Source organism: Streptomyces sp. NPDC059256 (assembly GCF_042753785.1).
Taxonomy (GTDB): Bacteria; Actinomycetota; Actinomycetes; order Streptomycetales; family Streptomycetaceae; genus Streptomyces.
In genome coordinates this window covers 1-57,671 of sequence record NZ_JBHYZO010000027.1, presented here as the reverse complement: position 1 = coordinate 57,671, position 57,671 = coordinate 1, and the positions used below count along the sequence as shown (strand labels likewise).

Here is a 57,671-nt window from a genome sequence, read left to right as displayed (position 1 = left end):
CGACGCCGCCTCCTTCGACGCCGGCTTCTTCGGCATCTCCCCGCGCGAAGCGTTGGCGATGGACCCGCAGCAGCGGCTGCTGCTGGAGACAACGTGGGAGGCGTTCGAACACGCCGGAATCGACCCCACATCCCTACGCGGCAGCGACACCGGCGTCTATATCGGCGCCACCGCTGAGGAGTACGGGCCCCGCCGCCACCAAGCTCCCGAGCACCTGAGCGGCTTCCTCCTCACCGGAAGCTCGCCCAGTGTCATGTCCGGCCGTATCGCTTACACCTTCGGTTTCGCAGGACCTGCGTTGACGGTGGACACCGCGTGCTCGTCGTCACTGGTGGCGCTGCACGTGGCGGCGGGTGCCGTGCGTGCAGGGGAGTGCGGGTTGAGTGTGGTCGGTGGAGTGACGGTGATGTCCTCGCCAGGGATGTTCGTCGAGTTCTCGCGTCAGCGGGGGCTCGCTGCGGACGGGCGGTGAAAGGCGTTCGCCGAGGCGGCGGACGGTACGGGGTGGTCGGAAGGAGTGGGCGTCCTGCTGGTGGAACGGTTGTCGCAAGCGCGGCGACTCGGCCATCGGGTGTGGGGAGTGCTGCGTGGTTCGGCGGTGAATCAGGATGGTGCTTCCAATGGGTTGACGGCGCCGAGTGGGCTTGCTCAGGAGCGGGTGATTGGGCGGGCGTTGGCGGGTGCGGGTCTGTCCGTGGTGGATGTGGATGTGGTGGAGGCGCACGGTACGGGGACTCGGTTGGGGGATCCGATCGAGGCTGGGGCGCTGTTGGCGACGTATGGCCAGGGCCGGGATCCTGACCGTCCGTTGTGGATCGGCTCGGTGAAGTCCAATATCGGCCACACTCAGCATGCGGCGGGTATGGCCGGTGTGATCAAGATGGTGATGGCGATGCGGCACGGACTGCTGCCGAAGACGTTGCACCTTGACGCACCCACTCCACATGTCGACTGGGAATCCGGTGCGGTCCGCCTCCTCACCGAGGCCCGGGAGTGGGCACCGGGCGACCGGTCCCGGCGTGCGGCGGTCTCTTCCTTTGGGATCAGCGGAACCAACGCCCATGTCATCGTGGAGGAGGCACCCAGGCCCGGCGACCTCTCAATGCCGCCGGATCAAGCCGAGGCGTCGCCTGGGCCGACGAGCGCTGCGGGCCCCACCCGCCCGCCCGCCCCCGTCGTACCGTGGGTCCTCTCCGCGCGCAGCGCCGCCGCCCTGCGCGAGCAGGCGAAGCGACTCGCCGCCTGGCCGGCCCAGGACATCACCGACACCGCCTGGTCACTGCTGACAACCCGCGCCGACTTCGACCACCGGGCTGTGGTGGTAGGGGCCAGCCACCCCGAACTCGTCGCGGGCCTCACCCACCTGGCTGAAGGCTCAGCCCAGGCCATCGCCGACACCGCGACCGCCCGGCCCGGCAAGCCCGTGTTCGTCTTCCCGGGCCAAGGTTCGCAGTGGATCGGCATGGGCAGCGAACTCCTACTGGATTCGGCGGCCTTCGCCACGTCGATGACCGAATGCGACCGGCTCCTGCGCGAACTGACCGGTTGGTCGGTGCTCGACGTGATGACCCTTGCCCCGGGCGCACCGCCGCTGGAACGGGTCGACGTTGTCCAGCCCACACTGTTCGCGATCATGGTGTCCCTCACGGCTGCCTGGCGTGCCATGGGAGTGACACCTGCCGCGGTGATCGGCCACTCCCAGGGCGAGATCGCCGCCGCCTGCGTGGCGGGCGCCCTGTCCCTGCCGGACGCGGCACGGGTGGTCGTCCTGCGCAGCCGCGCACTGACCGAACTGGCCGGAATCGGCGGCATGATGTCCGTGGCACTGTCCCGAGCCGGCGTCGAGCCATGGCTTGCCCGGTACGGCAACGCCCTCTCCGTCGCAGCGGTCAACAGCCCGCGGTCCGTCGTGGTCTCCGGTACCGCCACCGCACTGGACGACCTGCACACTGTGCTGAGCGGCGAGGGCGTACGCATGCACCGTATCCCCGTTGACTACGCCTCACACTCCGCCCACGTCACTCCGATCCGCCGGCGTCTGTTGGCCGAACTGTCCGACATCTCCCCCCGGCCCGCCACCACACCCCTGTGGTCGACGGTAACCGGGGAGTGGCTGGACACCAGTCGGATGGACGCCGCCTACTGGTACGAGAATCTGCGCCGCACCGTGCGCTTTGCCGAGGGCACCGCCGCCCTCTTCTCCGCCGGGCACCGCGCCTTCGTAGAAGTGAGCCCGCACCCCGTACTGAACACCAGCATCACCGAGACCGTCGAGGACCACGACACCGGCCACACCGTTGTCGTCGGATCACTCCAGCGCGACCGCGGCGGCCTGCGCCAACTGCTCACCCAGGCAGCCATCCTGTACGTGCACGGCCTCCCCATCGACTGGACCTCCTTGTTCGAACACCCCCGCCCGGTGGCACCCCTGCCGACCTACGCCTTCCAGCGCTCCCGCTACTGGCTCCCCGCCCGCGACCCCACGGGCGACATCACCTCGGCCGGACTCGGGCCGGCCGGCCACCAACTGCTCGGCGCCACTGTGGACCTGCCGAACGGCAGCCTGGTCCTCACCGGTCGACTCACCCTGGGCCACAACGCCTGGCTCGCCGACCACGTCGTGCTGGACACCCTGCTCCTCCCGGGCACCGGACTGGTGGAACTGGTCACCGCCGCGGGCGACCGGGTGGGCTGCAACCACATCGAGGACCTCACCCTGACCGCACCGCTGATCCTGTCGCCCAGCAGTGCCGTACAGATCCAGGTCGCCGTCGGCCCTGCCGACGAGCACGGCCGGCGGGAGGTGACCGTCCACGCACGGCCCGAAACGCGCGACGAAACGGAACGCGAGTGGACCCATCACGCGACCGGCGTGATCACCGCCGCCACCACCAAACCCGCCCCGCTCGGACCCTGGCCACCCGAGAACGCCACCGAAGTGGAACTCGAAGGAGCCTACGCCCGCCTCGCGGACCTCGGACACACCTACGGACCACACTTCCAGTGCCTGCGCAAAGTGTGGCGGCACGGAAACGAACTCTTCGCCGAGGTCGCCCTCAACAAGGAACAAGCCGTGGAGGCAGCCCGCTTCGTCCTGCACCCGGCACTCTTCGACGCAGCCCTGCAACCCTTGCTGCACAGCGTCACCGAGGACGCAAGACCCGGCATGATGCCGTTCGCCTGGAGCGGCATCGAAATCCACGCCGCCGGTGCCACCCGCCTCCGGGTCCGTATCACCCGCAGCGGCCCGGACTCCGCCACCCTCGCACTCGCCGACGCGGACGGCAACCCCGTCGCCACAGTAAGCACCCTGTCCTGGCGCGAGACCAGCCCACAAACACTGCACCGCACACCACGCCAATCCGGCACCCTGTTCACTCTCGACTGGTGCGAAATCTCCGCCACAACACCCACGGCCATCGCCCCAACCCTGCTCGCCGCGCACGAGTTGACCACCGCCTTCCCGGACAGCACCGCCCACCCCGACCTGCAAGCGCTGATCCGATCCCTGGACGAAGGAGCCCCCGCACCCGGCCTTGCCCTCACCCACCTGCCACACGGCGACGGAGACCCCCTGACCTCGGTACACAACGCGGTGGTCGGCACGGCCGCACTGCTCACCGCCTGGCTCGCCGACGAACGGCTGGCCGACAGCCCACTCGTCGTCGTGACCAACGGCGCTGTCGACGGCACGAGCCTCGCCGCGGCCAGCGCCTCGGGCGTCGTACGTGCGGCCATCGCCGAACACCCCGAACGCTTCCGGCTTATCGACACGGACAGCGCCGAAGGGGTACGGGCCGCGCAGACCCGGGTGACACAGGGCACCGTCCGTGTACCCCGGCTCGTCCGCCGACCTGCGACCACCGCCCGACGTACCCCCTTCGACACCAACGGCATGGTCCTACTCACCGGTGCCACCGGAACCCTCGGCGCCCTCCTCGCCCGGCACCTAGTGCGTCACCACGGTGTACGACACCTCCTGCTGGCTAGCAGGTCCGGCCCCGCCGCACCCGGTGCCGACCACTTGAGGGACGACTTGACCGCTCTCGGCGCCGAAGTCGCCCTCGTGGCCTGCAACGTCGGAGACCGCCAAGCGCTGGCCGCACTTCTGGCCGGGGTACCCGCCTCACGTCCGCTGCGCGCCGTCGTGCACACTGCGGGCATCCTCGACGACAGCGTCCTCACCGAGCTGACACCGGACCGATTCTCCGCCGTCCTGCGTCCCAAAGCCGACGCCGCCTGGCACCTGCACGAACTCACCCATGATCTCGACCTCACCGCGTTCGTCCTCTACTCCTCGGCGGCCGCGACCCTCGGCGGAGCCGGTCAGGCGAACTACGCAGCCGCCAACGCCTTCATCGACGCCCTCGCAGTACACCGGGCCCGACTCGGTCTGCCCGTCACCGCCCTCGCCTGGGGGCTCTGGGCAGCGGGCAGCACCATGACGGAAGGGCTCACCGACAACGATCGGGAGCGCCTGGCCAGGACGGGTATGCGCTCCCTCAGTGACGCCGAAGGACTCGCCCTCTTCGACACCGCCGTAAGCGAGGGCCATACATGGGCCCTGGCCACCCGGCTCGCTCCACCCACATCGTCCGGCCCCGGCGCCGAACCACCGTCACCCTTGCGTGCCCTGGTCCACCCCCGCGTGCACCGGAGTACCGCCGGAACGAAACCCGGCGCCACACTGGGCAGACAGCTCGCCGCGCTCGCTCCCGCTGACCGGACCCGCGCGCTGTTCGACCTGGTGCGCTCTCAAGTCGCCGAAGTACTGGGACACCACGGCACCTCGGCCATCGAACCCGACCGGCCATTCACCGAACTCGGCTTCGACTCCCTGACCGCCGTCGAACTGCGGACCGCATCAGAAGCACGACCGGCCTGCGCCCCTCGGCCACACTCGCCTTCGACCACCCCACCGTGGCCGCACTAGCCGCCCACCTCGCCGATGAACTCAGCAGCCTCATCCCGGAGGCCCGCCCCCCTACCCCGTCAGCGGTGTCTGATGGCCATTCCCTTGCGAACGACACCGACGGCCTCTCCCGCGTCGTGCACACTGAACACCTACCCCATGCCGGCGCGGAGGGTACTGCCGTGCCTGGCCCCGACACGGACCACGCCGACACCGCCCCAGTGCCCACGCCCCGACCCTCGGCCTCCCGCGACGACGAAGTGCCGCGGACACGAACCGATCGCCCGATCACCCATCTCACCGCGCATACCGCCGAGCAGCCCAGCCCTTACGACCTCCCGCACGGACCGCTGGTGACGCTCTTTCGGGAGGCCGGAACGACCGGCAAGGTGAACGAGGTACTACGGCTGCTCGCCGCTGCCGCCGATCTGCGCGACCCACCTGCCGGGGCGTCACCCACGCCCCGCCGGACCTTCTTCGCTGACGGACCCGTGGGTCCCGCGCTGGTGTGCTTCCCCTCGCTCATTGCTCCCGCACACGCCTACCAGTACGCCCGCTTCGCCACCGCCTTCCGAGAGCGGCGAGGGCTGTTAGTCCTGGCCCCGTCCGGCTACACCTGCGGCGAGCCGCTCCCCGCCACCCTGCGGGAGTTCATCGACTGCCAGGTAACCGCACTTCGCGACAGCTACCTCGGCGACCGGCCACCCGTCTTGGTCGGCCATTCCTCGGGCGGGTGGGTTGCCCATGCCATCGCCGAGGCCCTGGCACAGCAGGGAACCCCGCCCACCGGGGTGGTGCTGCTCGACACCTTTCTTCCGGACAGCCCGGAACTCAGTGCTCTCCAGACAGGGCTGTTCGCGACCCTGGCCGAAACAGCCGGGATCGCCGAACTGACCACCGAGAGCGCCCTGTCCGCCATGGGACGCCACCACACCCTGTTCCGCAACTGGCGCCCCGGTGCAACGGTTGGCCCCACCTTGCTGGTCAGAGCAACAGACGCGCTGAACACGATCACACCGAACGCGGCCGTTCCCGAACTATCTTGGCCCACTCGCCACGAAGCGATCAACGTCCCGGGTAATCACCTGACCATGATGAGCACGTTCGGCCCCACGACAGGACGTTCCGTGGAGTCCTGGCTCTCCGGCCAAGGGCCGGAACAACAGTCCTGATCGCTGATCCCCCCACCGGAACTCGCCGAGGTCAGCAGCTTGCCCGCTCACATTCCGATCGGGTCACGGCCCCGGCAGTGCCTCACGTACGGTACGCACCTCCGTGTTGTGACGCGGCAGTGCGTACCGACCCGTGCAGACGCTCGGCCCCCGTTGTGATCCCCCGCCCCCTGGGATGCACCGTCGGTTGCCGAGCGCGTCCACAGGCGAAGTCCAGGGTCTGTTCGTCCCACATCTGGACGAGGCCCCAGCAGACTGCCGCAAAACTGGACGGTCGGCGCCTTCTCTCCCATCGGCCGGCGAGAAGCCGTCCGGTGCGGTGATGAACGGGCCCGTGCGGGTTCTGGGCCGGCCGTCCCCGCTGAGAAGTCGGAGCAGCCCGCGAGTGCACTGCTCCGACTCCGGGCGCTCCTCATCCCACAGGAGGTCTCACCGAGATGTCACACGGATCCCGGATCTCCCAGGGGCCCTACAAATCGAGCGTCACCGCGTACGTGGAAAGCCACGAGTTGAGGTTGAGTGCCAATTCCAGCCCGGTGCGGCGCTGCTGGGAACTGATATAGCCCACATCGGAGGCGAGTAGTCGCAGCGCCGCCGGCCGGTCGATCAGCGGTAGGACCGGCGAGTCCTTGTCTGCCAATACCTCACCCAGAGCCGCACGGAGCCTCCGCTCGTACACGGGATCCTGGGTAGTGGGGTAGGGGCTCTTGACCCGGCGAACTACGGACTCGGGTAGATGATCGGCGGTGGCCGCCCGCAGCAGGCTCTTCTCCTGACCATCGAAAGCCTTCATCTCCCAAGGGACGTTAAAGAGGTAGTCAACAAGCCGGTGGTCGCAGAACGGCACCCGCACTTCCAAACCCACCGCCATGCTCATGCGATCCTTTCGGTCCAGCAGGGTCTGGACGAAGCGGGTGAGATGGACGTGACTGACCCGCCGCATCTGCCGATCCACAACACTCTCACCCGGCAGTACAGGCACTTCGCGCATGGCCTGGGAGAAGCTATCGCGCAGAAAATCGTCCAAGCCGAGCCTCTGGATCAGCCCCGGGGCAAGCAGGGACCTGCCGTCAAAGAACGCGCGGCTGGCTGAGGCCAGCCACGGGAAGCCCTCACCCCGAACCGCCTCCGAGTCGAAGAACCAGCGGTACCCGCCGAAAATCTCGTCCGCCGCCTCCCCGGACAGAGCGACCGTGGACTGATGTCGAACCGACTGGAACAGCCGGTAGAGAGAGGGCCACATATCCCCCCAGTAGGTGGGCGGCAGATCCACCGCGCGCAAGACCTTCGCCCGCAGCTCAGGATCGGCCATCTCCGCACTGTCCAACAGGATCTCCTGATGGTTCGCGCCCACATGCTGCACCATGTCGCGGACGAAGGGCGCGTCCGCGGTGCCCCGCAGATAGTCGGCCACATGCTCACGGCCGTGGGTGTCGAAGTCCACGGAGAACGACCGAACAGGCTCGTCGCCCCGCGCAGCTAGACCCTTGGCGGCGAGTGCGGTGATCACGGATGAGTCCAGTCCGCCCGAGAGCAGGGTGCACAGAGGCACATCGGATACCAATTGCCGCTCGACGATGTCCTGCAACAACTCCCGCACCGTGCCAATGGTGGTGGGCAGGTCGTCGATGTGCTCCCGGGCCTCCAGGGACCAGTATCGGCGCTTGGTCAAACCTCGCCGGGTGACCCGGACCACCTGGCCAGGCCGTACCTCGTACATACCTGCGAAGACCCCCTGTTCGGGGGTTTTGACCAACTCCAGGATCTCCCTCAGCCCGTCGGCCGTGACCCGACGTGGCACGTCGGGGTGGGCCAGGATCGCCTTGGGCTCCGACCCGAAGAGGACCCCCGACGCGGTGGGAAAGTAGTACAGCGGCTTGACGCCCATTCGATCACGAACGAGGAGCAGTTCTTCATCGCGGGAGTCCCAGACGGCGAAGGCGAACATGCCGTTGAGACGTTCGGCTACGCCCTCGCCCCACTCCAACCAGCCGTGCAGCACGACTTCGGTGTCGCTACGGGTCCTGAAGGCATGGCCGCGGCTCTCCAACTCGACCCGTAGCTCACGGAAGTTGTACACCTCGCCGCTGTAGGTGAGGCAGGCGATCTCCCGCCCGTCCGCCGCCCTGGCGGTCATTGGTTGCCTGCCGCCCTTGAGGTCGATGACGGATAGCCTACGATGCCCCAGGGATGCGTGCCGGCCCGTCCAGATACCTTCCGCGTCCGGTCCACGGCACGCCATGGTGCCGGTCATGACGGCTGTGATCCGCCGCTCGTGCCACAGATCCCGCTCGAAATCCACCCATCCGGTGATGCCGCACATAGCTGACTCCCTGAGTCGTGTCGGTGTGAGACCTTCGCGAAACTGTCGCGCTGAGCGTGGCGCTACCGCCCCATCGGGCCTGGCTGTGATGTGAAGAACCGTCGAGCGATGGGCCAAAATGCCGACCTGATGTCGCAGGCCGCATCGCGAACCCCCTCGATCACCCGGCCAGAGAACCCCTCAGAACCACGATCGGTCTGCGTACTCGATGGGCGCCGACTTCTACTGCAACAACGTAGCGTCGTCGCGCGTTCGCCATAAGGGTCGGATGGCATCAAAGGGTTGCTATGTGTGACATGCCATGAGTTCCTCTGCGCCCCGCTGAGTCCTCGCCCCGTGGCCAGGGCCTGCTGTCTCCTTGGGGTGTTTTTCGAGCCGCTGACGCAACTTCAGGATTCTCGAAGCGTTCTCACTCCGTTCGATCGAACTGTGATCGGGCTGAAGGCGACGAGGCTCGGGTTGACGCTGGCAGCCGTACGCGATCCGCGCGAGTTCCGCGATCCGGTCTCGGTGGAGGAACTGGAGCTGTTCTAGTCCAACGTGAACTCGTAGGGCACCTTCCGACTCGACATGGACAAGCGCCTCGACCTAGGGCTCGCAGTGCCCCGCCCTCGCACCCCGGCAGACGCCGCCGACCGATCGAACACGCAGACACGATGGAGGGGCCGCCGCCCTCAACGATCCCCGGATGAACAAGGCCGCCTGGCGGGCGCACGCCCTGCTGCGGGCCAGGCGGCCTCTTGGTGGTGGTGCCCCCTTGCCATGTTCCTACCGGGTGGCACCTGTACTCATGCGCCAGTGAGCTCTCGCGAAACGGCCATAAGCCGCTGTATCTCGGGCGATTCCACTTCGATACGAGTCTGCCCCTCGAAGGCGCCGGGCTTTCCCCAGTACAGGGCGCCGACCCAGTCATCGCGCAAGGCGGCCTCGATGACGTTGTGAGCCGACTTCTCCACGCTGCCGGAGAACAGTGCGGCGACAACCGTTCCTGTCGCCCGCATCAGGCGTGACTGCATACGCAGCAGGTCGGTCTTCACCACACCCGCATTGATCACGCCCGCTCTGATTGTCGGCTCGGTGCTGGTGAGGTGTGCGGCGTAATAGTGATTGGCCAGCTGGATCGGTTTCCTCGCCTTGAGGAAGTCGTAGGGTCGGAAGTCGGGGAAGTTCTCGAAGCTTGTCTTGGTCGTAGGCGGAATGTGGGCCGTCATCATCAAGACCCTGCCGTTTTCGCCGCGTCGGAGCGCGGGCATCAGAAGCTGAGTGAGGTGGTAGCGGCTCAGATAGTTCACCGCGAAGACCTGGTGCAGGCCGTCTGCGGTTCGCAGGTCCTCGGACGTCATCACGCCAGTCGTGTGTACCAGGGCATCGAAGTGATCACACTCCTGCAAGACGCGCTGCGCGGCGTTGCGAACTCCGGCGTGGGTGGAAAGATCCACCGCGTGGAAGGAAGCGTGGCCGGCGGCGTCTTTGAAGGAGGCCAGGGCCTCGTTGCCTTTGCGCTGGTCACGCCCCAGGATGACAACGCGGTGGCCCTGCCGGGCGAGTTCGGCGGCGACGTGTCGGCCGATGCCGCTGTTACCCCCGGCGACCAGGATGGACTTCATGAGCGGGAACCTCCTCGTGTAGCTGCCTTCGATACGGCTGGCAGCAGGACAAAGCCGCGGAACGGGACGGCGGGCTCGCAGACACGGACCGCCGCCCGACGGACACGGACTCCCGTCCGGCGCCGGTTACGATTTGTTCGTATGCCCATGATTAGTCACCGGGCGGGGTCACACAAAAGGCACATCCGTGTGCCTACGGCACACAGGAGGAACGATGGCCGGACAGGAGGATGCCGCAGCGGAATCCGTGGCACGGACGGACTATGCGGAGATGTGCCTACAGACGGAAGACGGCCGCGCGGTCCGCGACCTTCTGGACCTTGTCGGCGACAAGTGGTCGCTGCTGATCATCGGCACGCTCAGCTCAGGACGACTGCGCTTCAGCGAATTGCTGCGAGGTATCCCCGGTGTGTCCCAGCGGATGCTCACCTTGAAGCTCCGCAGCCTCGAACGCGATGGACTGGTCTCTCGTACCGTGCATGCCGAGGTGCCCCCGCGTGTGGAGTACGACCTCACCGCCATGGGGCGCACACTGATCGAGCCCGCCGTCGCCTTGGCGACGTGGGCGATGAACCACCAACCTGAGACCGCCGCGGCCCGCCAAGCTTTTGACCAGCAGTAGATGTGACCGGGCACTCAGACGCCCCGTCCACTGCCGACCCTGAAGCATGGGATGCCACGCTCCCGGAGGTCGGGGTGTTGACATGGACCCGCACCGCCCGACCGTTTCCTAGGCGGTCGCTCATGAAACACCCGCCCGCTCGGCAGTCCACCTGCGGCGATCAAGTTTCATGAGTTGTCGCAGACGACGAAACAGTCAGCGCTGGTGGGAGACGACTTCAAGTGCGTGGAATCGCATGACTGCCCGATGTTCATCTGCGCCGCCCCCGCAGGCTCCCACAGGGGCAAGCTCAGAGCTCAGGCTTGTTCCCGGGGTTCCGGCCGCGTGGGGCTGCTGTCGAATTGTCGTTTCGTTGGTTGTCGGCATCCCAGCTGACCAGGAGGCGGAGGGCGTCGGCTTCGGGGGTGCCGGGCCGGGGGGTGTAGACGCTGATGATCTGGTTGGAGGCGGCGTCGATGCGGAGCGTCTCGTAGGGCAGTGTGATCTCGCCGATGAGCGGGTGCCGGAAGGTCTTGCTGCCAGCCCGCGCGGCTCGCACGTCGTTGGTCGCCCAGCGCTTCCGGAACTCCGCGCTAAGGGTGGCGAGTTGCCCGATCAGCTCGGCCAGGTCGGGGTCGTCGGGGTGGAGACCCGCCTCGATGCGCAGCGTCGCCACGGTGTCGGCGGTGATCCGATCCCACGCGGGGAACAGTTCCCGGGCCCTGGACTCGTTGAGAAACAGGAAGCGGGCGCTGTTTGGCCGTCCGGGAAGGTCGAACACCGGTGCGAGGAGCGTGCGTCCGAGTGTGTTGGCCGCGAGAATGTCCAACCGGCCGTTGAAGACCACCGCGGGTAGGTGGTCCATGGAGTCCAGGAGCACCCGGATTCCGGGATTGACGGAGTCTTTCAGTGCACTGCGGCGCCGCTTGCGGGACGCGGGCGTCAGCGCGGCAAGTAACCGGTCCAGGTGGGCGCGTTCGTCGTCGTCCAGACGCAGGACGTCGGCGACAGCGTCGACGACTTGTGCGGAGGGCCCGGTCGCCTGGCCGCGTTCGAGGCGGACGTAGTACTCGGGGCTGACGCCGGCGAGCAGCGCGACCTCTTCCCTGCGCAGGCCTTTGACCCGGCGGCGGGTGCTCTGAGTGGGAAGGCCCGCGTCGGTGGGAGCGATCCGGGCGCGCCGGGTGGTGAGGAAGTCGCGAACCGCTGCCCGCGCGGACTCTTTCTCGTCCATGGCATCGAGGATAGACCCGGCCCACTTGCCGTAGGGGGTCCCTGTGAGTACCCCCCTTTCGTAGTGCCTGTCGAGGGTGTGGTGGACCGGTGTTGTCTGGGTGTCGACGAGATCGGGAGCACCGCCGGTTGCCGCGGACGCGGGATGGCTGCCTCTTTCCGATGCTCGTTCCTTCGACACTCTCGACGAGAAATGAGTTCTGCGATGCAGCACGCCATGTTGGGGACCCGGCAGGTTTCCCGGATCGGTCTGGGCACCATGTCGATGGCCGGCACCCTCCTGATCGGCGGTGGCTTGGACGATGCCGAGTCTGTCCGTGCGATCCACCGTGCGCTCGACCTCGGAGTCACCCACATCGACACCGCGGAGAGCTACGGCCCATTCCATAGCGAGGAGATCGTCGGGCAGGCGCTGGAAGGCCGGCGCGACCGGGCCGTCATCGCCACGAAGTTCGGCATCCTGTCCCACGGCAGGGACGTCCTGTTCGACAGCAGCCCGGCCAACATCCGCACCGCAGTCGAGGGTTCCCTCAAGCGCTTGCGTACCGACCGGATCGACCTCTACTACCAGCACCGGGTCGATCAGAGCACCCCCATTGAGGACACCATCGGCACCGTGGCCGAACTGATTGCCGAAGGCAAGGTCCTGCACATCGGCCTGTCCGAGGCCTCGCCGGACACGATCCGCCGCGCACACGCCGTACACCCGATCGCCGCACTGCAGACCGAGTACTCGCTGTGGACGCGTGACGTCGAGACCGAGCTGCTGCCTCTACTGCGCGAGCTGGGTATCGGCCTGGTCCCCTACGCGCCGCTCGGGCACGGGTTCCTGACCGGCCAGATCCACACGCCGGAGGAGATCCCCGAGGGGGACTGGCGAAAAACCAATCCGCGGTTCATCGGCGAGGCCTTCCAGCAGAACCTGCGGCTCGTGGAGGAGGTAGGTGCCATTGCGGGCGAGGCCGGTGCGACCCCGGCCCAGATCGCGCTGGCCTGGCTAGTGGCCCAGGGCGCGGACATCGCCGCGATCCCCGGCAGCCGGCGCGTCGCTCGCATCGAGGAGAACACCGCAGCCGACGGCCTCGTTCTGACCGCCTGCCAGTTGCAGCGGCTTGACAGCCTCACTCCGGCCACAGGCGCCCGGCACGACGACTTCAACGAGTCCACGATCGACCGCTGAACCCGTCACCCGTGTGGGTCCCGCAATCCGAACACCCAACCAGCCGAGGTTCTCGACGCCCGAGAGCCTTCGCCCCAGGAGAACACCATGTCTGCAGCCACGTCACCAATCGAGCGGAACCGCGCGGTCGTCGAAGCCATGTTCGCTGCGGCGAACAAGGGCGACATTGAGGGAGTCCTCTCCCACCTGTCCGACGACATCGCGGTCATCGAACCGCTGTTCCTGCCCTTCGGGAAGGCATACCACGGCAAGGACGAATTCCTCTCCCTCGCCCAGGTCTTGCGGCAATACCTCGACATCTCCTCGATCACGGTGCACTACACCGTCGCTGACGGCGACCGCGTCGCCGCCTGCGTCGGCATCACGGACCTCGCGACCGGAGAACCGACCCGGTTCATCGAGCAATTCACCGTCAAGAACGGCAAGATCGTCGAGAACCGGCTCTTCTACCACGACGCCGGCACCCTGGTCGACAAGCCCAAGGTCGTCTAGCGCACATGAACTCTCCGGTCGTCTCCCTCCGATGCTCCTAACCCCGCCCGGGGCCCTCGGACCGGCGCTCCCTTCCTCGGCTGTGAGACAGCGATGGCCCCGCCCACCTCCGGTAACGGCCCCTCGCTGCCCACGCGCGCTCCTCAGCCCGGCGGCACCTTACGCCGAAGTAGGCGAGCGGCAGCGGACTTGGGTGCGTAGACCAAAGGGAGACCGGCCCGGTCCATGGAGCCGGGCCGGTCGGGTGCGCGGTGGTCAGTCGGCGGCAACCGTCGGGTGGAGGTAGAAGGTTTCGTTGGAGATCGGTACGGGACCGATCTGGTCGGGCCATTGGACGACCCAGGCGCCGTCGCCGGTCTCGCCCCCGTTGATGTTGGCGAACAGGCCGGTGGAGTTGTTGCGCAGCATGGTCAGGTTCGGCCGGGTGGGGACGGGGTGCTCCAGGGTCCAGTTCTGGGTGTCGCGCTGGGGGCCGCCAGGGCCGGGCTGGCCCTCCCTGCCGTGGCACGTCCAGATGTTGAGCCAGTCGCCCCGGGTGGAGGCCTGCCCCCGGTTGACGTCGAGGCACTTGCCGCTGTCGGAACTGACGATGCGGTAGAGGGGGTCGCCGTCCGCTGCGGTGTAGCCGTTGGGCACCAGGCGCCACCTCTGGTTCACGGCGCCGTTGTCGTGGTACTGGACGACGTGCGTGCCGTCGCTGTCGCTGCCGTTGAAGACGTCGAGGTTGCGGCGGCTATTCTGCGCGTGCACGGTCAGCTCGCGCGGCTCGGCCTGGGCCCGCATCGAGCCGAAGTGAACCGGCCAGTGGTCGCTGCCCCGGTTGATGCCGCGGGTGGCCTGCCAGTTGTCCGTGCGCACGTTGGAGACCATGTAGTCAAGCTCGCTGCCCCCTTGGTGGGTGGCGAGCCCGGAGTTGTACACGTAACTGCCGACCGGCAGGCGGAACGGGGGCAGTGTGGAGGGGTCCCGGTTGTAGTCGCCCAGCACGGCCCAGTTCCTGACGCCGTAGTACGCGGCTTCGCGCTCGGCATTGGTGAGCAGTTGTGGGACATCGAAGCCGCTGCCCGATGCGGCGTGCAGGGAGGCAAAGAGCACGTCGTCCGTCTGCCTTACCACGCCGAGCGCGTTGCGGTACTGGCCGCGGATCTGGAAGACGCGTTCCGGCCGGAAGCTGGTGACGATGCCGACGTTGCGCGAATCCATGCCGAGGACGTATAGATAACGCCAGTCTCCACGGCCGACGTCCCACCGGTACTCGTCGATGCCATTGATCCGCCCCATGTATATGGACCCGGCGGGCTGCGTGTTGGGCACCTCCTGGAGTGCGACCACGCTGTTGTCCCGTGCCAGGACACGCACGCCTTGCCACCGGTCGCTGCCGACCTGCATGTTCCACGTGGCGACTCGGTGCGTGTCCGGATTCGCCGCGTGCGCCGTGCCGCCGCCTGCCACCAGGAAGGTGCTGAACATCAGCGCGGTCGCCAGTACGGCGCCCAAGCGGCGCAGGACCCTGCGGCGGCCCGCACGTTCCCTTGCCGCGCCGGGTAACACCCGTTCCCGCTTGGGACGTCTGGATCTCATCAGTTCTCCCGGAAGGGCTCGACGTGATGGATGCCCGGACTCGGACTACCCCTTCTCAGCGTACGGCGGCCTGCCGGATCTGGGCAGCGACCTCGGCGGGCCGCGAGACGCAGACGGAGTGGCTGGCGGGGCACCCGACAGGGCGTCAATGCACGGGCAGCTCTCTGGCCATGCAGAGGTACTCACCCCACCCCCGGGGTCGACGAAATCGACGCGTCCGGACGAGGTGGGGACTGTGGCGACCTGGCCTCATGCTGCGGTCTCGTCGGGCCCCGCCTGGCCATTTTCCGAGGAGAGCGGCCGTGATGATGATGCGAAGGGCATGACATGGGTGGTCCAGGTCTGGAATCGTCGCAGCCCCATGCGGTCGTAGAAGCCTCCGGCCGCCATGGGGTTCATCGAGTCGACGTCCGCAATGGCCCGCCGGTAGCCCTGCGCTTTTGCCTGGGTGAGGGTGTGGGTGAAGACAGCGCGGTACAGACCCTTGCCCTGCAGCGCCGGCTGTGTACCGGCATTGGCGAGGTAGAGCTCGCGCTCGGTGGCCCTGTCCTCCAGCTCGGTGCACAGCAGATAGCAGAGAATCTCCTGACGGCACTCCGAGAGGAGGAGGAATGAGGACTCGGGCCTGAAGTAGGGGCTCGCGGTGATGGTGTGGCGCCACGTCCGCGCCGTCATCGGGACGCTGCCCCAGTGATCGGCGAAGATCGTGTTGCGGGCTGCCAGCAGCTTCGCGTCGAAGGCGGCGTCGTACGGAACGATTGTGGTGCCATCCTGCATCACCGGTGCGCCGATGGGCCGGTGGTCGTCCAGATCCAACGCTAAGCCCCAGTGACTGCGCTCGCGCCGGTACCCCGAGGTGTCCAATGCCTCGGCGAGCCAGGCCTGGCCGTGGTGGGTACGCACGTGAAGCTCCAACGGGGCATCGCCGTACAGTTCGCGGTGGCGTCGGGCACCGGTGCCCCGGCACCAGTCGAGGAGTTGGCGGATCACCGGCGCAGTACGGTGCGCGGGGTGCATCGCGATGTCGAGGACCAACTGGTGCGTCGGAGCGACGTGTTCCTGGACGTGCGCGGTCGCGCAGGCCACCAGCTCGCCGCCTGACCACACGGATGTGGTGCCTCCGTTCAGGTCGACGCCTGGGGCACGCAGGTCCTCGCGGATGCCTTCCGCGCCACGGAGAGTTGCTCCGATCCCGTCGGCCGCTTCGCAAACGGCGAGCAGCGCCGCCACCTGGGGTGCGTCGGCAAGGGTGAGCGGGCGCCACCGTGCTTCAGCCACGGTTGCGGGCCGCCATTCCGCGGTCGCCGGGTACGACGACCTGCCCGTCGGTGACGAGCATGAACCGCTCCAGTCCCGGCACGAGCACGTTGACGACGGCGAGGTCCGCGGTGACGTAGTGGTCACGTTGGTAGACGGACAGACCATGGCTCCGCAGGACGGCCAGGAGTCGGTCGAGGTGCCCCTGGGGCGTGTCCGGAGGCATTGTGTCCTCGTACGCCCTGAGCCGGGCCGACGGCAGAGCGGATGTGAAGTCCGACAGATAGCAGGCGTGCAGCGTCGGATACGGACCGGTGTCGTCTCGCTGCTCGGGCAACAGATGCGCGTACTGGTCACGCAGGCCGATCGTGCTGTGGAGCTGGACGAGTTCAGTGACAGCGCGAGAAATGGCGTACCGGCGCGACAGCGAGGCTCCCCACCCGCAGATCCGGGCCGGCTGCCCCTGCGGTGCGGGCAGGTAGGCCGAGTACGCCGGGACGCCGAGGTCGGTGGTCATGTCGATCAGGTGGACCTGACGGCCCGTGTGCGCCGTGGCGAAGGCGAGGAGCGCGGCCACGTCATCCGGCAGTGTCGCCGGGTCCACGACGGTGAGGCGTTCGGGCCGCTCGCGGAGAAACTGGCCGATCAGCAGCAGGGAGAGCGCGTCCCGCTCGATCAGCTCGTTGATCGCGTGTACGGCGGCCTCCACCGGGTCGGCGCCGGCGGCCCAGCCGTTGTTGACCGAGTAGCGGCCGATCCCGCGGTAGTCGTAGGTGTCACCGGCGTCCCGGCGAGCCCGCGTTCCCGCCGCCCCCAGGTATTCGGGCATGGACAGGAAAAGGGGGATGTACGTGTCCGGTTCGCCGACGAGCGACCGGTACGGCAGGCAGCCAAGCGGCTGGTCCGGGGCCCGTCCCAGGAGCTGGACGGCGATGTCGCGGGCCAGTGGGCCCTCGGCGAGGGCATGCCCGCGTACCAGCAAGATCTCTGCCGGGTCCAGCCCTTCCACGCCGCAGAGGTAGTGTTCCAGCGCCTCGAACAGAGCGCCTGTCCGGGCTTCGTCCCGACTGCCTTTGCCCAAGCCGAGCCCGGTACGGAGGTCCTCGCCGCCGCGGCGCAGGATGCAGCGCCAGGTGCCTGGGCTGCCGTCGAGAATAGGCTCCAAGTCTGCCTCCACCAACAGGTCGGTAGCAGCGGACTGCGCGCGGTCGAAGGCATCGGACAGCGAAAGGCTGCGCTCTCCCGACTGAGGGGCTGCGGTGTACGCGGAGGTGGTCACGGCCGGTCCCGTCTGCTGGGCGGCTACGGGCCGTAGCGGACCGACTCCCGCCACGGCCCGCGGACCGCGAATCAACTGGCTGCGGACCGCGTCAGTTTTCGTCGCCCGACTCGGCTACATTGCTCTGGCCCTTGTCAGCGAGTTCGGCGAGGGTTTGCTCCTCAGCCGGCGACAGCACTACCTCGTCCGGATGGAATTTGACGCGATCCTGGAATCCGCCCATGAGTACAACCTCCTGAGACTGAGGAACCGGCCGCATGGCCAGCGGCCGCGATCCGGGACACGGGCCCCGATCGGGTCGGCGCCCAGTCACTCAGCATGGTGGGCAACCGTCATGGTGTGAATATGGCACCTTTGTGCGGCCGACCGGCCCGTGTCGGTGAGGCATGCAGGGCTGGAGGTGGTTGACCACCACGCCGGCCTTGTGCGGGGCTGCTCGACCTTCTCGGTGGATGCGTCCGTCCCTCGACAGCATCCGGATGACGTCCTAGGCGCGGACGGCCCTGGTGTGGATGGAGCCGACGATCCGCAGGATGTCGCGTCCAGGGATCGGGCGCGGCAGCAGTCAGGCGTGCTTGGCCCAGACTGCTTGTCGCATCTGTTCGTCGGTCATTGCCTCGGTCCGCTCCACCGGGTCACCTTCGAGCCCGAAGCCGGTGAGCAGTACCTCCGCGTAACGGCGCCAGTTGCCGGGGGAGAATTTCTCGGTTCGGTCGGCGACGGTCCCGAGCATGTAGAGGACGTTGTACGCATCGGAGCTGGTGAAGTCCGTTCGTACGGCCCCGGCTGCCACCGCCCGTTCTACAAGCCCGTCCACATGGCGGCCGAGTTCGTCCCGCATTTCTGCGATCTCGTGCTGATCGAGGCTTGCGTGCTCGATGATCACTTCGAGGGCGGGGTCTTCGGCCCGACGCGTGGCCGCTGTCAGCAGGTAGTGCCGCAGCGCGGGGCCCGCGCCAGGCTGTTGTTCCGCGTCCATCGCCAGTCGCAGGAAGGCGGTGAACCGCTCGGTGTACAGAGCGTCGATCAACGCTTGCAGGTCCGGGAACCGACGGTAGACGGTGCCGACGCCCAGCCCCGCTTCCCGCGCGATCTCGTTGAGGGTCACGGTGGTGCCCCGCTCAGCCAGCATGCGGCCGGCGGTCGCGAGGATCAGCTGACGGTTACGTTCCGCGTCCGCGCGCAGCGGGCGGTGGGTCTCCGAGGTCATGCCGGGACATTTTCCAGCATCGAGGGCTGCCGGACACGGCGGGCGAGCAGGAGCACACCGGTGACGGTGCCCCACAGCAGCCACGAGTAGACGCTGTCCCGTTCGAAGATCCCCGCAGTGCTCTCGGACACCCCGACAAGGGCGATACTGGCGATGCCGAGCACACCGACCGCTACGCTGAAAACGCGGTAGCCGGTGGGCAGTTGCAGACTCTTGAGCGCACCGGCCAGGATCGCTACGGTGTTGGCGCAGAGAATGCCTACGCCCGCGCCTCCGATGTGCAGGACAAGTCCGAGGCTCGGGCCGTCAGGGGAACCGTGGAACAGGCTGACTGCGGCCATCCCGACGCCGTGCGCGACGGCGAGCGACATCACCACGCGGCGGGCATGTCCGCTGAGTAACCGGGCGAGCAGCACCACGCCGATCGCGAACAGCACACCCTCCACCATGAACGAGGTGTTCATCAGGGTATGCCTCGGCGAACACAGCTCACGCCCCTGGAATTGAGTGCCGCAGTCGGGTACGCCCAGGTCGCTGATGTAGTTCGTCGCATAGTTGTACAGCGGGCTCCTCCAGGCGCTGGCGGTGATGGCCTCAGCGATCACCCACTGCGCGGTGTTGACGATCAGCACGACCGCGGCCACGGAGGGCCAAGTCCTGCGTGGCATGGGAACTCCCGTTTGCAGGGGTCGAGTTAGGTCTCCAGTCAAGCACAACTGGATAGATCTATCCAGTTGTGGGTGGCTGTTCGCTTGTCGCACAGGGGTCGCCCCTGGTAGGGCGGACCAATGGCGAGGGGCGCCTTCGACCCCCGAACCATTCTGAGTCTCTCGCCACGCTGGGTCTGGCTTGGTGTAGGGAGCCTGCTGCGATGCGGTCTGCCTTCTGGTGCTGATCAGCGCGCAGTCCCTGGAGCGGAGCGGCCTCCTGGTCCCGGGCGTGATCACCGGCCCTCCCGGCGTGGCGTCCTGGTTCACGAGGGCTCTTGTGCGGGGGAGCCGCTGGATACTGTGGCGCCGGGCATCGTGGCGTCCGATGAAGTCCCGTCAGATACGCCTCGCAGGCTCATGTGGTCCTGACCGCGTTCCACGGGACGATGGCCGCCACGACGCGCGCCGGCCTCTACTCGATGCGGGCGCTGACGCCCGACACGCCGGTACGCAGCTTGGTCAGCTCCGTCTCGTCCGCCAGCGAGGTGTAGTAGCGCAACAGGCCCGGCATGGTTAGGGCCCCGCCGCGGCTCTGCCCGACCGTCAGGCCAGTCTCGGCGATCAGTACCTCGGTGACCGGATCGGTGGCTATCTCCAGCTCCCGGGCGAATCTCGTCAGAATCTCGGCCCGCTCCAGGAGGGGCAGCCGAGGCCAGGGGCCCGAGCCGAACGCGGTACGGGCCCCCGAGCCTGGGGGGGGTACAGACATCATGCCGGGGACGGGGCGAAGGATACGACCCGATGAGTCACGCGGACCTGTCGGCCTGCTCCCGCACTCCGCCCCCGCCGCCGACCAGGGACCCTGCGCACTGCGCGCCGCGTTGCAGTGGCAGCCGAACCGTGAACACCGTCTCGCCGGGGACGCTCGTCAGTTCGATGGTGCCGCCGTGGGCACGGATCAGGGAGTCCGCGACCGACAGGCCCAGGCCGCTGCCACCGCGATCGCGAGTGCGGGCTTTGTCCACACGGTAGAAGCGGTCGAAGACGCGTGCGCGGTCGGTGGGCGGGATGCCCGGGCCGGTGTCGGCCACCGTCATCAGGGCCTCGGCGCCTGTCATCGCGACGGAGATCGACACCTCGGTGCCCGGTGGGGTGTGCACGGCCGCGTTGGCCAGCAGGTTGTCCAGTACTTGGCGCAGGCGTTGCGTGTCTACCGCCGAACACACTGCGGCCGGTCCGGTCATCATCCGCAGTGGATGCCCGGGGTGGCTCGCCCGGAATGCGTCCGCAGCCTGTTGGACCAGCTCCATCAGGTTCGTCTCCACCAGCCGCAGCGGGATCTCCGCCTCGGACGCGTCCAGTCGGGCGAGGAGCAGCAGATCGTCCAGGAGGAAGCCCATCCGGGCCGCCTCTGCACGTAGCCGGGACAGATGATTGTCGCGTTCTTCCGGTGCGTTCGCCGCCGCGTACTGGAACAGGTCCGCATAGCCGCGTACCGACATCAGCGGGGTGCGTAGTTCGTGCGAGGCGTCCGCGACGAACCGGCGCAGCCGCTGCTCGGCCTCCGCGCGCACCGCCAGCGAGTCGTCGATGTGCTCCAGCATGGTGTTGAACGCCGTGCGCAGTTCCTCCATCTCCGGCCCCCCGCCCCGAGGGTCGGCGCGCAGGGGCAGCCGGGCCGCCGACTCGGTCAGATCGTGCGAGGTGATGCTGTGCGCGGTGCGCGCCATGTCGCTCAGCGGCTTCAGACCGCGCCGCAGCGTTCGCCGACCGAACACCACGAGAGCCAGCAGTGCCAGTGCGAAAGCGATCACCTGGACCGTGATCAGCTGGGTGACGGTGTTCTCGATGTCGGTTGTCGGTGCTGCCGTCACCAGTACCACCCCGGGCTTCACCTCGCAGGCCCGCAGCCGATAGGTGCCCTCCTGGCCGAGAGGCCGGGTGTCGAAGATGTCGTTGGCCCGGGAGTGGGCCAGCCGCTCGGCGAGCGAGGCGAACGCCGTGCTCTCCTTGGGCAGCGCGGCCGGCTGCCGCAGCCGCGGCTCAGCCTCGGAGACGTCGTACACCGCCTGGTACCAGCCCATGTACGTCTCCCGCTGAACCGCGCCGTGCTCGATGGCGTCCTTCGCCTGGACCACCTGAGCCGACCTCATCCGATCGCTGAGCTGCCGCTCCAGATAGTCGTGCATATACGTGGTCAGCACGGTGCCGACCACCGCGAACACCGTCAGCGACAGCACTCCGAGGCCGAGCGCCAGCCGGGTGCCCAGACGCAGCCTGCCGTAGGTGTGCCGCAGCCCGCTCAGCACCCGTTTCACTCGGCGGCCTGTCTGATGACGTACCCGAAGCCGCGGACCGTGCGAATCAGCGGCACACCGGTCTCGTCCAGCTTGCGACGGAGTCTGCTCACCACCAGTTCCACGACGTTCGACCGCCCTCCGAAGCCGTACTCCCACACATGGTCCAGGATCTGAGCTTTGGTGAGCACGGTCGGGGAGCGCCCCATCAGATAACGCAGCACCTCGTACTCGGTGGGGGTGAGGGTGAGGAGCTTGTCCGCTCGGCGCACTTCACGGGTGTCCTCGTCCATGGAGAGGTCGCCCACCCGGAGCACCGAGCGCTGGAAACCGGGTCCCGCGCTGCGCCGCAACACCGTCCGCAGCCGGGCCATCAACTCCTCCACCGCGAACGGTTTGACCAGATAGTCGTCCCCACCCCGGGTCAGTCCCGCCACCCGATCCGCGACGCCGTCCCGGGCGGTAAGGAAGACCACCGGCACCATCGTTCCGAAACGCCGCAGCCGGTCCAGTACCCCGAAGCCATCCATATCCGGCAGCATTACGTCCAACACCACGATGTCCGGGTGGAATTCAGCCGCGAGCCGCAGCGCGTCATCGCCGCTGTTCGCCGTCATCGCGTCCCAGCCCTCGTAGCGGGCGACGGTCGCGACGAGGTCGGCAATGGGTGGGTCGTCGTCCACGACCAGCACTCGAACTCTGTCCACCCGTCCATACTGCGGCACGGCACCGCTCGCGCCAGACCCCGTCGAAGATCCGGCGCCGATCGACAGGCACTTGGAAGCCGGATGACAGGGGTTCGACAGCTTCCGCCCGCCAAGCTCAGGTGCACCGATTCCCGACCAAGGAGCTGCCGTCCGTGACGACTGTCGAAACACGTCCCAGCCCCACCCGGGGCATACGGCCGAAAGCGGCGGCCCGCACCGGTCTTTACGCCGGTTTCGTCGTCAACGCGGCCATCGTCGCGTACTTCTTCGTTCAGGCAGGATTCGCCTCGAACGCTCTGATCGTGCTGGGCCGGGTGACTGGCCTCTACGCCGCGCTGCTGATGGCCTTCCAACTGTTTCTGGTGGCCCGGCTGCCTTGGCTCGACCGCCGGATCGGCATGGACCGGCTCACCAACTGGCACCGCTGGACCGGCTTCATCTTGCTGTGGCTGCTGCTCGGCCACGTCGTCTTCATCGGGTACGGATACGCCCAGCCCACGGGCATGGACCCGGTCAATCAGATAGTCGATCTCGCCAGGACCGTCGAGGGTGTTCTACGGGCCGTCATCGCGCTGCTGCTGATCCTCGTGGTCGGCACGGTCTCCGCCCGCTTCGCCCGGCGCCGACTGGCGTACGAGACCTGGCACTTCATCCACCTCTACACCTACCTCGCCGTGGTGCTGGCCTTCACCCACCAGGTCGCGGCCGGTACCTCCTTGGCCTCCTCCGACCTCGCCACGGCCTACTGGTACGCGCTGTGGGGCAGCGCGCTCGGCGCGGTGGTCGTCGGCCGCATGATGTTGCCGCTGTGGCGCAACTGGCGGCACAAACTGGTGGTCACCGCGGTCGTGCCCGAGTCGGACAACGTCGTCTCCATCTATCTCACCGGCCGTGACCTGGACCGGCTACCGGCCCGCGCAGGGCAGTTCTTCCTGTGGCGGTTCCTCACCCGCGATCGCTGGTGGCAGGCGAATCCGTTCTCCCTTTCGGCCGCGCCCGACGGCCATACGCTCCGGCTGACCGCCAAAGCCGTCGGCGCAGGCAGTGCCGCCCTGCGCCATGTCACGCCAGGCACCCGGGTCTTCGCCGAGGGCCCCTACGGCGCCTTCACCACCCTGCACCGCGCCCGCCCGGACGCCGTGCTGATCGCAGGCGGTCTCGGAGTCACCCCGATCCGCGCGCTGTTGGAAGAACTGCACGGCCACGCGGTCGTCCTCTACCGCGTCGGCAGCGACAAGGACGCCGTCCTCCACCAGGAGATGCGCGAACTGGCCCTCGCCCGCGGCGCCGAGCTGCATCTGGTCACCGGCCCGATCACGCCGGACCCACTCGCCCCGCGTGCGTTGGCCGGGTTGGTGCCGGACATCGCAGACCGGGACGTGTACGTGTGCGGCCCGCCCGGCATGACCACCGCGGTCCTCCGCAGCCTGCGTGAGCTCGGCGTGCCCAAGCCGCAGATCCATTTCGAGCGGTTCAGCCTGGCTGGCTGACGCGGAGATGGACCGGCCTAGGCAGACACCCGTGACCGGTACGGAAGCGGCCAACGAAGCGACAAGGAAGTGATTGTGAAGCGAGTACTGCCCGTCCTTGCCCTGACCGTGATCGGTGTGATCCCGGTGTGGCGCTACGCGCCCTCCCACGGCAACGGCTCCACCGTCGTGGTGGCCCCGCAGCCCGCGCTCTCCCCGACCGCTGCGGCCTCCGGCGGCGGTGTCGTCCTCACCGGGCCCACGATTGACACGGAGAAGGGTCCCGTGCAGGTCGAAGTCACCTTCGAGGGCGACACGATCAGTGCGGTACGGATGCTCCAGCAGCCTGACCATCCGCAGACCCACGCCGCGGTGCCGTCGCTCATCGAGGACACCCTGCGGGTGCAGGGGGCCGATGTCGACACGGTGTCCGGGGCGACCATCACCAGCGACGCCTACGAGGAGTCACTCCAAGCCGCGATCGACGCGAAAGGCAACTGACATGCACTGGGTCGAGCATGTGATGGGATTCCCTGTCTCGCTGCGGATCGACGACGAGGACGTGCCCGAAGGGCTCACGGACGCGGTGTTCGAGTGGCTGCGGGAGGCGGACGCGCGGTTCAGCCCGTTCAAACCGGGCAGCGAGGTGTGCCGACTTGACCGGGGGGAGATCGGGCTGGACGACATCAGCGCGGATCTGCTGGAGGTGCTGGCCTTGTCGGAGCGGTACCGGGCTGATACGGGCGGCGCCTTCGACGTACGGCAGCCGGGGCGAGGGTTCGATCCCTGCGCGGTGGTGAAGGGGTGGTCCGTGCAGCGGGCGGCACGGCTTCTGAGGGAGGCCGGGGTACGGAGATTCTGTCTGAACGCCGGTGGTGATGTGGTCGTCGGGGGAGGGCCCTGGCGAGTGGGGGTGCGGCATCCCGAGATCGCGGATCAGGTGTGTGTGGTCCTAGAGCTCAGCGACGCGGCCGTTGCCACCTCAGCACGGTATGAGCGGGGGGACCACATCATCGACGGGCGTACGGGCTTGCCCGCGACGGGGTTGCTGAGCATGACGGTTGTCGCCCGTACGTTGACCGAGGCGGACGTGACGGCGACCGCGGCTTTCGCACTCGGCGCGGAGGGCATCGCCTGGGCCGCAGGGCGGTACGGGTGCGAAGTGTTCGCCATCGACGCGGAGCGACGGGTTCGAAGGAGCCGCGGGTTGCCCGTCGTCGTCCGGGACGGAGGGTCCGGGGGAGCCTTGCGGACCGAATCGGCAGCCGGCCTCGTCGTCCCGACGAGCCCCGCCCCCAGTCCGAAACCCTCCCTACCGCCCGCACCTCCCCGCGTCCTCCCAGGAACGGACACTGGCTTGCGGGCCACGACAGACCACAAGCCTCCTATGAGCCGTCGTTCCCTCCTCGCCGCGGGTGGCGCGGGCGTCACCGTCATCGGGCTGAGCGGTATCCACCTCGCCAGTACCGACTCGGAGGCGGCGGCCACCGTGCCCTCCTCCGCCCCCGGCTCCCCTTCCGCGCCGGACCACCTGTCCCTGGTCAAGGAGACCACCGAGGGCCCGTACTACCTCGACTACGACAAACACCGCATCGACATCACCGAGGGCAGGCCCGGCACACCGCTGGAGTTGCGCATCCAGGTGCTGAACGCGAAGAACGGCAAGCCGGTGTCCGAGGCAGCAGTCGACATCTGGCAGTGCGACGCACTCGGCATCTACTCCGGGTACGAGGAGACCTCGGAGGCCATGAACGAGGGCGAGTTGGTGTTCGATGGCCCGATCCCGAAGCTGCCGCCGGACAGCAAGACCACCTACCTGCGCGGTTTCCAGATGACCGGCCGCGACGGCTGGGTACGCTTCCGTACCGTCTTCCCCGGCTGGTACACCGGGCGGACCGTGCACATCCACGCCAAGGTGCACACCAGGGGCGTCCTACTGGACCGGGCGTACGCCCAAGGCGTCACCGTGCACACCGGACAGGTCTTCTTCCCCGAGGACCTCACCGCGGCGGTCAGCGGGGTACGGCCGTACACACGGAACGACCTGCCCCGCACCACCAACAGCACGGACCCCTTCTACTCCGGTGACACGGCCGCCGACGGGCTACTCACGGTGGAGTGGGACCGCACCGACGCGACCAAGCCGATCCGGGCATCCATCAAGACCGCCGTCGACGTGGACGCGGTCAACCCGGGGCGGAGGGGCAACCCACCACCCGGCCCGATCCGGCCGGGCCAGTGACGACCGGTCCCTCCTCCGCCTCCCTGCCCTACCGACTGCTGGTCGTCGAGGACGACGACAGCATCCGCACCCTGCTGGAGTCGGTGCTCAGCCTCACCGGTCCTCTGCCCGCTCCTACATCGAACTCCTGGACCGCTGGGAACAATGGGAGGACGAACGGTCGACCGGGCCCGGCTCTGCGCGTCGCGCGGCGCTAAGGGCCCGAACTGCAACAGTCGGCGAACATTGACGACCAAGGGCTTTAGTCACCAAGTCCCCGTCGTGCTCCGGGGCGGGCTTCCGGCCCTACCCCGGCCACCTGCGCGCCTTCCAGTACGAGTCGCCGCGGCACACGCTTCGACGACTACTGCCCTCCGTGCCAGAACGCCAGGGCGTCAGCTGCCTGGAAGACCACACCACCCGCATCGGTGCCGACAACTCATCAGCGACACCTCGCCGGCCCCGCCCTCCTGCTCTCCAGACCCACCGCACCCTGCTGGCCGACATGACCACCATCTTGACCACCACCTACCGCATGGGCCTCTACCGTGACGACTGGGGCACCCTTTCGGCCGATGCCAAAACCCACACGGTGACACCGACGGCCCCTGTACTGATCCCCACGGTCGTCACCTAGTCGGCCTGACCAGCGCAAACACTGGAGAGTGCTATCGGACGACCGTGATGTCCGGAAGAGGCTGCTGCCATTGGCCCACTTCCTCAACGAGAACCCGGCGGGCCAACTGCCGCGTCAGAGCCCATCCCTCATCGGTGGACAACGCATCCCTCGTCCATCGATCACCGTTCTCCCCGCCGCTCATCTCGCTGAGAATCGCATTGATCTCCCGCAGGGCCGGCATGACTCCGCAGGACGCCGCGGACAGATGCTCGTTGCTCAGGACAAGGAGCGTGAGACGGCCTGGCGCGAGCTGGCCCTGAACGCCGAGGACGCCCTCAAGGCGGCCCACGCAGAGATCCACGCCCAGCGCACCCGCATCGGTGAACTCCTCGGCCAGATACGCGACGTGGAAGCAGAATGGACCCAGGAGGCCATTCACCGGATCACCACCGAGAACACCACACTCAAGCAACGCATCCGGCAACTCGCAACCGACAACCGCACCCTCGACGAGCAGCTGAAGGCCGCCCGTTCGAACCTGCGCTTCCAAGACCGGCGAGTCGCCGACCTCGAAGCCCGCCTCACCGAACCGGGACCACCGTCCTGATCCTGTCCGGCCGAAGCCCGCGGATGTCAGTGCTGCGGGCCATACTCGTGCCGCGGCGCCACCCGGGCACCGCAGCACGAGGGGAGCGACATGGCTGAGGTGCTGGTCTTCCACCATGGACACGGGTTGACCGCCGGCGTCCGCGAGTTCGCCGAGCAGCTGCGACGGGCCGGACACACCGTCCACGCTCCAGACCTATACGAGGGGCAGGTGTTCGACAGCCTTGAGGAGGGCGCCGGCTACGCCGAGGACGCCGGGTTCGACACGATCATCGCGCGCGGAACCGCCGCCGCCGAGGGGCTGCCTGCGGAGCTCGTCTACGTTGGGTTCTCGCTCGGCGTCCTGCCGGCGCAGAAGCTGGCCCAGACCCGCCCCGGCGCACAGGGCGCACTGCTGCTTGAGGCATGCATCCCCATCTCGGAGTTCGGCGGCGCCTGGCCGAAGGACGTCCCGGTTCAGATCCACGGCATGGACGCAGATCCGTTCTTCGCAGGGGAGGGCGACGTGGACGCCGCCCGTGCGCTCGTCGAGACGGCGACGGACGCCGATCTGTTCCTCTACCCCGGCGACAGGCACCTGTTTACCGACAGCAGCCTCCCGTTCTACGACGAACAGGTCACAAAGCAGGTCAACCATCGGGTGCTCGGCTTCCTCGACCGCATCACGTAGGGGATCAACAACCTGATCCTTTCCGGCTGACGACCTCGCGGCGAAACCCACAAGTCGGAGGGCGAGTTGCTTCCGCGTGTCAGCGCGTGGGCGGGGGTGAGAGCTGGGGCGAGGATTGATCAGGAATCGAGAAGCACGCCGTCCGATGGCCGAGTTAGGGTCATGGGCACGCACTGATCGCGACCGGATCGGTGATGACGTCCGGGAGGTATGTGCTCGCGTCGCGGCGTGCCGTGATTGCGTCTCGGTGCCCTACCGCCAGTGTGTCCCGATGCCGGGGGAGTGGAATCGCCGGCGCGTGTTGGTAGACGTCGTCGCAGCGGATCGGTGGAGCCTGTCCACGTGCCAACCAGCTAGCGCGGGTTTTCCCCTGCGCAGCAACCTCACCCTTGGAGGAACGCATGCACTCCATTCACAAGGTAGGCACCAAGAGCCTTGTCACGGTACTGGCCGCGGTATCCACGGTGTTCCTGCTTCCCACTGCCGCGGCGCAGGCGGCCGGAACCACGACCGTCGTCTACACAACCGAGGGCGGCAGTACCTACGCCGGCAAGGCGATCTTCAGGGGCGGCGCCAACCCGGAGCTCTTCCGGGTCTGCGACACCGAGTCGGACGGGATGCGCGTCTGGGCACGCTGGACCTGGAATGGCGGCTCGATCACGCTGGTGGACGCTGACGGCACATCTTCCTTCTGCGACACCGATCCGGCCCACGTGGGATCGAAGCAGGTACCGGAAGGAGCCAGGGTGGAGATAACGGTGTGCCGCCGCGACGGCGCCAACGGCCCCAAGAGGAACTGCGGTTACAACATCGGATACGCATGACCTGAACAGCCCGGTAGCGACCGCATACCGATGCGCCCCTGCTCGGACAGCTTCATATCGTGGGCAGCAGCCTGTCGGCACCCTCCCCGGCCGGGTGTCGGCCCCAGGGGACGATACGGCGCTGGGCCTCCCATGGCTAGACCCACTCAACGCCGACGGCACCCTGCCAACCAGCGCTCCGCTGGTGAACAGCACCTTCGTCGTACAGGACGGCCAGCAGATGACAACTTTGCGCGGTGGCCCCCGGACCAGACCCGAAGGACTGATGAAGCCCGCAGCCGCCAACCACTGGTACTGGCTTGGCGACGGCGTGATCCGCACCGAAGGCGGCGTCCCCTAGCCCAGGAGGCTGAGACTTCCGGCACAAGGCCAACTTCGTCGCCACCTTCTCCCTGGCCGATCTCACCACCACCTACAACCCCTAGCCTCTCTACATCGACGCCCTACACTCCACCCCCGGCGTGGGATGGGACCGGCGATCCTGCCCGCCAGCCTCTCCGGCGACGGCTACATCTACGGCGTAGACGACGCCCCCATCAACAAGCAGATGCGCGTCGCCCGCGTCAGGGGAACCCACCGCAACTACCCCTTGGGAGTACCTCAACCCCAGCCGCGGCTGGACGCTCGACGAAAAACAAGCCGCGAACGTCTTCAACGGCATCGCGAACGAATACAGCGTCACTCCCTGGAGCAACGGATTCATGGCCGTGAGCCAACCAGCAAGGAGGCCCTCAGCACCCGCATCACCGCGTCTGTTTCCTGCTCACCCCCCACGGCCCCTGGCTGTTCGAGACCGACGTCTACCGCATGCCCTAAACGGCACCTTGGGGCAGCTACGGGGACTCCGACATCTTCCCCTGCAACGCCCACGTTCCGTGCGACCCTGACAACGCGAGCGGGATGTGCCTGGCCTCGGCCCTTTAGCTTTGCTCAGGGAGCTGACGGCTGTGCGTTGGGGTGGGGCCATCGTACTGACGCACGGCACGGGAGTGCGTCACCCGCTCGGCCCTCCTCCCGAACGTCTCCAGTCGGCCCGACCCCGGGACGCGCAGACGCCGAGCACGAGGCAGAGCGCCGCCGCTCCCCAGTAGATGCCCTGGTAGCGGCCCGCCCCGGCGAGTTCGCCGACCGACACCGTACCCACCGCGCTGCCGAGGAAGAGAGCGCCCGCGAACAGTGACACCACCAGGGAACGGGCCTCCGGCAACACCTCGGTGGCCCACGTCTGCAATGACGAGTGCATCGCCGCCCATCCGACTCCGAGCAGTGCGGCACCGACGACGGCCACCGCGGGGGTACGGGAAACAGCGACCAGCACGCAGGCCAGGGTCGCCGCGACGGCACCGAGCACGATGAGGTGCGAGGTGGGGGTGCGGCGGGACATTCGACCCACCAGCGGAGCCGCCAGAAGCACGGCGACGCCGTAGGCCGCCGTCACCGCGCCGGCCACGGTGGTGCTCGCTCCGGCCGCCTCGACCGCCGGCGGAATCAAGGTGAAGGCGCCGAGCAGGGCTGCTCCCTCGACGAACACGAGGAGCAGGACGAGACGGGCCGGCCTCGACCGCCACACCCTGCCCCACGAAGCGCTCACGGGCTGCCCGGCCCGTGAGCGGGGTGGTTCGGGCAACCGACGGAGGGCGATGACAAGGAGCACGGTCACGGCGCCCGTCACCAGGAACGGGACTTTCCACGAGGTGTACTGCGCCAAGACCCCTGCGGATGCCGAGGCGAGCGCGGTGCCCACGGCGACGCCCGTCATCAGCCCGGCGATCTCCCGTTGGCGCAGCGGGGCCGGCACAGTGTCACCGAGGTAGATCAGTGCTGCGGGAATGGCCGCGCTGAAGCAGGCACCCGTCAGTCCGCGGGCCACGCCCCACGACCACGGGGACGTTGCGAACGTCCCCGCGACCGTGGCGACCGCGGCCAGCAGGAGCGTCAACCGCATCGTCCGCACCAACCCGATGCGATCGGACGCCAGCCCCCACACCGGTTGCATCAGACCGTAGGCCAGGAAGTAGACGCCCGCGGCGTTGACCACGGACACCAACGAGGCGTCGAACTCGACGGCGACGGCGACCAGCATCGGTAGCATCGCGAACCGGTCGAAGGTGCTGACGAAGGCGGCGCTCCGCAACAACGACCGCGCTCGGGCCGAGCGCGGCACCCGGCCGGTCACCTGGGAACCGCAGTGCCGACGGGCGCGCCCGTGGTCATCGACGCGGACCGGACGTCGAAGCCCCCGACGGCGGGCGGGTGATGCACCCGAGGACCTGGCACGCTCTTGGGGGAACGGCTCTTCATCAGGGGTGTTCCGCAGCCGGGCTCCCGGGCCCCTGAGCGCCGGTGGTCGCCGTCGTGGTGCCGGTGCCTCCGAAGTACATCCGTGCGAGGTCGGCGTCGGCGAGCAGTTCCCGGGTGGGGCGTTGGGCGACGACACGGCCGCTCTCCATGACGATGCCGTCGGTGGCCATCCGCATCCCGAAGCGGACGTTCTGTTCGACGATCAGGATCGTCTTGCCGCTGTCCCGTAGCAGGGTCACGGAGTCGTGGATGATTTGCAGCGCCTTGGGGTCGAGCCCGACGGACGGTTCGTCGAGCAGCAGGAGCACCGGATCGAGCATCAGGGACCGTGCGAACTCCACCAGTCGGCGTTGGCCGCCGGAGAGGTTGCCTGCCTTGTCCCCCGCCCGATCGGCGACGATCGGAAAGAGCTCGGCCACCTGCTGGTAGCGCTTGCGGACCAGTGTGCGGTCCCGGCGGATGATGTATCCGCCGAGGAGGACGTTCTCCCGTACGGTCAGGTTGGGGAAGAGCGCATTGGCCTGCGGGACCTGGGAGACCCCGCAGCGCAGGATCTCTCCGGGGGCCGACTGGTCGATGCGTTTGTCCTGGAGGGTGACCTCGCCGAGCCGTGGGGTGAGCAGTCCGCTGACCGTTCGCAACACGGTCGACTTGCCCGCCCCGTTGGGTCCGACGATGCAGGCCACGGCTCCCTTCTCGACGACGATGTCCACACCTTGCAACACATCGCCCCCGCCGTACCCGGCCACCACGCCGCGCAATCGCAACATCACCGCACTCCTTCGGGTTCGGGCTGGTAGTCGTCGCCGAGGTACGCCTCAAGGACGGCCGGGTCGCGTTGGATCTCGTCGGGCGTCCCGGTCGCCATCGTGGCACCGCGCGCCAGGACGTGGACGGGGTCGCACAGGCCCATAATGAAGGGCATGTTGTGTTCGACGATGAGGAAGGTCTTCCCGTAGGAGTTGAGTTCGCGGATCATCTCCCCGATGCGCTCGATGAGTACGGGGTTGATGCCGCCCGCCGGTTCGTCGAGCAGGATCAGCTTCGGGTCGAGCATCAGGATCTGCGCGAGTTCGACGAGCTTCTGCTGGCCGTACGAAAGGGCTGCGGCCGGTTGGTCCTTGAAGGCGCGCATGCCGACGAACTCCAGGAGCTCTTCCGCGGCCTTGGCCTCGGGGCCACTGACCGCGATGCGACCGAGACCTCTGAGCGAGTGCGACCGCTGGGGGGCGACCACGTTCTCCAACACGGTCATGGCGGGGAAGAGCCGGGTGATCTGGAAGGTGCGTCCCAGGCCGCGGTGGGCCCGCTCCCAGGAGGGGAGCCCCTCGATGGGTGCGCCGTCGAAGAGGATCTGTCCGGCGTCGGGCGGGATGGTGTTGTCGATGAGGTTGAAGACCGTGGTCTTGCCCGAGCCATTGGGGCCGATGAGTGCGGTGATCGAGCCCTCCGGGACGGAGAACGAGCATCCGTCCACGGCCTTGACGCCGCCGAAGTGTTTGACGAGTCCGCGCACCTCCAGCAGGGGCCGGGGGGTCTGTGCTCGGACGGTGGGCGTCCGGCTCACGGTCAGGGAGGCCGGCAGGGTGCCGCCGGCGGCGATGCGCGCTCCGACCAGTCCCGCCGTGCCAGCCTTGCGTCGCTTGTCCAGCAGCGACTTGAGGGAGGGGAGGATGCCCTGGGGCAGGAACATGACGACGAGCACCAGTAGCCCTCCGAAGAGCAGGAGTCGACTGTTGCCCCCGCCGAAGTCGTTGTTGGCCATCTCGTTGAGGGGTTCGACGATGAAGGCGCCGAGCACCGGTCCCCACAGGGTCGCCTTGCCGCCGATCAGGAGCGAGAGGACGATCTGGACGCTGATGAGGATGTTGAACATGCCGAGGGGGTCGATGAAGGTCAGGTAGTAGCCGTACACGGCCCCGGCCATGCCGACGAGCACGCTGCTGGCGGCGAACGCCAGGACCTTCTGCACCGGCAGGTTGATCCCAATGGTGGCGGCCCTGGTCTCGTCCTCCCGGATGGCGATGAGTCCCATGCCGAGTTTGGTGCGCCTGATCCACCAGGTCATCAGCAGTTGTAGGGCGAGGATCGCCAGGAGGGCGTAGTAGAAGGGCCAGTTGATCAGGTCGGGGTCCCAGTCGGGCAGGGGCAGGGTGAGTCCGGCTGTGCTGTTGGTGAGGCTGCCCCAGTTGATCGCGACCACTTGGACGAGCGAGAGGAACGCAACGGTGATGATCACGAACGACGGCCCGCGGGAGCGGAGGGACACCAGCCCGAGGAGTACGGCGACGACCGCGGCGACCAGACCGGCGACGGGCACCCAGACCCAGGGCGTCACCGAGTCGACCCTGGTCGCCAACACACCGATCGTGTATCCGCCGAGCCCGATGAACGCGCCCTGGCCGAGGGACACGTAGCCGGCGAATCCGGTGATGAGGTTGAGCCCGCTCGCACCGACGGCGAAGACCAGCGACAAGATGATCATGTTCTGGTAGTAGGCGTCGTTGGACAGGACGGGGAACAGCAGCAGTGCCAGACCCGCGATCGCGGGCAGCAGCCGCGCGATCCACACGGTGTACGCAGGCGGGGAAGTCGGCGTGGTCATGCGGTGCTCACATCCTGACGGAGGCGGGAACCCAGAAGGCCCTGGGGCCTGACGAGCAAGATGGCGAAGACGACGGCGTAGGGCACGGCGGTGGCCCAGGAGGTGGAGACGTAGGACGCGGTGAAGGTTTCCGCGAGCCCGAAGAGCACCGCACCGATCATGGCTCCGTTGAGGCTGCCCATCCCGCCCAGTACCACGATGGCCAGGAGCCGGGCGATCCACGCGTAGTGGGAGCCGGCAACGAAGGGGTACAGCACTCCGGTGATCGCACCACCGGCGCCCGCGGCAGAGATGCCCAACGCGAAGACGAGTGCGGCGACCGAGGCCACCTTGATCCCCACCAGCTCCGCGCCCGATGGGTTGACCGCGGCTGCGCGGATCGCACGGCCGAGCCAGGTCTTGGTGAGGATCAGTCCGAGTGCGGTGAGGACACCGACCGCGACCAGCCCCCCGTACAGCAGGGTCTTGGGCAGGAAGACGGAGCCGATGGTGAAGGACTCATCGGCGTAGCCGGGCCTGATCGCCATCGAGTTGTTGCCCCACACCATGCCCATGACGGCTTCGATGACAAGGGCGAGGCCGAAGGTCAGCAGTACGGTGGACGCCATGGGGGCGGTGCGGATCGGCCGGACGGTGACGGTGTAGGTGACCCAGCCGATCGCGAAGATCACCGGGGTGGTGATCAGGATGCCCAGCAGCGGATCGATGCCCAGTTCCGACCAGAGGGTGTAGGTCAGGAAGCCCGCGAGCACCAAAAACGCGCCGTGGGCGATGTTGATGACCCGCATGACCCCGAAGATGAGCGTGAGACCACTGGCGGTGAGGGCGTAGACACCGCCGAGGAGGGTGCCGAGGGCCAGGTTCTGGAGGAGTTCCGTCATCGTCCTGCACCTCCCGGGCGCCAGCCTTCGACGATGCGGGTGCTGGTGGCGACTTCCTTGGGCAGCACGACTTCGGTCTTGCCGTTCTGCCACTGCCCCACCAGGAACTCGCCCTTGGGGCTGCCGTCGGCGTTCCAGGAGAGCTCGCCCAGGATCGTCTCAACGGTGTTCTTGCGCAGCCAGTTGGCCAGTGCCAGTTGGTCCTCCATGCTGCCCACGCCTTGGGCGGCGGCTTCGAGGACCTGGCCTGCGGCGAAGGCGTCCGCGGCGTCTTCGGTCGGCTCCTGGCCGAACATGTCCTGGTACTCGGCGACGAACTCCTCGTTGCCCGGGGTCTTCGCCGTGGGGACGTGGCTGATCGCGTAGAGGATGCCTTCGGTGTTCTCGGCGCCGATGCCCTCGGCGTACTGGTGGCCCATCGAGGGGGCGGTGGTCTGGTAGAACCAGGGCGTGGTGACGTTCGCCTTGCGCATCGAGCGCACCAGTCCGACACCGTCCTCGAAGACGGCCCCCTGCACCACGAGATCGGGTTCTGCGGCCTTGATCCGGGTGACGATCGTGTCGAAGTTCTTGGTGTCGGGCGCATAGGTGGTCGAGTACACGGTTTCGATGCCCGCCTTCTCCAGGATCTTCCGGATGCCCTGGACATTGGGTTTGGCGAAGGGGTCGTCCAACACCGGGTAGGCCGCCGTCTCGGGGCGCCTGCCCTCGGGAAGACCGGCGATCCACTCCGCGAATGCGACGCCCTGCCGGTCGGCGGTTCCCTGCTGGCTGTAGATCAGGTACTTGAATCCCCGGTCGAACATCTCGGGCGACCCACCGGCCGGCTCGACGAAGAGCATCTTGTTCCGTTCGGCCACCGCCGACGCGGGCAGGTTCAACAGCGAGGAGAAGCTGCCCAGCAGGAGATCGACCTTGTCCCGGCTGATGAGGGCGTTGTAGTCGGCGACCACGGTGTTCTGGTTGGAGGAGTCGTCCTTGACGACGAGCTTCACCTGGCGCCCCAAGAGGCCGCCCCGTTCGTTCACGGTTGCCTGCCAGACCTCGTACCCGCGCTTGGCTTCGGTACCGGGCTGGGAGAACTGGCCGGTCAGCGGCAGGGAGGTGCCCACCAGGAGCGGCGAGTCACCGTCCTGTGCGGAGGGGCCACCACCGCAAGCGCTGGCGACCAGTGTGACGGCGGCGGCGAGCGCGACCGTGGTCCATCGGATTCTTCGTGGGTTCCGCCTCATGGGGCCTCCCGGATCACCATGGTGTGCATCGGTGCGGTATGTCCTGTCACGGCGGTGGGAGGGGGAAGGAGCGGCTCAATGCCCCACCACCGGTGGGTTTCGCTGGGTATCTGCGGCTGGAACAGCGAAGGGGGATGCGGGGCTGGCAGGGCTCTGGCCGTATCGCCGGACTACGGACGGGCCGGGGCCTGCGAGCGCCTCCGCGCTGCGGGGCGGGACGTTCTGGCGCTTGGCTGCGGCAATGGCAGTCGGCGGCGTGCGCCGGCTCACTGGCCTCGGGCGATGAGGCCGGTGGCATGGCCGTGGCAGGTGTGGCTCAACTCGTGCGGTTCGTGGGGTACGTACGGTTCCTGCGGCTCGTGCGCGGGCGGTCAGTCGAAGGGGGTGCGGCGGCCCTCCCGTACGTAGTTGCCGGTGCCGGAGATGTGTTCGTTGCTGTGTACCGCCTTGCCCTTGGCGAGGTGGCCGAACATCTGGATGCCGAATCCGCCGTCGAGGTCGTCCAGGATGCGCTTCTTCCACGGCCGCCGGACGATCTGGGTGGTCAGACGGCGAATGGTGCGCGGCTGGGTCATGATGTGGTCGGCGATGGTGTACGCGCGGTCGACGAGTTGGTCGGCCGGGAGGATCTCATTGACCAGGCCGTGGTCCAGGGCGCTCTGGGCGTCGAAGGACTCACCGGTGAGAAGTGCATAGGCGGCGCGCTTGACGCCGAGGAGTTCCTGGAAGGCGTTGTGGATGCCGTCACCGGGCACCGAGCTGATGCCGTAGTGCAGGTCGTAGATGTGGGCGTCCTCGGCCATCAGCGTCAGGTCACACATCAGGAGCACCTCGGAGTGGTACCCGTCGCCGTTGAACAGGCCGATGGTGGGTATCTCAAGGTCGTTGACCATGGCGCTGACGTTGGTGCGGCCGTCCTTGTAGGCGTACTCGTAGGCCCAGTACTCCAGGTCCTCCTCCTCCAGCTCGAAGCCCGTGGGATCGGAACCCATCATCCAGTCACGGCCGGTACCGGTCAGGATGAGCATCTCGTTCTGAGGGTCGGCTCCCACGGTCTTGAGGAACTGACCGAGGGCCCGATGGTTCTGTACGTTGAGCTGGACCGAGTCCCCTCGGGTGTGGGCACGTGCCAGGAGCACGCCGTCCTCGCGACGATCGAGGGTGAAGAAGTCCTTGAAGAAATCCTTGTACTCGTCGAACTGTGGCGTGGGCAGGAACTCCTGCAACGACATATCACTACCTCCGTTGCACATGCGGGTGCTGGTTCGGTACGTGGATTGAGAAACGGTCCGGGGTGGACCGGGCACGAGGACGGTGTGGCCGGGCAGACAACTACCGAGCTCCGAGTTCTCAACCGAACTCGGTGGTGATCACGCACGACACACGGCTGCTGCGGCCGGGACGGGGTGGGGCGGCCACGGAGGAGAGCGGTGCACCGACTCCGCAGTGCGGAATCCGTGCGGACTCGGCGGGCCGGGCGTCGGGTTGCGATGCCGGTGCGGTCCGGGCAGCAGCCGTCAGTATGGAATCTGACCGATGAACCATGAAGTGATCCCTCTCCGCTGCTTGAGCGGCACGTTCAGCGAACGCTAATCGTTGGATCCATTCGACGCAATACCCAGCGAAATTTCAGGATCAATGGCCTTATTTAAGCCGCGATCGGATACAACTTAAAGATCTGATGCCCCAGCAACTCGACCGTCATGTACGCAGGAGTGAGCCGTCCCACGCACTGAGACGACCAAGACCCATGGATCGGAGGCCGAATGTGACTGCTCGCGAACGCCCGTCCCCACCACTGCGGGAGCAACGAAGCGGAACCCCGGGCCCGCCAGCTGACCGCCACCGTGCCGGGCGGACGAGTTGGCCCCGAGGCGGACGGAGGCCGTCGCGAGCTTCGCGGCCCCTGTTCACGAGGGTCAGGGCGAGGGGCCCGCGGCCCGCATCGAACACGGTCCGCCAAGACGTCGGACGTACGAGCGGAAGGGGTGCCCGGTGGAACCGCGGATGCTGATCGATCAGTTGGTGCACAACGTGCTGTTCACCGATGTGCCCAGGAGCGTCGCCGCCGACCTGACCGCCCGGGGAACCCTGCGGCGCAGTGCCCGCAGTGAGGTGATCTTCGAGGAGGGGCAGCCGGGCGGCAGTGTGTTCTGCCTCGTCGAAGGCAAGGTTAAACTCACCCGGGCGGGCGTCACCGGCCAACAGGAGATCTACATCGTCGTGGGTCCCGGCGATGTGTTCGGCAACCTCAGCCCCTTCGGGGCGCAGGTCCGACTGGGCTCGGCGGTCGCGATGACGCCGTCACTCGCCGTGGAGTTCGACCGCGAATCGCTGAGGTGGTGGATCACCACCCACCACACGGCGGCGATAGGGGTGTTCCAAATCGCCGTGGACCGGGCCAACACCCTCCTGGAAGTCATGGAAGACCTGCTGGCCCCCGAGATCAGCAATCGGGTTGCCCGGGTACTCCTGCGCCACGCCGAGCGGTTCGGTCGGGTCACGAGCGAAGGGGTGCGCGTCACCCTCGACATGAGCCAGCACGAACTGGCCCAGCACGTCGGCGCTTCCCGCGAGCGCGTAAACCGTGCGCTCAGCGGCTTCGCACGGCGGGGCTGGGTCACCCGGGACGGCTCCGACTACGTGATCTACGACATCGACAGCCTCAGCCGTCACACCCGCAGAGCCGATGCCTCCCGCACCCGTCATGGAACGCAGTGACCGGCCGGCCGGTCGGGACGGCGGGACGGGGCTGAACCGGACGGCGCGTCCGACCGGGCCCGTCGGCGCGGCGACGCCCGACAGCTGGGCGATGACGCTCCCGTCATCGGTCCGAACGGGTTCACCCGGCGCCCGGCGGGTCGTCCGGCTCCGGCCAACCCGCGTAGCTGCGCCGGAAGTACAACAGCGGACGCATGGCCTCCGTGCTGACGGCGCCGTCGAGGACGAGTCCCACCACGATCACATGGTCGCCGGCCTCCATCAGGTCGTACAGCGTGCACTCGGCATGGGCGACGGTGTCCCGGTGCAGGACCGGCAGTCCGCGGACCGTCGTCGTCCACTCCAACCCCTCGAACCGGTCGGCCCCGGGGCGTGCGAACAGATCGGAGACCCCGGCGGACTCGGCGCGCAGGATGTTCACCGTGAACGCCCCCCGTTTCCGAAGGGCCGACAGTGTGGACGACTCGCGCTTGATGCAGCTCAGCAGGAGCGGAGGCTCCGCCGAAACGCTGCACACGGCTCCCGACGTCATCCCCAACGGTTCGCCGTTCGCGCCGGTGGTGGCCACCACCGTGACCCCGGTGGGAAGCGCGCCGGCGATCTGCTTCAGCAGGTCGGCCGGGACTCCGTACCCTGCCAACGCGATGTCGCCCAGCCTGCGCCCCTTCGGCGCCCCATGGACGTGATCAAGCGTGAACGATGCGTTCATGACGCCTCCTGGTGTCGGCACGAGTGAACAGACCATGCCCCGGCAGCGCATCGAAGTACACCGGTTGTGCCGTACGGCACCCCTCCGGGCCGATGGCTATGCCGTATGGCACAGGTCGTTGAGGAGCGGGACCGGGCCCTGCCACCGTCAAGCAACCCGCTGCTCGACCTCGTTGGAACCCGGGAGACGCCCCATGCGCTTTTCGATCTACCTCAACGCCCAGTCGCCGAGCCCCGGCCACGACCGGGACGTCATCAAGGCGGTCACCGAGCAAGCCGTCATCGCCGACCGGGCCGGCTTCTCGGGGATCTGCCTCACCGACCACCACTTCACCGGATACAACACCTACGGCAATCCGTTCACCTTCGGTGCCTATCTGTATCCCCAACTGTCCAACTCCACCATCGTGCTGTCCGTCGCGGTTCCCGCCCTGTCGAACCCGCTGAACTTCGCCGAACAGTGCAATCTGCTCGACATGCTCACCCAGGGCAACTGTGTGATCGGCATCGGGTCGGGAGGATCGCCCCTGGAGTACCTCGGTCTGGGGCGCGACGCACAGCGTCGGGGCGCCCTGACCGAGGAGGTGATGGCCGTGGTCGACGCCGCCTTGGACAAGAAGCTCGACGACCCGGACCTCCAGTACCGCACCGAGCACGCGCAGGGAACCCTGCGCCTGCGGATCATGCCGACCTCCTGGAACCGCCGTCCGCGGTTCGCCCGCGCAGCCCTGACCGAGGAGGGCGCCCTCCAAGCGGCCGAGCGCGGTTGGCCCCTGATGACCGGCCGGATGCTGCCCGACGAGATCGGCACGCGGTACGCGCTGTACCACTCCGCCCTCGACTCCGCCAGCCATGACGCCGCGACCCTCGCGTACGCACGGAAGTGGTCCTTCACCCAGAAGATGGTGTTCGTCGCGGACAGCGACGCAGCCGCCGCGGCAGCCGTCGAGGGACCGCTGGACTATCTGACCACGATGACCCGCAATCTCTTCAGCAGTTCCCCGGGCACGCCCGGCTTCAAGAACAGTGTGGTGGGCGTGTCCCCGGAAGACCGGGCGGGCTTCGTCGAGAAGTCGATGATCATCGGAAGCCCCGACACCGTCGCCAAGCAGATCGGCGAGTACGAAGCGGTGGGACTCGACCACATGAGTCTCGTCTTCCTGTACGGCCAGATGGACCCGGCCGTGGCCCGGCGGTCGCTGCGGCTGTTCATCGACGAGGTGATGCCCCGGTATGCATCGGCCACCACGGGCGAGCCGGCCGCACAGCGGTGACCCCCACCCGTACCGCCCCCCTGCCGACAGACACCGAAACGAGGCGCCACCGATGACGTACGAGAACCAGACCGTGGCGACGCAGGCCACGGAGCTCCCCGTGCCGCCCGGGGTGTGGCAAGTGGACGCCGCGCACAGCCGGGTCGCCTTCTCCGTTCGGCATATGACCATCGCCACCGTCTACGGTCGTTTCGGCGAGGTGACCGGTTGGGTGACCGTCCCGGCCGACCCGACGGTCGAGTCCACCGTCGAAGCGACCATCGGCGTGGCCAGTGTGTCCTCTGGACACCCCAAGCGGGACGAACTGATCCGCTCGCCCGAGTTCCTCGATGTTCAGGCGTTCCCCCACATGACCTTCAGCGGGTCCACGATCAGCGGGTCCACCCCGAACCGTCCGTACGCCGTGGACGGCGAGCTGACGATCAAGGGCACCTCCCGGCCGGTCCGTTTGGACATCGACTTCGGCGGGTTCGTCACTCACCGGGGCGCGACCCGCGCCGGCTTCCACGCCACGACCTCGATCAATCGCCGTGACTTCGGCCTCACGTTCGGAGCCTTGTTGGACGCCGGCGGCGCCGTGGTGTCGGACCGCGTCGACATCACCCTGGACATCGAACTCGTCCTCTCGGACGCCCGATGACAGGGCGCCTTCCCCTACCGCAGGGGTCGGTCGCCACGCTCGTCCCCGACCGCTCGGAACCGAGCCACACTCCGCAGGAACGCGACAACCTCGATCTCATCCGCCGCTACCGTTCCGCGGCCTTCGCCGAACGGGCCTCGTTCCTCAAGCCGGGCGCCCCGGTGACGCGGATCGGCATGAAGACGCTCAGTGAGACGTCCGGGCTGGGCAGACACGGCTATCTCGCCGATTCGCTCTCAGACCGCCGGGACGAGATCACCGACATCATCGCCAAGGGCGACATGGTGTGGGCGGTGTGGACCCTACGCGCCCGTCACACCGGTGTGCTGTTCGGAATGCCACCGACGGGCCGCAGCATCGCGATCGTGGAGATGGCGATGTGGCGCATCGAGGACCACCGCATCGCCGAGCACTGGTACTTCGCGGACGAACTCGATCTGCTGCGACAACTGGGCGCTCTTCCCCGTGGCGCCGCTCTGCTCCCGCCGCCGGCCTCCCAGGAGAGATGACATGTCAAGGAAGTCCGTCAACCGCCGACGTGTGGGTCCGATCATCACCGGCGTACTGATCCTCACCGTCGCGGGGTGCGGTGGCAACGCCTCCGACAGCCGGGCCGACGGTCCGATCCGCGTGGGCTCCTCGCTCCCCCTGACGGGCACACTCTCCCAGCCCGGCAAGGCCGCCAAGGAGGGGTACGAGGTCTGGCAGAAGATGGTCAACGACGCCGGCGGTCTGCTCGGTCGGAAGGTCGAGTTGGTCATCAAGGACGACGCCTCGAACCAGAACACCATCGTCTCCGACTACAACGCGCTGATCAGCAAGGACAAGGTGGATCTGCTGATCGGCAGCTACTCGTCCCTCCTGAACCTCCCGGCGTCCGCCGTGGCGGAACGCAACAAGAAGCTCTTCGTCGAGCCCGCCGGCGGCTCACCCGAGATGTTCAACCGCGGGTTCGAGTACCTGTTCTTCACCCAACAGGCCACCGCCGACAAGAGCGGACTGACCCTCGCGAAATGGATGGCCGCCCTGCCCGAGGCTGAACGCCCCAAGACCGCGGCCTATCCCACGGTGGATGATCCGTTCGCCGCCCCCGCGGTGAAGACCATGAAGGAGGTCCTGGAGAAGGCCGGAGTCAAGACCGTCTACGAGACTTCCTACCCCGCGGACACCAAGAACTTCGACACGATCATCGCCCGGGTGAAGGCCGCCAAGCCGGAAGTGGTCATCAACGGTTCGGGGTTCGAGGACGGGGTGGGAATCGTCCGCTCCCTGCTGAAGGCGGACTTCACCCCGGGCTGGCTCTACCAGATCGTGGCACCGTCGCTCGGAGAGCAGTACGCGCAGGCCGTCGGGGCGGAGAACACCGAAGGCGTGATGTTCAGCATCAGCCATGCGCCCCAGGCCAAGACACCGGGCAACGCCGAGTTCGTCGCTGCCTACCGGTCGATGTTCGGCGGGCTACCACCGGAGGACGCGGCCGACGCCTTCGCGTCCGGTCAGGTGCTCCAAGCAGCAGTGGAGGGCGTGGGCGGCGTGGATGACCAGGAGGCCCTGGCCGACTGGTTGCGCAGCAACAGCGTCCAGACGGTCCTGGGTGATTTGAGCTGGAACAAGGACGGCAGCCCCCGCGGCGAGTACCTCATCGGGCAGTGGCAGAACGGCAAGATCGAATACATCCTGCCGACCGAGATCGCGACCAGCGGTCACATCGTGAAGGGATGGAAGCCGGGTAGCAAGGGCTGATGCCCGCACGGACGGCGCCGAAGCCGCCCGCGCCCATCGTCTCGACACACTCCGATCCCGGCTGGGCCCCGTGGCTCCGGCCGGGATCGGAGCGCAGCAACTCCGTGACGGTCAGGGCAGTGTCGCTCTGGCGTGATGGACGAGACGGGTGAGGTTCGAACCACCCGCAACCCAGTTGTAGTCGGAGGTCTCCGCACTGACGACACCCACGACGTACGGGCCGTCGGACCAGATTCCAACCGGTTTCACCGCGATTGATCATGGGGCGTGTTGGCCTGGGGAGTTGGCTGACGACTCAGCAGACAGTCGTGCTGACGGGTACGGGAACCAGTTCGGTGCTCGTCATGGGACGGGTGGGCCGCTGCGCGGCGCGGTCGGAGACGAGGGCGGCGATGGCCTGGTGTGTTTCGCCGTAGGTTTCACGGCGGCCGGTGTATCGCTGGAGTGGGCGCCATTGGCGGTGCTCGGCGTTGGCGTGCTCGACGCAGATCCGGCGCGAGGACTGTCGTCGCTTGTGCTCGCGCCAGCTGTACCACTCGGTCATGGGGCCGTCGTTCATGTTCTTCGGTTTCCGGGGCGGGGCGTAGACGGTCATCCAGTGCGGGGTCAGTCGGTAGTAGACGACCTCGCGGTTCCAGTCGAAGGCGTCGTCGTGGCCGTAGAAGTCCTTCAAGTAGGCGATGAGTTCCTGCCAGTCGGCCGTGGTCTCGGCGTCCTCGGGGTTCAGCTCCTCCACCGTGCCGTGGGTGAACACGCCGGGGTCCTCGCCGCGCATGTGCGCGACGCTGGCGGCCGGACGGGCCGCGAGATGACGGGCCTTGGCTGCCAGTGGTCTGCCCAGGCGATGGGACAGCGCTTCCAGAAGGTGGGCAGTCCCGGGCGGGTGCTCGAGAGCCAGCCCGTCACCGTCGAGCGTTGCACGGTCAGATCGTCTCCGTGTTCGGACGCCACCAGCGACACGGCGTGGGCGAGCCGGGCCGCGGTCCAGGCCGCCTACTCCAGCTGCTGCGCAAGTGGTGCGTCGGGCCGCTGAGAAGACACCGCTCCCTCTCGTTCTCACCCAGGACCGGGATGACCTGGATACGTCGCGTTCACAAGCGCGCATAGTCGCAACGCGTGCAGCACATAGGCGCGCCGATACCCCTGCACAGAAGGGCACTTCACGGTATGTACTGGATGTGAGGTACCCGCCCGGACCGGGCGCCTACCCCCATGCCGGTGTGCCGCCGGGGCTGCCCGTGTTCACACAGCGGTCCCCTCCCGGCGGGCACCTCCCTCATACCGATCTCCCCTGCAGATAGCGAGCAACACGCATGTCTCCGTCTTCCGTGCCCTGCCCGGCCACCGCCCCAGCGGTGGCGCTACCCGCCGGTCAGGTGCTGGTGGCCGAGGAACCGCAGTGGCCCGACGGGCTCGCCCTGGCCTGCGCTGCCACACCGGTGGTCGCGGGGCGCTCAGCTCCGCGGGCTCCGGGGCGGTCGAGGGTGCTGACCGGGCAGGAGAACCTGCTGGCACGGAGGGCTCTGGTGGTGTGGCCGTGGTGGTGGCTCGCAAGACGAGACAGCGGCCGGTCACGGGGGCAGCCGTTGACTCATCGGCGCGAATCACGGGGCCAGGACTTTGCCCGGCCTTCCCGCGATCGTTCTGCGCCGGGGGCGATCAGTGTCGCCGAGGCTCTCCGTGAGCAGCACACTCGCGCTCGGCGGCGGGTGTTCGTCGGCACCGGTGCGCCGAAGGCACCGGCATGCAGGATGCGAGGCTTCGCCCTTCCCCCGGGCTGCCGCAGAGGCTCGTCAAAGCTCTGCGGAGTGACCCCCACGCGGTACAGCCTCACCGCAGTCAGCGGCAGTTACCCAGAAAGCACTCGACTGATGTGGAAGGCACAATGACATCGCTCAATCACCGGGCCGGCAGGACCCATCACCCGAGTCGTCCGTACGACAGCGAGCCGGCGCCCCTCCCGTACGCCCACGGCTGGTACATGCTCGCCCCCTCGTCGGAGATTGCCCCCGGCACGGTGACGACCAGGCGTCTCATGGGAGAGGACGTCGTCGTCTACAGGACGCGAAGCGGCAGGATCCGGGTGACACGTCCCCACTGCCCGCACCTGGGCGCACACCTGGGACAGGGGTGCGTAGTGGGGGAGGACATCGTCTGCGCCTTCCACTCCTTCGCCTTCACCCCCGACGGGAGCCTGTCGCGCCCGGCGCCGGGCTACGAGGCGCTTCCCCGGCACGAGCGGCTCACGCTGCTGCCCGTCCAAGAAGTCGACGGGGCCATCGTCGTGTGGAGCGGCTCCCAACCGCCCACTTGGGAGCTTCCCAGCGTGCTCACCCCCGCCCACTGTGCCCCCAGGTACACCGCATTCGATCTGTCCACCCATCCGCAGGAGATTTGTGAGAACACCGTCGACGTGCGGCATCTGGCGCCGCTGCACCATTTCACCAACCCCAGTCTTCGTGATCCGATCGCGGACAAGCACGTCTTCTCGCACTGGCTGCGTGCCGGCCGCCGTTACCCTCCTTTCGGTACTCGCATGACCGACGTACGGATCACGCTGCAAGGACTCGGTTTCTTCAACGTGAATGTGCGGATTCCGGGCCTGGGGCTGACCCTCGACGCCATGTTCTATCCCACACCGGTGGAGCCTTGGCGTGTCCGTATGTACCTGGCCAGCAGCGTCGCATTCACTCCTCCGACCGGAAAATTCCCACCTCGCATGCTGCTCCCGCTCTCCCGGGCAGCCAATCTGCTGAACCACCGCGCGCTCGCCACCGATGCCGCGCGCGACTTCTTCATCTGGGACTCGAAGCGGTACACCGAACCCCCCAGCCTGGCCAAAGGCGACGGCCCCATCGGCACGTTCCGCAAGTGGGCCAAGCAGTTCTACTGATCTGCCCAGGGGACAAGCGCAGAAGACTGCGAGTTCCGGGCTGAGAGGGGCCGGAGCGGCTGTGGCATCGGGAACCGGACCTGGGCGCCGGCAGAACCTACGGTCTTCCCACAGCGGGTCTTCGGGTCGCTCTCGGTCATGATCCTTCCCGTCACCGGTCACTTGTCCGATGGGCGCGGTTCCTGACCTGCCACGGAAAGAGTCCACCCACCCCGCATCAGGCCGTGACCTGACGCAGGGTCCATCCCCATCCGAGGAGGAGGGCAATGCCCGCCAACACTGACGAGCCCGACCAGAACTTCGTGCTGCTCGCGGGTGGACCTCCGGGGCTTCCCCCGCTGTACGGGCTGCCACCGGAAGTCTCGAAACACAGCGAGAAGATCGCGGTGGCCTACTACGGGCGCAACGAGCACTTCGAACGGACAGCCAAAAGCACGTTCACGGAAAAGGGGACCCTGTGCGTCTTCCGGTGGTCGTACAGCACGAAGATCGCGGAGTAGCCCGATTCAAGCCCAGTGGAGGGAGCTGGCATGGCTGAGATTCTTCCGACTCCGACAGTCGGTGTACTGCTGCCGCCGGACGGGAAGGACGGGCTGCGCCGCTACGCCCTGGACCATCTGGTCACCTACGGGGAGACGAGCATGGCGGGGTTCGTCTACTTCTCGCGCCTGATCGACTGGCAGGGAAAGCTGAGGGAAACCGTAGCCGTGGACATGACTCCCGACTACGCGCGCGGGCTGACCGAGGGCCGCCTGATGCTGACGCAGTCGGTGTCCTGCGAGTACATCTCCGAGATCAGGTTCGGGGAGTCGATCTCGCTGCGGGTGACCGTGCCCATGATCAGGGGTTTCCGCATGCTGGGCGACTTCACCTTCTACCGCGGGAGCGGAGCCGGTGAGGAACTCGTCGCGCACGGCACGCAGCTATGGGTGAACGCGGATGCGCACGGTACGCCGTCACCCTGGCCGACCGACATGATCAACTTTTCTCGCCTGCTGGGCGCGGACGTCTCCCAGGCCACCACCGAGTAGTTCGCCTCGTCCCCTGCCCGTACCGGGCCGTTCCACCGAACTGCCCATCACTTCCTTTTGTTCACAGGAGAGATCCATGTCTGAATTCGCAGACTCGCGTATCGCCGTGATCGGTATCGGCTGCCGGTTTCCGGGAGGCGCCGACACCCCGGCCGCGCTGTGGCAGCTGCTGCTCGACGGCCGCGACACCGTCGGCCCAGTGCCCGCAGGGCGCTGGCCCGCCACCGATCTGATGGCCCATCAGCATCCCGATGACGCTCCCCGCTACGGGCGGGGCTGCTTCGTCGAGGGTGACATCTGGGCATGGGAGCCGACCGCGCTGGCGGTGTCCCCGCAGGAGGGGCCCACCATCGATCCCCAGCACCGCCTCGCCATGGAAGTCGCCCGTGAGGCGGTGGAGCACGCGGGCATCCCGCCGGACCGGATCCGCGGATCACGTACAGGTGTGTATCTGGGCCTGTACGCGCTGGACTTCCTGATGAGCCAGTCCCGTCCGGTCCGCGACCACATCGACGGTCCCGCCATGCTGGGCGGCAATCCCGGCAATGCGCCGGGCCGGATCGCCTTCGCCCTGGACCTGCGGGGCCCGGCCATGGCTGTCGAGACCTTGTGCTCCTCGGGACTAGTGGCCGTGCACACCGCCGCGCAGGCTCTGGCGGCCGGGGAGTGCGACATGGCGCTGGCCGGCGCCTCCATGCTGATGACGTCCCCGGAGTCGATGCACGCCGAGGCGCCGTGGCTGACCTCGCGGCAAGGCCGGTGCTTCGCCTTCGACGGGCGGGCGGACGGTTTCGTACGGGGTGAGGGCTGCGGAATGCTCCTCCTCAAGCGGCACCGGGACGCCGTCGCCGAGGGGGACCGGATCCTGGCGGTCCTGCGCGGTTCGGCGGTGACCTGCGACGGACAGGCGGAACGCCTCACCGCGCCGTCCGCTCTCATGCAGGAGGCCGCCTCCCGACTCGCCCTGGAGCGCGCTGGCGTCGACCCCGGTGAGGTGGGGCTGGTCGAGGCCCACGGGGCGGGAACCTTGACCGGCGACCCCGTCGAGTACACCGCCGTCAACTCCGTCTACGGGCGGGGGCGTGACCGGTGCGCCCTGGGGTCGATCAAGACAAACATCGGTCACACCGAGCCCGTCTCGGGGGTCGCGGGCCTGATCAAGGCGGTCTGGGCGGTGCGCACCGGGCAGGTCCCGGCGAACCTGAACTTCCGAGAGTGGAGCCCGCAGATCGCCGTCGATGCCGGTTCGCGGCTGTTCGTGCCGACCGCGACGGTGGAGTGGCCGGTGAGCGGGGGACCACGGCTGGCAGCGGTGGCGTCCTCGGGTCTGGCGGGCACCAACGCCCACGTCCTGGTCGAGCAGCCCCCTTCGACGGGTGCGTCCGGTGCCCGGCGCCGTGCCCCGCGGAGTGGACGCAGGCGCCAGCGGCTGTTCCTGCTGTCCACGCCGTCGGCCCCGTCGCTGCCCCGGGCCGCGGCCGGGCTGGCGCACTACATCGAGAGGGAATCCCCGCCTCTGCCCGATCTGGCCCACACACTGGCCGCTCGCCGGAACCACACGAATGAGCGGCTGGCCGTGCAGGCGGGCGACCACGCCCAGCTCACGGCCCGTCTGCGCGCCTTCGCATCCGAGGCGCAAGGACTGGGGGACAGCAACGGCACGGTATCCGGCCGGCCGGTGCTGTCCCCCGACCATCCCGGCCCGGTGTTCGTGTTCACCGGGCAGGGCTCACAGTCCCCGGGAATGTGCCAGCAACTCCTGGACCACGACGCGGCGTTCACCGCGGCGATCGACGAGGTCGAGCCGCTGATGGCCGCGGAGGCGGGATTTTCCGTCCGCCGCATGATCGCCCACCCGGAGGAACTGGCCGGCGACGACCGTATTCAGCCGACCCTGTTCGCGGTCCAGTACGCGCTGGCCGCCATGTGGCGTTCCTTCGGAGTGGAGCCGGCCGCAGTGATCGGGCAGTCGCTGGGGGAGATCACCGCGAGTGTGGTCACCGGCGGGCTGAGCCTCGGGGACGGGATCCTCGTCTCGTGCCGCCGGGCCCGCTTGGCCACCCAGGTCATGGGCGGAGCCATGGCCTCGGTCGTCCTGGGGGCCGGGAACGTACGCGCCGACCTAGACGCCGCAGGGTTCGACAAGGTGTCGATCGCCGTGCTGACCGCGCCGACCACCACCGTCATCTCCGGCGACCGCGAGCAGGTCGAAGCCCTGGTCACGGCCTGGCAGGCCCGCGACATCCCGGCCAGCGTCATCCGTGTCGACTACGCCTCCCACTCCTCACACGTCGACCCCATCCTCGACTCCATCCGCGAACAGACCAAGACCATCACCCCGCGCACCCCGGCCGTCCCCCTCTACGGCACCACCTACGAAGACCCCCGCCGCCCGCTGCCCTTCGACGGCGACTACTGGGCGCTGAACCTGCGCGACGCCGTCCGCTTCACCGACGCCTGCACCGCGGCCCTGCTCGACGGACACCGCCTGTTCATCGAGTGCTCCCCCAACCCGCTGGCCGTACGCGCGGTCCGCGAGACGGCCGCGCAAGCCCGCATCACCGACGTCGTCACCCTGGGAAGCCTGCGCCGCGGTACCGACGACGTGGACGCGTTCCTCACCAACGTCGCCGCCGCCCACTGCGCCGGCGCGGCCATCGACTGGCAGCGCGCCTACCCCGGCAGCCTCGTCGATGCGCCGCCCACCACCTGGCACCGCACCACAATGCGGCCCCCGGAGCCCCATGTCCTGGTCGCCCCCGGCATGGTCGGGGCCCGCCAGCACAGTCTCCTGGGCGGGCACGTCCACGACCCAGACCACCCCGGACGCCATCTGTGGCAGACCCCCATCAGCGCGGCCCGTATCCCCTGGCTGGCGGACCACCAGGTCGCGGGAACCCCGGTCATGGCCGGGGCCGGACTGTGCGAGATGGCTCTGGCCGCCGCCGGCCAGGTCTGGGACACCGACTGGGTCACCGCCACCGGCATGGACATCCTCAACCCACTGATCCTGGATCCCGAACCCGTCGTCACCATCCGCGCCGAGGAATCCGGCGACACCCTGCGGATCGAGATCCTCACCCGGCCCGGCGACGGAACCCCGGTCGTCCACGCCCGCGCCACCCTCACCCCCAGCGACGACGCACCCGAGGACGCGGACCCCGGACACGCCCGGGACTGGCCCACCCTGTCCGTCACCGGTTTCTACGCGTACGTCCGCGACCACCACCACGTCGTGCACGGACCCGCCTTCAACGCCCTGGAGAGCATCCGCCTCCACCCGCACCGCGACGAGGCCGCCGTCACCCTGCGCATCGCCGACGAGGCCCGCCACTCGGCCTGGATGATGCTGATCCACCCCGCGCTCCTCGACGAAGCCGTCCAGGCAGCCATGACCATCTGGTGCAACCGCTACGATCTGGAACCCGGCCCCGCAGTCGTCACCGGCTTCGGGAAAGTCGAGGTGTTCGGACCCACCGGCCACGCGCGCACCGCCCACCTCACCCTGACCTCCGCCGACGCACTCGCCTGTACCGCTGACGCGCTGCTGACCACCGCCGACGGCACCGTCGTCGCCCGGATCACCGGCCTGCGTGTCACCAACATCACCCCACCCGCCGAACGATTCGCCCGCCACCTCACCCACATCACCCACACCCACACGCCGGCTCCCGCCCCGGACCCTCCCGCGACCAGCAACGGGACCTGGCTCGTCCTAGCCGAAACCGAAACCGAAACCGGCGTCGGCACCGCCCTGGCCGACGCCCTCACCGCACAGGGCGCCACCGCCGAGCCCGTCACCCCGGCCCACAACCGCACACCCGCTCCGCGATGGTGGGACACGGCCGCGGACCCGCAGCCACACAACGTCATCCTCACCATCGACACCACCGGCGGTGCGGACCCCTCCGCGACAGCCCGCGACAACGTCGCCCGGCTGTGCTCCCTGATCAAGTTCACCGCCGCCCAGCCCCACCCACCACGCCTGTGGATCACCGCGCACCACCACGACCCCGGCAGCCTCACCACCGCCGGCCTGCGCGGCATCGTACGCACCGCCGCCTACGAACACCCCGAACTGGCCACCAGCCTCATCACCACCGACACCGCCACCCCCCTGGACGAGATCGCCCGGGAACTCCTCCAGGAGGACCCCGCCCCACGCGAAGTCCACCTCACCGCCAACCAACGGCTCATCGCACGCCTCACCCCCGCCCACCCGACTCCCCTCCATGACATCCCCGAACCCGGCACCACACCGATCCGGCCCGACGGCTCCTACCTCCTCACCGGAGGCATGGGCGGACTGGGCCTGTTCACCCTCCAGTGGCTCGCCCACCGCGGCGCCGGCCACGTGGTCCTCATCGGCCGCAACGCCCCCACCCCGCACGCCCGGACCGTCATCGCCGCCGTCCAGGCCGAGGGCACACAGGTCAGCATCGTCCAGGGCGACATCGCGGACCGTGCCACTACCGACCAGGCGATCGACGTGGCGACCACCGGCGAACGTCTCCTGCGAGGAGTCCTGCACGCGGCCGGAGAGGTCACCGACGCCACCCTGGCCACCCTCGACGATCACATCATCGAACAGGTGTGGCGCGGCAAAGCCGCGGGAGCCTGGCACCTCCACCAGGCCACCACCGGACACCCCCTCGACTTCTTCGCCCTCTACTCCTCCATGGCCTCACTGATCGGATCCCCCGGCCAGGCCGCCTACGCCGCCGCCAACGCCTTCCTCGACGACCTCACCGCCCATCGCGCCGCCCATCATCTGCCCGCCACCGCCATCAACTGGGGCGCCTGGGCCGGGGCAGGCCGCGGTCAGCACATGGCGGACCACGGCCTCACCCTCATCTCACCCACCGAAGGCACCGACGCCCTCGACCGCATCCTGGCCACCGGCCACCCCCAACTCGCCTACGCCCCCCTCGCCCTCGAACGCTGGCTCTCCGACTACCCAGCCTGCGCCACCAGCGCCCTGTTCGCCCAAGCCCTCCAGCCCACCACACCCTCGGCGACCGAAACCAGCCTCATCACCGCCCTCGACACCGCCGACGAGGCAGTCCAGCGGGACATCCTGCGCACCCACATCATTGACACGGTCCGCACCATCCTCAAAGACCCCGCACTCCACATCACCGCCACCACCTCCCTAGTCACCCTCGGCGTCGACTCCCTGGCCGCCACTCAGATCCGCACCCGCCTCCAGTACTCACTCGGCATTGCCATCGACCCCGCCGCCCTGTGGGCCAGCCCCACCCCCGCAGGACTCACCGAATGGATCCTCACCCACCTGTAGAAGGCACTCCGCCGCCACCGTCACCCGGCCCGCCAACACCCAAATCTGCCACCGCGTCCCGGGCCTGCTCAGCCCAGACCAGGATCCAGTTCGTCGTTGACTCGCTTCCGCAGTTGAGGTGCCTGCCGAAGGACAGATGCCGATTGTCGGCGAACGGCGGAGAGGGGCGGATCCCGTCCGGCGCAGCCGCACCCCAACCCCCGCTGCGGCTGCGCCGGACAGGCCGGACCGGCCACCGGAAGGGGACTCAGAGGACGGCTTCGGGACGACGGCTGAGGTACACGGCGAACTCGCCACCGACCGAACCGTCATCCTCATCACCTACCGCCTCGGCTCCACCCAACACGCCGACCGCATCATCGTCCTCGACCACGGACGCATCCTCAAAGAAGGCACCCACAACACCCTCCTCACCACAGGAGGCGAATACGCCGCAATGTGGACCACCCAAGCCAGCGCCTACACCCCCGCCCCCGCTCTTCTAGGTTCCACGTTCGAGTGCGCAATGGTCGCGCGATACGCGCAATGAGTGCGCAGTTCCGCGATCTGGTGCGGATTGACTGCGGACTGTAATTGCTCACTTATGCAGGCGGCGGGGTTGCTGTCCGTTGTGCTGCTCCGGCTCGAACAGCTCGGTATCCAGCCCATGGGACCGTGGACGCGGACCGCGTGCTTCGTCATCCGCAGGACCCGCAGCCGTCTCACTGCTGCGGTCAGGCCAGGTCTGCGAACGCCCCCTGAAGGAGCGGCCGTGACAGGAAGGTCAGGACGTGAGGGGGAGGGTGTCGATGGTGGTGGCTTCGCCATAGGTGAAGGTGTTGAAGGATCCGTTGGTGACGCCGACCCTGATCATGACGCCCTCGCCCTTCTTGCGCTCACCCCGGACCAGGACTTCCCTGGCTCCCAGTCGTGTGCCGTCGAACGCGAAGGTCTGGCCGTGCCAGCTCCCGCTGGCGGACCCGTGCTCGAACGCGACGTACTCGGTGATGACGCCCGATTCGTGTGAAAGCTGGCCGCTGGCCATGCCCTTGATCACGTAGTGTTCGGGGCCATCCGCCCATACCTGGCCCTTGAAGGCGGCGCTGTGGTGCTCGGGGGTGTAACGGGTTTCGATGTCCTGGGGGCGCCCGCTGAGGTGGACAGTGGTCTTCTCCCCGGTAACGTGGTACTTCCCTCCCAGGTTCATCGACAGGCGCAAGTCGACAGAGTCGTAGTCGCCACGCTCCCCGTCGATGTTGAGTTCGATCGTCTGTTCATCGGTGCTCGTGACCTCGCGGGCCACATCCCTGAACGGGCTCGATGTGCCACCGTGTTCCAGAATGATCATCTTCCTGTTGTGCGGGAAGTCAGTGGGCAGCGTCGCGGTGGTCTTACCCTTGATGACGTACTTCCCGGGGCCACCCTCCTCCACGGTTCCCTCGAACACAGCCCGGCTTTCGGTCTTTGAATCCTCGAACTCCACCTTCACCTGACGCATGTGGTTCGGCCCCTCTCGTCGCGGCTTGCATGGGCGGCCGTATGCCGTCCATCTGTGACGCGGGAAAGCGTAGGCGCGCGGCACCCCGCCAAATGAGGATTTCCGGTGGCATTATGAGTGAAATCAATGGCGTCAGGTTGACTCGATCCGCCGCCTTGCTGCCCAGCCGACTTCTCCGCCCTTGTTTGGACGGCCAGATCTCCGTGAGGACGAGAGAAAGACCGCGCACGCCGGACAGTGGCCCCCGCGAACGACCGCGCCGGATCGGCACGGGGGCCGCGTCCGCTGACCCGGAACTCCCGGTCGGTCCGAATCGGCCACCTGGCTCGATCATCGGGCTCCCCATACCGGGCTTCCGGCCGGGGAGTTCGCTGACGAGGAGTGTGCCGGTGATGCGTTCGGAGCCGGATGTGGCCTCGGGGCGCATCAGGAGTTCGGGGTGGTGCCGGCACCGGGTGTGAGGTAGGTGAAGGCGGATTACCAGACGTCGCGGATTGTCCGGCTGATCAAGGTGCGCAGGACGGGCCACTGGCTGATCAGGAGGTCGCGGTTGAGGAAGGCGATGAGGTCGTCGTGCTGGCCTTATCCGGATCGCGAGGGACCTGTTGGGGAATGTGAGTCGCACGATCCGCACTGCTCTTCCGGGCACCTCAGCCCGCCACCACGCCGCATCGACACGGTCTCTCCCCTCACACGACAAAACTGCGCCTCTCACAGCTCAACTGGGCTGTGAGAGGCGCTTTACTCGCTCTGCGGGATTCGCCAACAGCAACGCCGAGAGCGAGACAGGGGGCTCGTCGATGCGTCAACTTGCGGGGGTCGGTAGCCGGGCGACCCGGTCAAATCCCAGGTGAACCCGTCGGCATTGTTTGCGTCAATGTTGCAGTTGACCTTCCCGTCACCGGTGAGACCAGCGGGGTTCCCCGTGATGTACATCCCGGTCCTGCACTCAAAACCCCCGCTACTCATGCGGTTGATCTCCGCGGTGGTATCACAGGTTTGCGTGCGATGGGGTCATTGTTGCGTTGCAGCCTGACCTGAAGGTCGAAGTCGCCGAACTTCCGCGCTCCGCCGCCATCAGTCCAATGTCCGTACAGGAAAGCGTAGTAGTCATTGCCGTGAGAGCTGTCCCTTGGCGATGCAGATGTAGAATTTCACGTCGGCCGGAGCGCAACTACATCGAAGGGGCATGGACGGCTGATCGGTGTTCGGTCGCATGAGTTGACGCATGCTTACGGATCAGCGGGCGAGGTTCCGGGTTCGCTGTCCCGGGCTGGCTAGGCGACCCGGCGGGCATCCCTGGGCGGCGGGGCTCTGTGCTCCTGGGGCCTGCGGCCGGATCGCCGGCCGGCCGCAGGTCGTCCTGGTTCAGGGGCAGGTGGTCAGGATGATGGAGACGACGGTGCAGGTGGCCGACGCGGTGTCATTGGCCGGGTTCGGGTCGGCCGGGGAGGACGCGGTCCGGGTTCCGGTGACTGTGACCTGGCCCAGGGAGAGCAGATGGAGCGGGACGCGGAACTTCTTGTCCACTGCGGTGCCGTTGGGGATCGCACCGTAGACGCAGGTGACGGTGGAGGATGAGACGGTGCAGCCGGGAGAGAGGTTCGTGGCGGTCGCGCCGGGCGGCAGGGACGCGGTGACCGTGGCCGAGGCGACCCCGTCGGGTCCGGTGTCGCGGGCAGTGAGCGTGTAGGTGAGGTAGGGCACCAGGATGCCCAGGTGGGGCTGTGCGGAGACATCGACGTCGATGTCGGCGGCGGGGGCCACATAGGTGAACTCACCGGCCGGTGTGATGGAGCTGGTGCCGCCGGGTGTGGTGACCCGGACATCGACCGTGCCCGCCGCGTGCGCGGGCGCGGTGGCTGTGCAGGAAGTGCTTGAGCATGTCACACCGGTGGCGGGAGTCCCGCCGAAGGTGATGGCGGTCGCGCCGTTCAGATCCGTTCCGGTGACGGTCACGACGGTCCCGCCGGCGGTGGTTCCGCTGGTCGGTGAGAGGCCGGTGATCTCGGGCGCCGGGATGGTGTGCAGGGCAACTTCCCTGGGGCTGCTCAGCCCGCTTGCCACGGTGGTGACGGTATTGGTGGCGGTGTCGATGGCGTAGAGGAAGCCGGGCACATTGGAGGTCCCGCTGACCGGGTCGGGGACGTAGACGGTGGTTCCGGCGGAATTGACCTCGACGTCCTGGGGGACGCTGAAGCCCCCGACGGTCGTAGTGAGGGTGTCGGTGGCGGTATCGACGACATGGACGCCGCTGCTGAGCGGGCTGCCGCCGTAGACGGTGCTGCCGTCGGGGCCGATCGCCACGCTGGTGGTGTTGACGGCGGCGGGGATGGTCGCGCTGACGGTGTTGGTCGCGGTGTCGACCTTGGTGATGCCCGCACCGGCGGTGGCCACGTAGACGGCGGTGCCCGCCGGGTTGGCGACGGCGCCGTAAGGGATGGCCGGCATCGGCACGTTCGCGGTCACCGCCGCGGTCGCGGTGTCGATCACGACCAGCCTGTTCGGCCCGGTGGCGGCGACGTACGCGGTGGTTCCAGCCGGGTTGAGGACGATGCCCTGGAGGTTGCCCGCCACCGGGATGGTCGCGGTGACGGTGTTGCCGGTGGTATCGACGACCTCCACGACGTGCGCGGTGGTGTCGGCGACATACAAGGCGGTGCCCGCGGGGTTCAGGGCGAGCGCCGTGGGAATGCCCGCGAGCGGAACGGTCGCGGCGACGGTATTGGTGGCGGTGTCGACGACAGAGACGGCGTTCGCGAACGCGGTCGCCGCGTACACGGTGGTGCCCGCGCCGTCGATCGCCACGTCCTGAGTGAAGCCACCGACCGGGATCGACGCGGTCACGGCCCCGGTCGCGGTGTCGACGACAGAGACGGCCTGGCCGTTGAAGTCGCTGACATAGGCGGTGGTGCGGCCCGGCTGCACCGCGTGCGCCGACGGTCCGGTCAGAGCGACCAGACCGGTCGCGGTCAACAGGACCGCTGCCGCTGCCGAGATCCGGCGGCGCCACCGGGCGTGCGGGGGTCTCGACCGTATGGATGACTGCATCGTGTTGTGTCCCCTCTCCCCACGGAACCGAGGCCCGGCGGCGGAACACAACGGCCCCGACAACCACCGGCACGGTCCCGTACGATCCCCGCCCACCCCACGGCAACAAGCCCGACGGGTCCGGAGGGAACCAGGACAACCCTCACCGAGCGGGTACCGAGGCTGCTGCCAGAAAGACCGGACATGACCGGAAAGTCGCCACAGGCGTCCGAATCACCACCCCTCGCCCGAAACGGCACCGGAAGACCGAACCGGATGGACTCCTAGGCCAGGCGGTAGATCGCGGCCCCGACCGCCGGGCTGAGGTCGTCGAACTCGCCGCATAATGTCACCTCGACGCAGGGACGCGTCTGGCCATCGGTGGCGAGCTGTTTGACCTCGGCCACACCGGGATGCGGCGCGAACTCGGTTTCCTGGCGTCCTCAATGATGGCCAGGGCATCGATGGCCCACTCGGGGTGGGAGGAGGCCGCGTTGGCACGACGTGCTGGGGCCTGGATGGCGATGCCCGAGACGTGGTGGGCGACGGTGTGTCGTGGAGCCGGCTCCCTGGGGTATCCCAGAGGTGTCATCAGGGCCGTCAAAGACGCTCCGGACCTGCCCGGCGATCCGGTCTCGTTCACGTGTGACGCGTTTGCGGCGCTGGCTTGACCACACCGGATGGTCCCTTCACACCCTGCGGCAGGGTCTTCGGGCCTGATGCGACGAGCAGCGTGCTGGGGTCGCGGGCAGTCCGGGCGGGGCACTGGGACTACGCGGCCACCTGCTGGCTGGACTGACCGCCCCTCCCCAGGCGGGAGGTTGTGTGCGTGCTAAAGGGTGTTGCAGAAGGCTCTGTTCTGGGCATTTTGCCTGTATGGGTGGGGTGTTGCGGGCTGAGCCGGTGTGGGTGGAGACGTTCACGGG

At 67.9% G+C, this 57,671-nt stretch carries 47 protein-coding genes and 2 pseudogenes (1 of these 49 running past the window's edge); 26 read left to right on the top strand and 23 right to left on the bottom strand.

Translation table 11 applies throughout. The features are described 5' to 3' along the window. The 3 genes from ACFXJL_RS31665 to ACFXJL_RS31655 all read left to right on the top strand — a co-directional run. Positions 1–472, top strand: partial view of a type I polyketide synthase gene (locus ACFXJL_RS31665; protein ID WP_384698170.1) — the end only. 3,092 nt of this gene lie to the left of the window's left edge; 472 of the gene's 3,564 nt are visible here — the last part of the coding sequence; the start codon falls outside the window, past its left edge; it ends in the stop codon at positions 470–472. A 45-nt stretch (positions 473–517) separates the two neighbouring features. Next, positions 518–4,933: a type I polyketide synthase gene (locus ACFXJL_RS31660; protein ID WP_384698167.1), complete on the top strand. Its 4,416-nt coding sequence runs from the start codon at positions 518–520 to the stop codon at positions 4,931–4,933. 161 nt (positions 4,934–5,094) lie between these two features. Further along, a complete protein-coding gene (locus ACFXJL_RS31655; protein WP_384698164.1) occupies positions 5,095–6,084 on the top strand; it encodes an alpha/beta fold hydrolase in 990 nt (329 codons plus the stop codon). Between the two features lie 469 nt (positions 6,085–6,553). Here ACFXJL_RS31655 and asnB read toward each other — a convergent pair whose 3' ends face one another. Together asnB and ACFXJL_RS31645 are read right to left on the bottom strand one after the other, a co-directional pair. Beyond that, entirely contained in the window at positions 6,554–8,407 is a 1,854-nt protein-coding gene (gene asnB / locus ACFXJL_RS31650) for an asparagine synthase (glutamine-hydrolyzing) (protein ID WP_384698161.1), read from the bottom strand. Positions 8,408–9,195: 788 nt separating this feature from the next. Further along, on the bottom strand, positions 9,196–10,014 hold the full coding sequence (locus ACFXJL_RS31645) for an SDR family NAD(P)-dependent oxidoreductase (protein ID WP_384698158.1): 819 nt from the start codon (positions 10,012–10,014) through the stop codon (positions 9,196–9,198). Positions 10,015–10,228: 214 nt separating this feature from the next. Between ACFXJL_RS31645 and ACFXJL_RS31640 the strand changes: the two genes are divergently transcribed. Beyond that, on the top strand, positions 10,229–10,636 hold the full coding sequence (locus ACFXJL_RS31640) for a winged helix-turn-helix transcriptional regulator (RefSeq protein ID WP_384698155.1): 408 nt from the start codon (positions 10,229–10,231) through the stop codon (positions 10,634–10,636). A gap of 289 nt (positions 10,637–10,925) precedes the next feature. Here the strand turns inward: ACFXJL_RS31640 and ACFXJL_RS31635 are convergent, their stop codons facing one another. Next, complete coding sequence (locus ACFXJL_RS31635; RefSeq protein ID WP_384698152.1) at positions 10,926–11,849, bottom strand: helix-turn-helix transcriptional regulator; 924 nt, start codon at positions 11,847–11,849, stop codon at positions 10,926–10,928. 204 nt (positions 11,850–12,053) lie between these two features. On the opposite strand from ACFXJL_RS31635, the gene ACFXJL_RS31630 reads away from it, so the two are divergent. Both ACFXJL_RS31630 and ACFXJL_RS31625 read left to right on the top strand, forming a co-directional pair. Then, a complete protein-coding gene (locus tag ACFXJL_RS31630; protein WP_384698149.1) occupies positions 12,054–13,028 on the top strand; it encodes an aldo/keto reductase in 975 nt (324 codons plus the stop codon). 87 nt (positions 13,029–13,115) lie between these two features. Next, a complete protein-coding gene (locus tag ACFXJL_RS31625) occupies positions 13,116–13,520 on the top strand; it encodes a nuclear transport factor 2 family protein (protein WP_384698146.1) in 405 nt (134 codons plus the stop codon). Between the two features lie 255 nt (positions 13,521–13,775). Here the strand turns inward: ACFXJL_RS31625 and ACFXJL_RS31620 are convergent, their stop codons facing one another. The 9 genes from ACFXJL_RS31620 to ACFXJL_RS31580 form a co-directional block, all read right to left on the bottom strand. Next, the gene (locus ACFXJL_RS31620; RefSeq protein WP_384698143.1) at positions 13,776–15,101 is read right to left on the bottom strand and encodes an RICIN domain-containing protein; all 1,326 of its coding nucleotides are present in this window, start codon (positions 15,099–15,101) and stop codon (positions 13,776–13,778) included. Positions 15,102–15,350: 249 nt separating this feature from the next. Then, positions 15,351–16,331, bottom strand: a complete 981-nt coding sequence (locus ACFXJL_RS31615) for a GNAT family N-acetyltransferase (protein ID WP_384698140.1) — start codon at positions 16,329–16,331, stop codon at positions 15,351–15,353. 40 nt (positions 16,332–16,371) lie between these two features. Continuing rightward, on the bottom strand, positions 16,372–17,637 hold the full coding sequence (locus ACFXJL_RS31610) for a YcaO-like family protein (protein ID WP_384698137.1): 1,266 nt from the start codon (positions 17,635–17,637) through the stop codon (positions 16,372–16,374). A 91-nt stretch (positions 17,638–17,728) separates the two neighbouring features. Next, entirely contained in the window at positions 17,729–17,860 is a 132-nt protein-coding gene (locus tag ACFXJL_RS31605; protein ID WP_384698134.1) for a hypothetical protein, read from the bottom strand. Between the two features lie 342 nt (positions 17,861–18,202). After that, the gene (locus ACFXJL_RS31600) at positions 18,203–18,847 is read right to left on the bottom strand and encodes a TetR/AcrR family transcriptional regulator (protein WP_384698132.1); all 645 of its coding nucleotides are present in this window, start codon (positions 18,845–18,847) and stop codon (positions 18,203–18,205) included. Continuing rightward, the gene (locus tag ACFXJL_RS31595; protein WP_384698129.1) at positions 18,844–19,491 is read right to left on the bottom strand and encodes a DUF998 domain-containing protein; all 648 of its coding nucleotides are present in this window, start codon (positions 19,489–19,491) and stop codon (positions 18,844–18,846) included. Before ACFXJL_RS31595 ends, ACFXJL_RS31600 begins: the two co-directional genes overlap by 4 nt. A gap of 478 nt (positions 19,492–19,969) precedes the next feature. Beyond that, positions 19,970–20,269, bottom strand: a complete 300-nt coding sequence (locus ACFXJL_RS31590; protein WP_384698126.1) for an aldehyde dehydrogenase family protein — start codon at positions 20,267–20,269, stop codon at positions 19,970–19,972. A gap of 34 nt (positions 20,270–20,303) precedes the next feature. Beyond that, a complete protein-coding gene (locus ACFXJL_RS31585; protein WP_384698232.1) occupies positions 20,304–21,806 on the bottom strand; it encodes a sensor histidine kinase in 1,503 nt (500 codons plus the stop codon). Positions 21,807–21,811: 5 nt separating this feature from the next. Then, entirely contained in the window at positions 21,812–22,501 is a 690-nt protein-coding gene (locus tag ACFXJL_RS31580; protein ID WP_384698123.1) for a response regulator transcription factor, read from the bottom strand. A gap of 152 nt (positions 22,502–22,653) precedes the next feature. On the opposite strand from ACFXJL_RS31580, the gene ACFXJL_RS31575 reads away from it, so the two are divergent. The 10 genes and pseudogenes from ACFXJL_RS31575 (at position 22,654) to ACFXJL_RS31530 (ending at position 29,250) form a co-directional block, all read left to right on the top strand. After that, positions 22,654–23,991: a ferric reductase-like transmembrane domain-containing protein gene (locus tag ACFXJL_RS31575; protein WP_384698120.1), complete on the top strand. Its 1,338-nt coding sequence runs from the start codon at positions 22,654–22,656 to the stop codon at positions 23,989–23,991. Between the two features lie 75 nt (positions 23,992–24,066). Beyond that, on the top strand, positions 24,067–24,471 hold the full coding sequence (locus tag ACFXJL_RS31570) for an FMN-binding protein (protein ID WP_384698117.1): 405 nt from the start codon (positions 24,067–24,069) through the stop codon (positions 24,469–24,471). A 1-nt stretch (position 24,472) separates the two neighbouring features. Beyond that, a pseudogene (locus tag ACFXJL_RS31565) lies at positions 24,473–25,186 on the top strand (FAD:protein FMN transferase); the annotation flags it as partial. Between the two features lie 171 nt (positions 25,187–25,357). Continuing rightward, complete coding sequence (locus ACFXJL_RS31560; RefSeq protein ID WP_384698229.1) at positions 25,358–26,212, top strand: intradiol ring-cleavage dioxygenase; 855 nt, start codon at positions 25,358–25,360, stop codon at positions 26,210–26,212. Then, complete coding sequence (locus ACFXJL_RS31555; RefSeq protein ID WP_384698114.1) at positions 26,209–26,409, top strand: hypothetical protein; 201 nt, start codon at positions 26,209–26,211, stop codon at positions 26,407–26,409. Before ACFXJL_RS31560 ends, ACFXJL_RS31555 begins: the two co-directional genes overlap by 4 nt. Positions 26,410–26,696: 287 nt before the next feature. Further along, positions 26,697–26,828 (top strand): hypothetical protein, encoded by a 132-nt coding sequence (locus ACFXJL_RS31550; RefSeq protein WP_384698111.1) that lies wholly within the window; start codon positions 26,697–26,699, stop codon positions 26,826–26,828. A gap of 247 nt (positions 26,829–27,075) precedes the next feature. Continuing rightward, positions 27,076–27,417 carry a hypothetical protein gene (locus ACFXJL_RS31545; protein ID WP_384698108.1) on the top strand — a complete coding sequence of 114 codons (342 nt, stop codon included), beginning with the start codon at positions 27,076–27,078 and terminating at the stop codon, positions 27,415–27,417. 90 nt (positions 27,418–27,507) lie between these two features. Then, positions 27,508–28,086, top strand: a complete 579-nt coding sequence (locus ACFXJL_RS31540) for a dienelactone hydrolase family protein (protein WP_384698105.1) — start codon at positions 27,508–27,510, stop codon at positions 28,084–28,086. A 401-nt stretch (positions 28,087–28,487) separates the two neighbouring features. Continuing rightward, complete coding sequence (locus ACFXJL_RS31535; RefSeq protein ID WP_384698103.1) at positions 28,488–28,910, top strand: hypothetical protein; 423 nt, start codon at positions 28,488–28,490, stop codon at positions 28,908–28,910. A gap of 184 nt (positions 28,911–29,094) precedes the next feature. Beyond that, positions 29,095–29,250, top strand: coding sequence for a hypothetical protein (locus tag ACFXJL_RS31530; RefSeq protein ID WP_384698098.1), 156 nt, complete (start codon positions 29,095–29,097; stop codon positions 29,248–29,250). 654 nt (positions 29,251–29,904) lie between these two features. Here the strand turns inward: ACFXJL_RS31530 and ACFXJL_RS31525 are convergent. From ACFXJL_RS31525 to ACFXJL_RS31500, 6 genes are all read right to left on the bottom strand, one after another. Continuing rightward, entirely contained in the window at positions 29,905–31,086 is a 1,182-nt protein-coding gene (locus ACFXJL_RS31525) for an MFS transporter (RefSeq protein WP_384698095.1), read from the bottom strand. A 124-nt stretch (positions 31,087–31,210) separates the two neighbouring features. Further along, complete coding sequence (locus tag ACFXJL_RS31520; protein WP_384644612.1) at positions 31,211–31,981, bottom strand: ABC transporter ATP-binding protein; 771 nt, start codon at positions 31,979–31,981, stop codon at positions 31,211–31,213. Continuing rightward, positions 31,981–33,816 (bottom strand): branched-chain amino acid ABC transporter ATP-binding protein/permease, encoded by a 1,836-nt coding sequence (locus tag ACFXJL_RS31515; protein ID WP_384698092.1) that lies wholly within the window; start codon positions 33,814–33,816, stop codon positions 31,981–31,983. The genes ACFXJL_RS31520 and ACFXJL_RS31515 overlap by 1 nt, the downstream gene beginning before the upstream one ends. Beyond that, a complete protein-coding gene (locus ACFXJL_RS31510; RefSeq protein ID WP_384644608.1) occupies positions 33,813–34,697 on the bottom strand; it encodes a branched-chain amino acid ABC transporter permease in 885 nt (294 codons plus the stop codon). The genes ACFXJL_RS31515 and ACFXJL_RS31510 overlap by 4 nt, the downstream gene beginning before the upstream one ends. Beyond that, entirely contained in the window at positions 34,694–35,929 is a 1,236-nt protein-coding gene (locus ACFXJL_RS31505) for an amino acid ABC transporter substrate-binding protein (RefSeq protein WP_384698088.1), read from the bottom strand. The genes ACFXJL_RS31510 and ACFXJL_RS31505 overlap by 4 nt, the downstream gene beginning before the upstream one ends. Positions 35,930–36,300: 371 nt before the next feature. Beyond that, complete coding sequence (locus ACFXJL_RS31500) at positions 36,301–37,161, bottom strand: enoyl-CoA hydratase/isomerase family protein (RefSeq protein WP_384698085.1); 861 nt, start codon at positions 37,159–37,161, stop codon at positions 36,301–36,303. A gap of 775 nt (positions 37,162–37,936) precedes the next feature. Here ACFXJL_RS31500 and ACFXJL_RS31495 point away from each other — a divergent pair. Then, positions 37,937–38,650 (top strand): Crp/Fnr family transcriptional regulator, encoded by a 714-nt coding sequence (locus ACFXJL_RS31495; RefSeq protein ID WP_358882056.1) that lies wholly within the window; start codon positions 37,937–37,939, stop codon positions 38,648–38,650. A gap of 121 nt (positions 38,651–38,771) precedes the next feature. Here the strand turns inward: ACFXJL_RS31495 and ACFXJL_RS31490 are convergent, their stop codons facing one another. Continuing rightward, positions 38,772–39,359: a flavin reductase family protein gene (locus ACFXJL_RS31490; protein WP_383544442.1), complete on the bottom strand. Its 588-nt coding sequence runs from the start codon at positions 39,357–39,359 to the stop codon at positions 38,772–38,774. A 193-nt stretch (positions 39,360–39,552) separates the two neighbouring features. Here ACFXJL_RS31490 and ACFXJL_RS31485 point away from each other — a divergent pair, with 193 nt between their 5' ends. From ACFXJL_RS31485 to ACFXJL_RS31470, 4 genes are read left to right on the top strand one after another with little or no spacing between them, the layout of a single operon-like run. Further along, positions 39,553–40,632, top strand: a complete 1,080-nt coding sequence (locus tag ACFXJL_RS31485; RefSeq protein ID WP_384698081.1) for an LLM class flavin-dependent oxidoreductase — start codon at positions 39,553–39,555, stop codon at positions 40,630–40,632. Between the two features lie 52 nt (positions 40,633–40,684). Then, entirely contained in the window at positions 40,685–41,272 is a 588-nt protein-coding gene (locus ACFXJL_RS31480; RefSeq protein WP_384698078.1) for a YceI family protein, read from the top strand. After that, positions 41,269–41,781 carry an ester cyclase gene (locus ACFXJL_RS31475; protein ID WP_358882060.1) on the top strand — a complete coding sequence of 171 codons (513 nt, stop codon included), beginning with the start codon at positions 41,269–41,271 and terminating at the stop codon, positions 41,779–41,781. The genes ACFXJL_RS31480 and ACFXJL_RS31475 overlap by 4 nt, the downstream gene beginning before the upstream one ends. 1 nt (position 41,782) lies before the next feature. Continuing rightward, complete coding sequence (locus tag ACFXJL_RS31470; RefSeq protein WP_384698075.1) at positions 41,783–43,015, top strand: amino acid ABC transporter substrate-binding protein; 1,233 nt, start codon at positions 41,783–41,785, stop codon at positions 43,013–43,015. Positions 43,016–43,126: 111 nt separating this feature from the next. Here the strand turns inward: ACFXJL_RS31470 and ACFXJL_RS31465 are convergent, their stop codons facing one another. Together ACFXJL_RS31465 and ACFXJL_RS31460 are read right to left on the bottom strand one after the other, a co-directional pair. Beyond that, the gene (locus ACFXJL_RS31465) at positions 43,127–43,264 is read right to left on the bottom strand and encodes a hypothetical protein (RefSeq protein ID WP_384698073.1); all 138 of its coding nucleotides are present in this window, start codon (positions 43,262–43,264) and stop codon (positions 43,127–43,129) included. A 328-nt stretch (positions 43,265–43,592) separates the two neighbouring features. Continuing rightward, positions 43,593–43,841 (bottom strand): annotated as a pseudogene (locus tag ACFXJL_RS31460) (pyridoxamine 5'-phosphate oxidase family protein); the annotation flags it as partial. Between the two features lie 1,059 nt (positions 43,842–44,900). Here ACFXJL_RS31460 and ACFXJL_RS31455 point away from each other — a divergent pair. From ACFXJL_RS31455 to ACFXJL_RS31435, 5 genes are all read left to right on the top strand, one after another. Further along, positions 44,901–45,908, top strand: coding sequence for a Rieske 2Fe-2S domain-containing protein (locus ACFXJL_RS31455; RefSeq protein ID WP_384698070.1), 1,008 nt, complete (start codon positions 44,901–44,903; stop codon positions 45,906–45,908). Positions 45,909–46,174: 266 nt separating this feature from the next. After that, positions 46,175–46,408, top strand: coding sequence for a DUF5988 family protein (locus ACFXJL_RS31450; RefSeq protein WP_384698069.1), 234 nt, complete (start codon positions 46,175–46,177; stop codon positions 46,406–46,408). A 30-nt stretch (positions 46,409–46,438) separates the two neighbouring features. Continuing rightward, positions 46,439–46,939, top strand: coding sequence for an acyl-CoA thioesterase (locus ACFXJL_RS31445; RefSeq protein WP_384698067.1), 501 nt, complete (start codon positions 46,439–46,441; stop codon positions 46,937–46,939). Positions 46,940–47,015: 76 nt separating this feature from the next. Then, a complete protein-coding gene (locus ACFXJL_RS31440) occupies positions 47,016–52,238 on the top strand; it encodes an SDR family NAD(P)-dependent oxidoreductase (protein ID WP_384698064.1) in 5,223 nt (1,740 codons plus the stop codon). A 136-nt stretch (positions 52,239–52,374) separates the two neighbouring features. Then, entirely contained in the window at positions 52,375–52,767 is a 393-nt protein-coding gene (locus tag ACFXJL_RS31435; protein WP_384698061.1) for a hypothetical protein, read from the top strand. A 234-nt stretch (positions 52,768–53,001) separates the two neighbouring features. Here ACFXJL_RS31435 and ACFXJL_RS31430 read toward each other — a convergent pair whose 3' ends face one another. Beyond that, positions 53,002–53,715, bottom strand: a complete 714-nt coding sequence (locus ACFXJL_RS31430; protein ID WP_384698058.1) for a hypothetical protein — start codon at positions 53,713–53,715, stop codon at positions 53,002–53,004. A 1,368-nt stretch (positions 53,716–55,083) separates the two neighbouring features. Further along, a complete protein-coding gene (locus tag ACFXJL_RS31425; RefSeq protein WP_384698055.1) occupies positions 55,084–56,766 on the bottom strand; it encodes an IPT/TIG domain-containing protein in 1,683 nt (560 codons plus the stop codon). Positions 56,767–57,671 lie beyond the last annotated feature (905 nt).

What these genes read in the sequence shown, in the direction of transcription:
- asnB (WP_384698161.1), bottom strand. Translation starts at nt 8,407, where the DNA reads ATGTGCGGCATCACCGGATGGGTGGATTTCGAGCGGGATCTGTGGCAC.
- ACFXJL_RS31645 (WP_384698158.1), bottom strand. Translation starts at nt 10,014, where the DNA reads ATGAAGTCCATCCTGGTCGCCGGGGGTAACAGCGGCATCGGCCGACAC.
- ACFXJL_RS31640 (WP_384698155.1), top strand. Translation starts at nt 10,229, where the DNA reads ATGGCCGGACAGGAGGATGCCGCAGCGGAATCCGTGGCACGGACGGAC.
- ACFXJL_RS31635 (WP_384698152.1), bottom strand. Translation starts at nt 11,849, where the DNA reads ATGGACGAGAAAGAGTCCGCGCGGGCAGCGGTTCGCGACTTCCTCACC.
- ACFXJL_RS31630 (WP_384698149.1), top strand. Translation starts at nt 12,054, where the DNA reads ATGCAGCACGCCATGTTGGGGACCCGGCAGGTTTCCCGGATCGGTCTG.
- ACFXJL_RS31625 (WP_384698146.1), top strand. Translation starts at nt 13,116, where the DNA reads ATGTCTGCAGCCACGTCACCAATCGAGCGGAACCGCGCGGTCGTCGAA.
- ACFXJL_RS31620 (WP_384698143.1), bottom strand. Translation starts at nt 15,101, where the DNA reads ATGAGATCCAGACGTCCCAAGCGGGAACGGGTGTTACCCGGCGCGGCA.
- ACFXJL_RS31605 (WP_384698134.1), bottom strand. Translation starts at nt 17,860, where the DNA reads ATGGGCGGATTCCAGGATCGCGTCAAATTCCATCCGGACGAGGTAGTG.
- ACFXJL_RS31600 (WP_384698132.1), bottom strand. Translation starts at nt 18,847, where the DNA reads ATGACCTCGGAGACCCACCGCCCGCTGCGCGCGGACGCGGAACGTAAC.
- ACFXJL_RS31590 (WP_384698126.1), bottom strand. Translation starts at nt 20,269, where the DNA reads ATGATGTCTGTACCCCCCCCAGGCTCGGGGGCCCGTACCGCGTTCGGC.
- ACFXJL_RS31560 (WP_384698229.1), top strand. Translation starts at nt 25,358, where the DNA reads ATGAGCCGTCGTTCCCTCCTCGCCGCGGGTGGCGCGGGCGTCACCGTC.
- ACFXJL_RS31550 (WP_384698111.1), top strand. Translation starts at nt 26,697, where the DNA reads ATGACCACCATCTTGACCACCACCTACCGCATGGGCCTCTACCGTGAC.
- ACFXJL_RS31545 (WP_384698108.1), top strand. Translation starts at nt 27,076, where the DNA reads ATGCTCGTTGCTCAGGACAAGGAGCGTGAGACGGCCTGGCGCGAGCTG.
- ACFXJL_RS31540 (WP_384698105.1), top strand. Translation starts at nt 27,508, where the DNA reads ATGGCTGAGGTGCTGGTCTTCCACCATGGACACGGGTTGACCGCCGGC.
- ACFXJL_RS31535 (WP_384698103.1), top strand. Translation starts at nt 28,488, where the DNA reads ATGCACTCCATTCACAAGGTAGGCACCAAGAGCCTTGTCACGGTACTG.
- ACFXJL_RS31520 (WP_384644612.1), bottom strand. Translation starts at nt 31,981, where the DNA reads ATGTTGCGATTGCGCGGCGTGGTGGCCGGGTACGGCGGGGGCGATGTG.
- ACFXJL_RS31515 (WP_384698092.1), bottom strand. Translation starts at nt 33,816, where the DNA reads ATGACCACGCCGACTTCCCCGCCTGCGTACACCGTGTGGATCGCGCGG.
- ACFXJL_RS31510 (WP_384644608.1), bottom strand. Translation starts at nt 34,697, where the DNA reads ATGACGGAACTCCTCCAGAACCTGGCCCTCGGCACCCTCCTCGGCGGT.
- ACFXJL_RS31505 (WP_384698088.1), bottom strand. Translation starts at nt 35,929, where the DNA reads ATGAGGCGGAACCCACGAAGAATCCGATGGACCACGGTCGCGCTCGCC.
- ACFXJL_RS31500 (WP_384698085.1), bottom strand. Translation starts at nt 37,161, where the DNA reads ATGTCGTTGCAGGAGTTCCTGCCCACGCCACAGTTCGACGAGTACAAG.
- ACFXJL_RS31495 (WP_358882056.1), top strand. Translation starts at nt 37,937, where the DNA reads ATGCTGATCGATCAGTTGGTGCACAACGTGCTGTTCACCGATGTGCCC.
- ACFXJL_RS31490 (WP_383544442.1), bottom strand. Translation starts at nt 39,359, where the DNA reads ATGAACGCATCGTTCACGCTTGATCACGTCCATGGGGCGCCGAAGGGG.
- ACFXJL_RS31485 (WP_384698081.1), top strand. Translation starts at nt 39,553, where the DNA reads ATGCGCTTTTCGATCTACCTCAACGCCCAGTCGCCGAGCCCCGGCCAC.
- ACFXJL_RS31480 (WP_384698078.1), top strand. Translation starts at nt 40,685, where the DNA reads ATGACGTACGAGAACCAGACCGTGGCGACGCAGGCCACGGAGCTCCCC.
- ACFXJL_RS31475 (WP_358882060.1), top strand. Translation starts at nt 41,269, where the DNA reads ATGACAGGGCGCCTTCCCCTACCGCAGGGGTCGGTCGCCACGCTCGTC.
- ACFXJL_RS31470 (WP_384698075.1), top strand. Translation starts at nt 41,783, where the DNA reads ATGTCAAGGAAGTCCGTCAACCGCCGACGTGTGGGTCCGATCATCACC.
- ACFXJL_RS31455 (WP_384698070.1), top strand. Translation starts at nt 44,901, where the DNA reads ATGACATCGCTCAATCACCGGGCCGGCAGGACCCATCACCCGAGTCGT.
- ACFXJL_RS31450 (WP_384698069.1), top strand. Translation starts at nt 46,175, where the DNA reads ATGCCCGCCAACACTGACGAGCCCGACCAGAACTTCGTGCTGCTCGCG.
- ACFXJL_RS31445 (WP_384698067.1), top strand. Translation starts at nt 46,439, where the DNA reads ATGGCTGAGATTCTTCCGACTCCGACAGTCGGTGTACTGCTGCCGCCG.
- ACFXJL_RS31440 (WP_384698064.1), top strand. Translation starts at nt 47,016, where the DNA reads ATGTCTGAATTCGCAGACTCGCGTATCGCCGTGATCGGTATCGGCTGC.
- ACFXJL_RS31435 (WP_384698061.1), top strand. Translation starts at nt 52,375, where the DNA reads ATGCCGATTGTCGGCGAACGGCGGAGAGGGGCGGATCCCGTCCGGCGC.
- ACFXJL_RS31430 (WP_384698058.1), bottom strand. Translation starts at nt 53,715, where the DNA reads ATGCGTCAGGTGAAGGTGGAGTTCGAGGATTCAAAGACCGAAAGCCGG.
- ACFXJL_RS31425 (WP_384698055.1), bottom strand. Translation starts at nt 56,766, where the DNA reads ATGCAGTCATCCATACGGTCGAGACCCCCGCACGCCCGGTGGCGCCGC.